The sequence below is a fragment of the Streptomyces sp. NPDC041124 genome, from assembly GCF_055592385.1.
In genome coordinates, this window is record NZ_JBVIYR010000003.1 from 214,642 (window position 1) to 271,444 (window position 56,803).

At 69.3% G+C, this 56,803-nt stretch carries 56 protein-coding genes, 3 tRNA genes and 1 pseudogene (2 of these 60 running past the window's edge); 29 read left to right on the forward strand and 31 right to left on the reverse strand.

Annotated elements, in window-relative coordinates; translation table 11 throughout:
* The 5 genes from ACZ6A9_RS09200 to trxA all read left to right on the forward strand — a co-directional run.
* Positions 1–1,184, forward strand: partial view of a protein kinase family protein gene (locus ACZ6A9_RS09200; protein ID WP_468981292.1) — the 3' portion only. 538 nt of this gene lie to the left of the window's left edge; 1,184 of the gene's 1,722 nt are visible here — the last part of the coding sequence; its start codon lies off the left edge, out of view; it ends in the stop codon at positions 1,182–1,184.
* Positions 1,185–1,210: 26 nt separating this feature from the next.
* A complete protein-coding gene (gene sigM / locus ACZ6A9_RS09205) occupies positions 1,211–1,936 on the forward strand; it encodes an RNA polymerase sigma factor SigM (RefSeq protein ID WP_468981295.1) in 726 nt (241 codons plus the stop codon).
* Entirely contained in the window at positions 1,933–2,850 is a 918-nt protein-coding gene (locus ACZ6A9_RS09210; RefSeq protein ID WP_468981301.1) for an anti-sigma factor family protein, read from the forward strand. The genes sigM and ACZ6A9_RS09210 overlap by 4 nt, the downstream gene beginning before the upstream one ends.
* 190 nt (positions 2,851–3,040) lie before the next feature.
* Positions 3,041–4,009 carry a thioredoxin-disulfide reductase gene (trxB, locus tag ACZ6A9_RS09215; protein ID WP_468981304.1) on the forward strand — a complete coding sequence of 323 codons (969 nt, stop codon included), beginning with the start codon at positions 3,041–3,043 and terminating at the stop codon, positions 4,007–4,009.
* 41 nt (positions 4,010–4,050) lie between these two features.
* Positions 4,051–4,383 (forward strand): thioredoxin, encoded by a 333-nt coding sequence (gene trxA, locus ACZ6A9_RS09220; protein ID WP_003991504.1) that lies wholly within the window; start codon positions 4,051–4,053, stop codon positions 4,381–4,383.
* 108 nt (positions 4,384–4,491) lie between these two features.
* Here trxA and ACZ6A9_RS09225 read toward each other — a convergent pair whose 3' ends face one another.
* From ACZ6A9_RS09225 to rpmH, 9 genes are all read right to left on the reverse strand, one after another.
* Positions 4,492–5,109: a GNAT family N-acetyltransferase gene (locus tag ACZ6A9_RS09225; RefSeq protein ID WP_468981308.1), complete on the reverse strand. Its 618-nt coding sequence runs from the start codon at positions 5,107–5,109 to the stop codon at positions 4,492–4,494.
* Between the two features lie 322 nt (positions 5,110–5,431).
* Positions 5,432–6,535 (reverse strand): ParB/RepB/Spo0J family partition protein, encoded by a 1,104-nt coding sequence (locus tag ACZ6A9_RS09230; protein ID WP_468981312.1) that lies wholly within the window; start codon positions 6,533–6,535, stop codon positions 5,432–5,434.
* On the reverse strand, positions 6,532–7,608 hold the full coding sequence (locus tag ACZ6A9_RS09235; protein ID WP_468982885.1) for a ParA family protein: 1,077 nt from the start codon (positions 7,606–7,608) through the stop codon (positions 6,532–6,534). The genes ACZ6A9_RS09230 and ACZ6A9_RS09235 overlap by 4 nt, the downstream gene beginning before the upstream one ends.
* Positions 7,609–7,946: 338 nt before the next feature.
* Entirely contained in the window at positions 7,947–8,666 is a 720-nt protein-coding gene (rsmG, locus tag ACZ6A9_RS09240) for a 16S rRNA (guanine(527)-N(7))-methyltransferase RsmG (protein ID WP_190096185.1), read from the reverse strand.
* A gap of 120 nt (positions 8,667–8,786) precedes the next feature.
* Positions 8,787–9,299, reverse strand: a complete 513-nt coding sequence (locus ACZ6A9_RS09245; RefSeq protein WP_468981316.1) for a Jag family protein — start codon at positions 9,297–9,299, stop codon at positions 8,787–8,789.
* A 15-nt stretch (positions 9,300–9,314) separates the two neighbouring features.
* Positions 9,315–10,580 (reverse strand): membrane protein insertase YidC, encoded by a 1,266-nt coding sequence (gene yidC, locus ACZ6A9_RS09250; RefSeq protein WP_468981322.1) that lies wholly within the window; start codon positions 10,578–10,580, stop codon positions 9,315–9,317.
* A gap of 3 nt (positions 10,581–10,583) precedes the next feature.
* A complete protein-coding gene (yidD, locus tag ACZ6A9_RS09255; protein WP_228966294.1) occupies positions 10,584–10,958 on the reverse strand; it encodes a membrane protein insertion efficiency factor YidD in 375 nt (124 codons plus the stop codon).
* Positions 10,955–11,326: a ribonuclease P protein component gene (gene rnpA / locus ACZ6A9_RS09260; protein ID WP_468981327.1), complete on the reverse strand. Its 372-nt coding sequence runs from the start codon at positions 11,324–11,326 to the stop codon at positions 10,955–10,957. The genes yidD and rnpA overlap by 4 nt, the downstream gene beginning before the upstream one ends.
* A gap of 21 nt (positions 11,327–11,347) precedes the next feature.
* Complete coding sequence (rpmH, locus tag ACZ6A9_RS09265; RefSeq protein ID WP_003975051.1) at positions 11,348–11,485, reverse strand: 50S ribosomal protein L34; 138 nt, start codon at positions 11,483–11,485, stop codon at positions 11,348–11,350.
* A gap of 375 nt (positions 11,486–11,860) precedes the next feature.
* Here rpmH and dnaA point away from each other — a divergent pair, with 375 nt between their 5' ends.
* The 9 genes from dnaA to ACZ6A9_RS09310 all read left to right on the forward strand — a co-directional run bounded on the left by dnaA (position 11,861) and on the right by ACZ6A9_RS09310 (position 24,706).
* A complete protein-coding gene (gene dnaA, locus ACZ6A9_RS09270) occupies positions 11,861–13,813 on the forward strand; it encodes a chromosomal replication initiator protein DnaA (protein WP_468981330.1) in 1,953 nt (650 codons plus the stop codon).
* 919 nt (positions 13,814–14,732) lie between these two features.
* On the forward strand, positions 14,733–15,863 hold the full coding sequence (gene dnaN, locus ACZ6A9_RS09275) for a DNA polymerase III subunit beta (RefSeq protein WP_468982889.1): 1,131 nt from the start codon (positions 14,733–14,735) through the stop codon (positions 15,861–15,863).
* 139 nt (positions 15,864–16,002) lie between these two features.
* Positions 16,003–16,878, forward strand: coding sequence for a phosphogluconate dehydrogenase (NAD(+)-dependent, decarboxylating) (gnd, locus tag ACZ6A9_RS09280; RefSeq protein WP_468981333.1), 876 nt, complete (start codon positions 16,003–16,005; stop codon positions 16,876–16,878).
* 73 nt (positions 16,879–16,951) lie between these two features.
* Complete coding sequence (gene recF / locus ACZ6A9_RS09285) at positions 16,952–18,073, forward strand: DNA replication/repair protein RecF (protein WP_468981337.1); 1,122 nt, start codon at positions 16,952–16,954, stop codon at positions 18,071–18,073.
* Positions 18,070–18,612 carry a DciA family protein gene (locus ACZ6A9_RS09290; RefSeq protein ID WP_468981340.1) on the forward strand — a complete coding sequence of 181 codons (543 nt, stop codon included), beginning with the start codon at positions 18,070–18,072 and terminating at the stop codon, positions 18,610–18,612. The genes recF and ACZ6A9_RS09290 overlap by 4 nt, the downstream gene beginning before the upstream one ends.
* A gap of 433 nt (positions 18,613–19,045) precedes the next feature.
* Complete coding sequence (gene gyrB, locus ACZ6A9_RS09295) at positions 19,046–21,106, forward strand: DNA topoisomerase (ATP-hydrolyzing) subunit B (protein WP_468981342.1); 2,061 nt, start codon at positions 19,046–19,048, stop codon at positions 21,104–21,106.
* Positions 21,107–21,148: 42 nt separating this feature from the next.
* Positions 21,149–23,746: a DNA gyrase subunit A gene (gyrA, locus tag ACZ6A9_RS09300; protein WP_468981352.1), complete on the forward strand. Its 2,598-nt coding sequence runs from the start codon at positions 21,149–21,151 to the stop codon at positions 23,744–23,746.
* Positions 23,747–23,764: 18 nt separating this feature from the next.
* A complete protein-coding gene (locus tag ACZ6A9_RS09305; protein ID WP_468981355.1) occupies positions 23,765–24,508 on the forward strand; it encodes a DUF3566 domain-containing protein in 744 nt (247 codons plus the stop codon).
* A gap of 121 nt (positions 24,509–24,629) precedes the next feature.
* Positions 24,630–24,706 (forward strand) — tRNA-Ile (locus ACZ6A9_RS09310).
* Positions 24,707–24,761: 55 nt separating this feature from the next.
* Here the strand turns inward: ACZ6A9_RS09310 and ACZ6A9_RS09315 are convergent.
* The 9 genes from ACZ6A9_RS09315 to ACZ6A9_RS09355 all read right to left on the reverse strand — a co-directional run bounded on the left by ACZ6A9_RS09315 (position 24,762) and on the right by ACZ6A9_RS09355 (position 30,626).
* Positions 24,762–25,919, reverse strand: a complete 1,158-nt coding sequence (locus tag ACZ6A9_RS09315; protein ID WP_468981360.1) for a tyrosine-type recombinase/integrase — start codon at positions 25,917–25,919, stop codon at positions 24,762–24,764.
* Positions 25,919–26,107 carry a helix-turn-helix domain-containing protein gene (locus ACZ6A9_RS09320; RefSeq protein WP_019527440.1) on the reverse strand — a complete coding sequence of 63 codons (189 nt, stop codon included), beginning with the start codon at positions 26,105–26,107 and terminating at the stop codon, positions 25,919–25,921. Before ACZ6A9_RS09320 ends, ACZ6A9_RS09315 begins: the two co-directional genes overlap by 1 nt.
* Complete coding sequence (gene repSA, locus ACZ6A9_RS09325) at positions 26,104–27,495, reverse strand: replication initiator protein RepSA (protein WP_468981364.1); 1,392 nt, start codon at positions 27,493–27,495, stop codon at positions 26,104–26,106. The genes ACZ6A9_RS09320 and repSA overlap by 4 nt, the downstream gene beginning before the upstream one ends.
* Positions 27,492–27,674: a hypothetical protein gene (locus ACZ6A9_RS09330; RefSeq protein WP_199214922.1), complete on the reverse strand. Its 183-nt coding sequence runs from the start codon at positions 27,672–27,674 to the stop codon at positions 27,492–27,494. Before ACZ6A9_RS09330 ends, repSA begins: the two co-directional genes overlap by 4 nt.
* 92 nt (positions 27,675–27,766) lie before the next feature.
* On the reverse strand, positions 27,767–28,060 hold the full coding sequence (locus ACZ6A9_RS09335; protein WP_468981374.1) for a hypothetical protein: 294 nt from the start codon (positions 28,058–28,060) through the stop codon (positions 27,767–27,769).
* 15 nt (positions 28,061–28,075) lie between these two features.
* A complete protein-coding gene (locus ACZ6A9_RS09340) occupies positions 28,076–28,261 on the reverse strand; it encodes a mobile element transfer protein (protein WP_053637063.1) in 186 nt (61 codons plus the stop codon).
* Positions 28,262–28,275: 14 nt separating this feature from the next.
* A complete protein-coding gene (locus ACZ6A9_RS09345; protein ID WP_468981383.1) occupies positions 28,276–28,944 on the reverse strand; it encodes a DUF2637 domain-containing protein in 669 nt (222 codons plus the stop codon).
* Between the two features lie 21 nt (positions 28,945–28,965).
* On the reverse strand, positions 28,966–30,294 hold the full coding sequence (locus tag ACZ6A9_RS09350; protein ID WP_468982894.1) for an FtsK/SpoIIIE domain-containing protein: 1,329 nt from the start codon (positions 30,292–30,294) through the stop codon (positions 28,966–28,968).
* Between the two features lie 2 nt (positions 30,295–30,296).
* On the reverse strand, positions 30,297–30,626 hold the full coding sequence (locus ACZ6A9_RS09355; RefSeq protein WP_411761700.1) for an SCO3933 family regulatory protein: 330 nt from the start codon (positions 30,624–30,626) through the stop codon (positions 30,297–30,299).
* 160 nt (positions 30,627–30,786) lie between these two features.
* Here ACZ6A9_RS09355 and ACZ6A9_RS09360 point away from each other — a divergent pair, with 160 nt between their 5' ends.
* The 3 genes from ACZ6A9_RS09360 (at position 30,787) to ACZ6A9_RS09370 (ending at position 33,005) form a co-directional block, all read left to right on the forward strand.
* Positions 30,787–31,581: a GntR family transcriptional regulator gene (locus ACZ6A9_RS09360; protein WP_468981392.1), complete on the forward strand. Its 795-nt coding sequence runs from the start codon at positions 30,787–30,789 to the stop codon at positions 31,579–31,581.
* Positions 31,578–32,243 carry a YdcF family protein gene (locus tag ACZ6A9_RS09365; protein ID WP_468981398.1) on the forward strand — a complete coding sequence of 222 codons (666 nt, stop codon included), beginning with the start codon at positions 31,578–31,580 and terminating at the stop codon, positions 32,241–32,243. The genes ACZ6A9_RS09360 and ACZ6A9_RS09365 overlap by 4 nt, the downstream gene beginning before the upstream one ends.
* A 558-nt stretch (positions 32,244–32,801) precedes the next feature.
* Positions 32,802–33,005 carry a hypothetical protein gene (locus ACZ6A9_RS09370; protein WP_467607977.1) on the forward strand — a complete coding sequence of 68 codons (204 nt, stop codon included), beginning with the start codon at positions 32,802–32,804 and terminating at the stop codon, positions 33,003–33,005.
* Positions 33,006–33,693: 688 nt separating this feature from the next.
* Here the strand turns inward: ACZ6A9_RS09370 and ACZ6A9_RS09375 are convergent.
* Positions 33,694–34,062 carry a DUF6344 domain-containing protein gene (locus ACZ6A9_RS09375; RefSeq protein ID WP_468981410.1) on the reverse strand — a complete coding sequence of 123 codons (369 nt, stop codon included), beginning with the start codon at positions 34,060–34,062 and terminating at the stop codon, positions 33,694–33,696.
* A 337-nt stretch (positions 34,063–34,399) separates the two neighbouring features.
* On the opposite strand from ACZ6A9_RS09375, the gene ACZ6A9_RS09380 reads away from it, so the two are divergent.
* Together ACZ6A9_RS09380 and ACZ6A9_RS09385 are read left to right on the forward strand one after the other, a co-directional pair.
* Positions 34,400–34,528, forward strand: a complete 129-nt coding sequence (locus tag ACZ6A9_RS09380; protein WP_003999697.1) for a DLW-39 family protein — start codon at positions 34,400–34,402, stop codon at positions 34,526–34,528.
* Positions 34,529–34,669: 141 nt separating this feature from the next.
* A complete protein-coding gene (locus ACZ6A9_RS09385) occupies positions 34,670–36,079 on the forward strand; it encodes a hypothetical protein (RefSeq protein WP_468981413.1) in 1,410 nt (469 codons plus the stop codon).
* A 10-nt stretch (positions 36,080–36,089) separates the two neighbouring features.
* Here the strand turns inward: ACZ6A9_RS09385 and ACZ6A9_RS09390 are convergent, their stop codons facing one another.
* Positions 36,090–37,742 (reverse strand): serine/threonine-protein kinase, encoded by a 1,653-nt coding sequence (locus tag ACZ6A9_RS09390; RefSeq protein WP_468981420.1) that lies wholly within the window; start codon positions 37,740–37,742, stop codon positions 36,090–36,092.
* A 172-nt stretch (positions 37,743–37,914) separates the two neighbouring features.
* Positions 37,915–38,463, reverse strand: a complete 549-nt coding sequence (locus ACZ6A9_RS09395) for a helix-turn-helix domain-containing protein (RefSeq protein WP_468981425.1) — start codon at positions 38,461–38,463, stop codon at positions 37,915–37,917.
* Positions 38,464–38,643: 180 nt separating this feature from the next.
* On the opposite strand from ACZ6A9_RS09395, the gene ACZ6A9_RS09400 reads away from it, so the two are divergent.
* Positions 38,644–38,716: transfer RNA gene (locus tag ACZ6A9_RS09400), tRNA-Ala, on the forward strand.
* A 127-nt stretch (positions 38,717–38,843) separates the two neighbouring features.
* Here the strand turns inward: ACZ6A9_RS09400 and ACZ6A9_RS09405 are convergent.
* Complete coding sequence (locus ACZ6A9_RS09405; RefSeq protein WP_468981429.1) at positions 38,844–39,542, reverse strand: DUF5324 family protein; 699 nt, start codon at positions 39,540–39,542, stop codon at positions 38,844–38,846.
* 339 nt (positions 39,543–39,881) lie between these two features.
* Here ACZ6A9_RS09405 and ACZ6A9_RS09410 point away from each other — a divergent pair, with 339 nt between their 5' ends.
* Positions 39,882–40,409: a peptidylprolyl isomerase gene (locus ACZ6A9_RS09410; RefSeq protein WP_228966260.1), complete on the forward strand. Its 528-nt coding sequence runs from the start codon at positions 39,882–39,884 to the stop codon at positions 40,407–40,409.
* 104 nt (positions 40,410–40,513) lie between these two features.
* Positions 40,514–41,401, forward strand: coding sequence for a rhomboid family intramembrane serine protease (locus ACZ6A9_RS09415; protein ID WP_468981441.1), 888 nt, complete (start codon positions 40,514–40,516; stop codon positions 41,399–41,401).
* A gap of 279 nt (positions 41,402–41,680) precedes the next feature.
* Here the strand turns inward: ACZ6A9_RS09415 and crgA are convergent, their stop codons facing one another.
* Positions 41,681–41,935 (reverse strand): cell division protein CrgA, encoded by a 255-nt coding sequence (gene crgA, locus ACZ6A9_RS09420; protein ID WP_030215376.1) that lies wholly within the window; start codon positions 41,933–41,935, stop codon positions 41,681–41,683.
* A 141-nt stretch (positions 41,936–42,076) separates the two neighbouring features.
* On the opposite strand from crgA, the gene ACZ6A9_RS09425 reads away from it, so the two are divergent.
* The 5 genes from ACZ6A9_RS09425 (at position 42,077) to ACZ6A9_RS09445 (ending at position 45,793) form a co-directional block, all read left to right on the forward strand.
* Positions 42,077–42,856, forward strand: a complete 780-nt coding sequence (locus ACZ6A9_RS09425; protein WP_468981446.1) for a DUF881 domain-containing protein — start codon at positions 42,077–42,079, stop codon at positions 42,854–42,856.
* Between the two features lie 199 nt (positions 42,857–43,055).
* A complete protein-coding gene (locus tag ACZ6A9_RS09430) occupies positions 43,056–43,244 on the forward strand; it encodes a hypothetical protein (protein WP_468982898.1) in 189 nt (62 codons plus the stop codon).
* Positions 43,241–43,879, forward strand: a complete 639-nt coding sequence (locus tag ACZ6A9_RS09435; protein ID WP_468981453.1) for an aminodeoxychorismate/anthranilate synthase component II — start codon at positions 43,241–43,243, stop codon at positions 43,877–43,879. The genes ACZ6A9_RS09430 and ACZ6A9_RS09435 overlap by 4 nt, the downstream gene beginning before the upstream one ends.
* The gene (locus ACZ6A9_RS09440) at positions 43,876–45,006 is read left to right on the forward strand and encodes a class E sortase (protein WP_468981456.1); all 1,131 of its coding nucleotides are present in this window, start codon (positions 43,876–43,878) and stop codon (positions 45,004–45,006) included. The genes ACZ6A9_RS09435 and ACZ6A9_RS09440 overlap by 4 nt, the downstream gene beginning before the upstream one ends.
* A gap of 13 nt (positions 45,007–45,019) precedes the next feature.
* Entirely contained in the window at positions 45,020–45,793 is a 774-nt protein-coding gene (locus ACZ6A9_RS09445; RefSeq protein ID WP_468981460.1) for a class E sortase, read from the forward strand.
* Between the two features lie 102 nt (positions 45,794–45,895).
* Here ACZ6A9_RS09445 and pknB read toward each other — a convergent pair whose 3' ends face one another.
* From pknB to ACZ6A9_RS09475, 6 genes are all read right to left on the reverse strand, one after another.
* Positions 45,896–47,881, reverse strand: coding sequence for a Stk1 family PASTA domain-containing Ser/Thr kinase (gene pknB / locus ACZ6A9_RS09450; RefSeq protein ID WP_468981465.1), 1,986 nt, complete (start codon positions 47,879–47,881; stop codon positions 45,896–45,898).
* 169 nt (positions 47,882–48,050) lie between these two features.
* Positions 48,051–49,526, reverse strand: a complete 1,476-nt coding sequence (locus tag ACZ6A9_RS09455) for a peptidoglycan D,D-transpeptidase FtsI family protein (RefSeq protein WP_468981470.1) — start codon at positions 49,524–49,526, stop codon at positions 48,051–48,053.
* Complete coding sequence (locus tag ACZ6A9_RS09460; protein ID WP_468981476.1) at positions 49,523–50,971, reverse strand: FtsW/RodA/SpoVE family cell cycle protein; 1,449 nt, start codon at positions 50,969–50,971, stop codon at positions 49,523–49,525. The genes ACZ6A9_RS09455 and ACZ6A9_RS09460 overlap by 4 nt, the downstream gene beginning before the upstream one ends.
* Positions 50,972–50,998: 27 nt before the next feature.
* Positions 50,999–52,585 (reverse strand): Stp1/IreP family PP2C-type Ser/Thr phosphatase, encoded by a 1,587-nt coding sequence (locus tag ACZ6A9_RS09465; protein WP_468981479.1) that lies wholly within the window; start codon positions 52,583–52,585, stop codon positions 50,999–51,001.
* A 93-nt stretch (positions 52,586–52,678) separates the two neighbouring features.
* The gene (locus tag ACZ6A9_RS09470) at positions 52,679–53,188 is read right to left on the reverse strand and encodes an FHA domain-containing protein FhaB/FipA (protein WP_189557308.1); all 510 of its coding nucleotides are present in this window, start codon (positions 53,186–53,188) and stop codon (positions 52,679–52,681) included.
* Positions 53,189–53,198: 10 nt separating this feature from the next.
* The gene (locus ACZ6A9_RS09475; protein WP_468981486.1) at positions 53,199–54,068 is read right to left on the reverse strand and encodes an FhaA domain-containing protein; all 870 of its coding nucleotides are present in this window, start codon (positions 54,066–54,068) and stop codon (positions 53,199–53,201) included.
* Between the two features lie 511 nt (positions 54,069–54,579).
* Between ACZ6A9_RS09475 and ACZ6A9_RS09480 the strand changes: the two genes are divergently transcribed.
* A tRNA-Leu gene (locus ACZ6A9_RS09480) sits at positions 54,580–54,663 on the forward strand.
* 366 nt (positions 54,664–55,029) lie between these two features.
* A pseudogene (locus tag ACZ6A9_RS09485) lies at positions 55,030–55,342 on the forward strand (LuxR C-terminal-related transcriptional regulator); the annotation flags it as partial.
* A gap of 13 nt (positions 55,343–55,355) precedes the next feature.
* Here ACZ6A9_RS09485 and ACZ6A9_RS09490 read toward each other — a convergent pair.
* Both ACZ6A9_RS09490 and ACZ6A9_RS09495 read right to left on the reverse strand, forming a co-directional pair.
* Entirely contained in the window at positions 55,356–56,333 is a 978-nt protein-coding gene (locus tag ACZ6A9_RS09490; protein WP_468981492.1) for an NAD-dependent epimerase/dehydratase family protein, read from the reverse strand.
* A protein-coding gene (locus ACZ6A9_RS09495) for a ScbA/BarX family gamma-butyrolactone biosynthesis protein (RefSeq protein WP_468981499.1) crosses the window boundary here: on the reverse strand, positions 56,330–56,803 show its 3' portion. The gene runs 519 nt beyond the window's last position; 474 of the gene's 993 nt are visible here — the last part of the coding sequence; the start codon falls outside the window, past its right edge; it ends in the stop codon at positions 56,330–56,332. The genes ACZ6A9_RS09490 and ACZ6A9_RS09495 overlap by 4 nt, the downstream gene beginning before the upstream one ends.

A 56,803-nucleotide genomic window follows, 5' to 3' on the forward strand; every position in this document is an offset into this window, starting at 1 on the left:
CCGCGGCACACCGCGAGGGCCTCGCCCATCTCCGTCTGAACCCCACCGCCGTCCTGCGCACCTCGACCGGCCAGTGGCGCATCCGCGGTCTCGCCGTCAACGCGGCGCTGCGCGGCGTCAGCTCCGACACTCCGCAGCGCACCGACACCGAGTCCATCGGTGCCCTGCTCTACGCGGCGCTCACCCAGCGCTGGCCGTACGAGAGTGACGCCTACGGCATGTCCGGCCTGCCGAAGGACATCGGGCTGATCCCGCCCGACCAGGTGCGAGCCGGTGTCCACCGAGGCCTGTCCGAGCTGGCCATGCGCGCGCTCGCCAACGACGGCGCCACCGCCTCGCGCCACGAAGCTCCGTGCACCACGCCGGAGGAACTGGTCAAGGCGATCGGCGAGATGCCCCGCATCCGTCCGCCGGAGCCGGCCTTCACCGCCCCGCCGGACTACCAGCGCACCACGTACCAGCAGGGCACCTACGGCCGGCCCGCGCCGCGTCCCGGTGCCACCCAGCCGGTACCGGTTCCGCCTCCCCCGCTGCAGAGCCGCACCGGCAAGGCGCTCAAGTGGGCCGTCTCGGCACTGCTGATCGCCGCGCTCGGCCTGGGCAGTTGGCAGCTCGCCGACGCCCTGATGGAGCAGGGCGGGAAGGCGGAGGACACGAACAAGACCCAGACGACGGATGAGGACGACAAGAGCGACAACAAGCCGGCGCCTCCCAAGCCGCTCACCGTCCAGGGCGCCCAGGAGTACGTCGCCAAGGGGCAGGCGCAGGCGCCCGGCGATGTGGCGAAGACCTACGACGGCGACAGCTCGACCTATTGGCGCACCAACAGCTACATCGACGGGCCGGACATGAATCCGGCCTTCAAGCCCGGCGTGGGCATCGTCTACGACCTCGGATCCGAGCAGACGGTCACGTCGTCGTCGATAGGCCTGCGCTACGCCGGCGCCCACACGACCGTCACGCTGTACGCGACGGACTCGATGAGTTCGTCGACTCCCATCGATGCCATGCGGAAGCTGGGAACGGTGAAGACGAACGGGAACGAGGCCACGGTGAAGGCCGACAAGCCGGCGAAGACCCGGTACGTGCTGGTCTGGATCACCGCCATGCCGTACGCGTCCGGTGACACCTACAGCAACGCCGGCTACAAGCAGGGCATCACCGACCTGAAGTTCAGCGGCTGACGTCTCGACGAAGGGGGGAGGGTCGGATGGCCGACGGCACCGCGTACGGCGACGCTAACGACCAGGAACTCCTCTCCCGCCATGTGGACGGGGACCCGGACGCCTTCGGTGAGCTCGTCCGCCGGCACCGGGACCGGCTCTGGGCCGTGGCCCTGCGCACGCTGGGCGACCGCGAGGAAGCCGCTGACGCCGTCCAGGACGCCCTCGTCTCCGCCTACCGGGCTGCCGATACCTTCCGCGGACAGTCCGCCGTCACGACCTGGCTGCACCGGATCACCGTGAACGCCTGTCTGGACCGTGCCCGCAAGGCGGCCTCCCGGAAGACCGCCCCGGTCGACGACGCGGAGCGTCTGGAGCAACTGCTGGAGCCGCACGAGTCCGCCTCGGCACCGGTGGAGCGCAACGATCTGCACCGCCAGCTCATCGAAGCGATGGGCACGCTGCCTCCCGATCAGCGGGCCGCGCTCGTCCTCGTGGACATGCAGGGCTACCCGGTCGCCGAGGCCGCCCGCGTCCTCGATGTGCCCACCGGGACAGTGAAGAGCCGGTGCGCCCGTGGCAGAGCCAGACTCCTTCCCTTGCTCAGTCACCTGCGCCCCGACGGTGGCGGTAAGAAAGAGAAGGAGGGCCAGGCGCGGAACCGTACTCGCGGGACGTCCGTCCCACCCGCAGCGGGGCCGCGGCAACCGGACCCCACGGACGCGGGAGTGAACGACCCGGCTGCAACGAAGGGCGGAGGTGGGCGAGCGTGACATCGACGAAGGACATGGCGGAGCACCCGGACGTCACGGAGATCTCCGACCTCACCGAGGGACTCCTCCCATCGGCCCGGAGCGCCGACGTACGCCGGCATCTGGAGACGTGCGCCCTGTGCATGGATGTCCACTCCTCTCTCGAAGAGATCCGGAGTCTGCTGGGCACGGTGGACGGGCCGCCCCGCATGCCCGCCGAGGTGGCGGGACGCATCGATGCGGCGCTTGCCGCAGAAGCGCGGTTGCAGGCCACAGCGCCGGATCCGGGAGCATGCGCGGAGCCGCTTGTCCCAGCTCCCACCGAGACGGACGACGATCCATCGCGTGTTTCACGTGAAACATCAACGTCCGCTGACCGGCCCACCGGGCGCGCGCGTTCCTCCACGACCGGCCCGGGGCGCAAGGGTCGACTGCGCCGCGGACGCCGACGGGTTGCGGTGCTGGGGACCGTCTTCACCGTTGCAGCTCTCGGTCTCGGCTCAGTGGTCCTGTCGTCCCTGGACAACGGCACAGGGTCACATGAGAGGAACCGGACGATCGCAGCGGACACCTTCTCCGAGGGGAATCTGGAGCAGCAGGTCTCCGATCTGCTCGCGGGCAGCGGGGGCCGGGCCAAGGGCTCCAGCTCCCCACAGACCTTCGGATTGGAGTCGGAGTCCGGCGGCGCGGCGAGCCCGAAGGTGCTCAAGGAACCCCTGGTGCCGCAGTGCGTTCGCGAGGGCATCGGGCGTGATGACGCCGCACTCGCCTCCGAGCAGGGCACGTACGAGGGGAAGGCAGCCCTTCTCGTGGTGCTTCCCGACGCCTCGGACGAGACCCGCGTCATCGCCTACGTCGTCGACAGGACATGCGTGGACACCCCGTCCTCGGCCGCCACGGCGGAGGTTCTGCTGAAGCACTCCTACGCGCGCTGACGATCCGGGGCGCTGTCTCCGCCCTTCGGTAGCCCGTACGGTGCCTGCCCCTTCTCGTCATCGGAGGGCGTTCCCGCGTGCGTGGGCACGACGGGAATGCGCGCCCCTTAGGATCCGTTGGGTGGGGTGAGAGTCCCGACAGAAGCTCCCCCCGGTCGAACGACGCAGACCAGAGACGAGGAAACAAGCCGTGAGTGACGTCCGTAACGTGATCATCATCGGCTCGGGGCCCGCCGGCTACACGGCGGCGCTCTACACCGCCCGTGCGTCGCTGAAGCCCTTGGTGTTCGAGGGCGCCGTCACCGCCGGCGGTGCGCTGATGAACACCACCGAGGTGGAGAACTTCCCCGGCTTCCAGGACGGCATCATGGGCCCCGAGCTCATGGACAACATGCGGGGCCAGGCAGAGCGCTTCGGCGCTGAGCTCGTCCCGGACGACGTGGTCTCCGTCGATCTCACCGGAGAGATCAAGACCGTCACGGACACCGCCGGCACGGTACACAAGGCGAAGGCCGTGATCGTCACCACCGGCTCGCAGCACCGGAAGCTCGGTCTGCCCAACGAGGATGCCCTCTCCGGCCGAGGCGTCTCCTGGTGTGCCACGTGTGACGGCTTCTTCTTCAGGGACCAGGACATCGCCGTGATCGGCGGCGGCGACACCGCGATGGAGGAGGCCACCTTCCTCTCGCGCTTCGCCAAGTCCGTGACGATCGTCCACCGTCGTGACACCCTCCGCGCCTCCAAGGCGATGCAGGAGCGCGCCTTCGCCGACCCGAAGATCAACTTTGTCTGGGACAGTGAGGTCGCCGAGGTCCAGGGTGATCAGAAGCTGTCGGGTCTGAAGCTGCGCAACGTCAAGACGGGCGAGCTCTCCGACCTGGCGGTGACGGGCCTGTTCATCGCGATCGGCCACGACCCCCGCACCGAGCTCTTCAAGGGCCAGCTGGAGCTCGACGAGGAGGGCTACCTGAAGGTCGACGCACCCTCGACACGCACGAACGTCACGGGTGTCTTCGCTGCGGGCGACGTGGTCGACCACACCTACCGCCAGGCGATCACCGCAGCCGGTACCGGCTGTTCCGCCGCTCTCGACGCCGAGCGCTTCCTGGCCGCTCTCTCCGACGAGGAGAACGCCGAGCCCGAGAAGACCGCTGTCTGACCCCCACCCGCCCCACGCATCAACCAGTTAAGGAGCCCGCTGTGGCCGGCACCCTGAAGAACGTGACCGACGACTCCTTCGAGCAGGACGTCCTGAAGAGCGACAAGCCTGTCCTGGTGGACTTCTGGGCCGCTTGGTGCGGTCCGTGCCGTCAGATCGCTCCGTCCCTCGAGGCGATCGCCGCCGAGTACGGGGACAAGATCGAGGTCGTCAAGCTGAACATCGACGAGAACCCGGGTACGGCCGCCAAGTACGGCGTCATGTCCATCCCGACCCTGAACGTCTACCAGGGTGGCGAGGTCGCCAAGACCATCGTCGGTGCGAAGCCCAAGGCCGCGATCGTCCGCGACCTCGAGGACTTCATCGCCGAGTAAAGACGAATGGCGTCACCAGCGGTACATGTTTCACGTGAAACACGAATGGGCCGGCCCGCCAGGGTCGGTCCATTCGCGTGACGTGCCGAGAGACGAACAGGATCCAGATCAGAGGGGGCGGAGCACCGGCTCCTTCTGCACGGCTCCGAGCAACCGGTCCAGCGCCATCTCCACGTCTTCCTTCCAGGAGAGCGCCGTCCTCAGTTCGAGCCGCAGCCGGGGGTATGCGGGGTGCGGGCGGACGGTTTTGAATCCCACGGCCAGCAAATGGTCGGCCGGCACGACACAGGCAGGTTCTTTCCAACGGGCGTCGCCGAATGCCTCGATCGCTTTGAAGCCCCGGCGGAGCAGATCCTTCACCACCGTCTGCACCATCACCCGTCCCAGACCCTGCCCCTGGTAGCCGGGCAGGATGAACGCGGTCATCAACTGCACCGCGTCGGAGGCCACGGGGCTCGTGGGAAATGCCATGGAACGAGGCACATAGGCGGGTGGAGCGTAGAGGACGAAGCCCACCGGGACGTCGTCGACGTAGACGACGCGGCCACAGGATCCCCAGTCCAGGAGAACCGAGGAGATCCACGACTCCTTCTCGTGCGCGGACGTGCCCGCCTTCACCGCTGCTTCGCCGCTGACGGGGTCTCTCTCCCAGAAGACACATGAGCGACAGCGCTGGGGAAGATCCTGAAGGTTGTCCAGCGTGAGCGGTACGAGCCGACGGCCCATAAAGGCTGTTCCTCGCTTCCTTCGCCCGCTGCCTCACGGGCGGCTGTCAGAGCACCCCGTTCCCGGATCAGGCTGCTGATGAAGCCGCTGACGACGCCCACCCCCAGCCCCGCGATCACCAGTCCGGTACGGCTCGTCATGCGCATGGCCCCTGCCTGCTGTCAGAGGCACTACCGGGTCGATGGGTCCTGTCCGAACGCATCGTATCCAGGAAGCGATTCCATCGATACCGCCAAAAAGCAAAGGACGGACCGCGTTCCGGTACACACCGGACATGGCCCGTCCCGTTTCGTCCGCTCCGCATCGCCGAGCGGCCGTCGGCTCAGGAATCGGTCTCCGTGGAGTCGTCGTCCACCAGACTCTCCTGCAGGACGGGCCCCTCACCCGGGGCGAGACTGCCGAGAATGCGCTCCAGGTCCTCCATCGAGGCGAACTCGACGGTGATCTTGCCCTTCTTCTGCCCCAGGTCGACCTTCACCCGAGTCTCGAAGCGATCCGACAGACGCGTCGCCAGATCCGTCAGCGCGGGTGACACCAGGGCACCGGCACGCGGCCCCTTCGAACGCTGAGCCTTCTGCGGCCGGGACCCCATCAGGGTCACGATCTCTTCGACGGCCCGGACCGACAGGCCTTCGGCCACGATCCGGTGAGCCAGCCGGTCCTGTTCCTCGGAGTCCTCCACGGACAGCAGCGCCCGAGCGTGTCCGGCGGACAGCACACCGGCGGCCACCCTGCGTTGGACGGTGGGCGAGAGCTTCAACAGACGCAGCGTGTTGGACACCTGCGGGCGGGATCGGCCGATGCGGTCTGCCAGCTGGTCGTGCGTGCATTTGAAGTCCTTGAGCAACTGGTCGTAGGCGGCGGCCTCTTCCAGGGGATTCAGCTGGGCACGGTGCAGGTTCTCCAACAAGGCGTCCAGAAGGAGCTTCTCGTCGTCCGTGGCCCGCACGATCGCCGGGATAGCCTCAAGGCCCGCCTCATGGCAGGCACGCCAGCGGCGCTCGCCCATGATGAGCTCGTAGCGCCCCGACCCGACCTGCCGTACGACGACCGGCTGGAGAAGACCGACTTCCTTGATGGAGGTGATCAGCTCGGACAGTGCGTCCTCGTCGAAAACCTCACGCGGCTGCCGGGGGTTCGGCGAGATGGCGTCAAGGGGGATCTCCGCGAAGTGAGCCCCCATGGGCGGCTCGGGGATCCCCCCGCCGCCCCTTCCCGGAGCCTCCTCCGTTTCACGTGAAACAGCCGACAGGGTCGCTACCTTCGCAGCGGCGACTCCACGCTCGTGCGGCAGCACCGGAACCGCGGCAGGGGAGGTGGAGGCGGCGCCTCCTCCCAGCGCGGCCGGAGGCACCGTCTTCTCTGTCGGAGCAGCAGGGATCAGCGCACCGAGACCACGGCCCAACCCCCTCCGTCGATCACTCACTGGACGCCCTCCACCATGGTCGGATCATTCTGCTGTGCGCCGATGTGTGCCTGGGATGCGTCATATCTGATGCCGACCCCTCTCAGCGCGATCTCTCGTGCCGCCTCGAAATAGGAGAGGGCACCACTCGATCCAGGATCGTAAGTCAAGACCGTCTGCCCGTAGCTCGGCGCCTCCGAGATACGGACGGAGCGGGGAATGCTCGTCCGCAGGACCTCATCACCGAAGTGGGTGCGCACCTCGTCCGCCACCTGTGACGCGAGCCGCGTACGACCGTCGTACATGGTGAGCAGGATCGTCGAGACATGCAGGGTGGGGTTGAGATGCCCCCTCACCAGATCGACGTTGCGGAGCAGCTGTCCCAGGCCCTCCAGTGCGTAGTACTCGCACTGGATCGGGATCAGGACTTCCTGACCGGCCACCAAGGCGTTGACCGTCAGCAGGCCGAGCGAGGGCGGGCAGTCGATGAGGATGTAGTCCAACGGCTGCTCATAAGCCTGGATGGCCCGCTGCAGCCGGCTCTCCCGCGCCACCAGCGACACCAGTTCGATCTCCGCACCGGCGAGATCGATGGTGGCGGGGGCACAGAACAGACCCTCGACATCGGGGACCGGCTGAACGACTTCCGCGAGCGGCTTACTGTCCACCAGTACGTCGTAGATGGAGGGGACCTCTGCGTGGTGGTCGATACCCAGGGCCGTGGACGCATTGCCCTGCGGGTCGAGATCGACCACCAGGACACGGGCGCCATGCAGGGCGAGCGACGCGGCAAGGTTGACAGTGGTCGTCGTCTTGCCGACGCCGCCCTTCTGGTTGGCGACCACGATGATGCGGGTCTGCTCAGGCCGTGGCAGGCCTTCACCGGCACGGCCCAGAGCCTCCACTGCCAGTTGGGCAGCACGACCGATGGGAGTGTCGTCCATCGGAGGCGGTGTTTCACGTGAAACATCCGCCCCCATCGATTCGGTACGGGGACCGGGGACCGGGTCGGTCATCGGTCCCGCGATGTTGGCGTCGGACCGCAAGGATTCACTCTCCTCGACTTCAGGCTCGCAATGAACAGAGCCTCCCATGCCTTCGGGGTCGCGAACCAGTGAGGCCTGGCGTTCTGTGGAGAAATCCACCTCTGTGGACAACTCCATCCCCCCTGAGGGACCCGATCCATCGGGGACAGCACCCTTATCGAGAGACCCGAGGGGCTTCCGGTCACGAGGTTCGGCCGCAGCGCGGCCCCGACTGATGATGCCGTGCAGAAGTGAGCGACGTTTCACGTGAAACACGATGCACAGCGACCGAGGCCGGACCCCTGCGACACTCCGGCATGGGCGGGTTTGGCAGCTGGTGTGGAGTACGCCCGACTCTCAGGGCGAGTCAGGACTCCGCGTCCAGCATGAGAGAGCGGAGTCGCGCGCTAACCGCGCCGACGCCGGGTCCGCCCCGTGCGGGCCGCCTTCGCACGCTTCGCCGCGAATCGCACGCCTCCGGGGCTCTCGCCGACCTCGACTCGCACCACAGTGGACATCGGATCCACGACCCCCTCGCCCACATGCACGATCGAGGTCGTCACCGCACCGAGCTTGCTCAGTGCCGCGCTCGCACTCTTCAGCTCCTCCTCGGCGGCATCGCCCTTGAGCGCGAGCATCTCGCCGTACGGCCGCAGGAGAGGAATGCCCCAGGTGGCGAGGCGGTCGAGCGGTGCCACAGCGCGGGCGGTCACCACATGCACCGGCGGGATCTTTCCCATCACCTCTTCGGCCCGGCCACGCACGACCGTGACATGGTCCAGTCCGAGCAGTTCCACGACTTCGGTGAGGAAATTGGTGCGCCGGAGCAACGGTTCCAACAAAGTGATCTTGAGGTCTTCCCGGACCAGCGCCAGGGGGATGCCCGGCAGACCGGCTCCCGAACCGACATCGCACACCGTCACACCCTCGGGCACGACCTCCGACAGCACCGCACAGTTCAGCAGATGCCTCTCCCACAGGCGGGGCACCTCACGCGGACCGATGAGGCCTCGCTGCACGCCCGCTTCGGCAAGCAGCTCGGCGTACCGGACCGCGTCCGCGAAACGATCACCGAACACCTCGCGAGCCTGCTCGGGCGCAGGGGGAAGCTCCGCTGCCTCCGTCACTGGGGGACCGCCTTCCGTACCGTGCCGGCACGATCCGCCGGCACCACAACCAGAACTATCAGGCTGACAAAACTCGGCCCCGCCTGCGCAACAGACGGGGCCGGTGAAACGTGGGGCCGATCAGGCGGGCAGCACGACGACGAAGCGCTGCGGCTCCTCGCCCTCGGACTCGCTGCGCAGGCCGGCTGCCTTGACCGCGTCGTGCACGACCTTGCGCTCGAACGGCGTCATCGGGTCGAGGTTCACGGGCTTGCCGCTGTTCCTGACCTCGGCGGCCGCATTCGCACCGATCTCGGCCAGCTCGGTCCGCTTCCTGGCGCGGAAGCCGGCGATGTCGAGCATGAGCCGGCTGCGGTCTCCGGTCTCCCGGTGCACAGCCAGACGCGTGAGCTCCTGGAGCGCCTCCAGCACCTCTCCGTCACGGCCCACCAGCTTCTGCAGATCACGGCTGCTCGTGTCGCTGATGATCGAGACAGAGGCGCGATCGGCCTCCACGTCCATGTCGATGTCGCCGTCGAGGTCGGCGATGTCGAGCAGACCCTCCAGGTAGTCCGCCGCGATCTCACCCTCCTGCTCGAGGCGGGTCAGGGTGTCTGCCCCCTCGGCAGCGGCGGCGGTGGTGCCTTCCGTCACGGGATGGACTCCTTCTTACTTCTTGGACGGGGACTTGGGCCGCTGCGGACCCTTGCGCTGTCCGGACTGGGCCTTGCTGCGGGTACTGCCGGCGGGCTTGGCGTCGCCCTTCTTCGCCGCGGAGGCGGGCTTGGTCTGCTGAGGCTCGTCCGACTTGGTCAGCGAGGTCGGCTCGTCCGCCGCCTTGGCCGGGCCGGCCTGACGCTGGGACTTGCTCTGCCGCTTGGGCTGCTGCCGCTTGGGCGTGGCTCCGGCGGTCGCACCGTCCTCCGCCTGGGCTGCGGTCGTGCTGTCGCCCTTGATGACCGCACCGTCGGTCTGGGCCGCGAAACCCGCCTTGCTGAGACCGTTGATGAACTTGCGCTCGTACTCGTTGCGGTCCCGGCCCTTGGCGACGATGGCCTTGACGATGACGCGCTGACGCCGGTTGCGGGTCCCACCGTGCCGGGTGACGGCCTTGTGGAGGCGCTCCAGGTACGCGGCCTGGGCCTTGGACCCCGGCGTGGGGTTGTTGTGGATGACGTACATCTGCTGGCCCATGGTCCACACGTTGGTGGTCAGCCAGTAGACGAGGACGCCGACCGGGAAGTTGATACCGAAGACGGCGAAGATGATGGGGAAGACGTACATCAGCATCTTCTGCTGCTGCATGAACGGCGTCTTCACCGTGGTGTCGACGTTCTTCGTCATCAGCTGGCGCTGCGTGTAGAACTGCGACAGCGACATCAGGATGATCATGATCGCCGTGACGACGCGGACATCGGTCAGCGAGGAGTTGAGCGCCTCGACCTTCTCCGAGCTGTCCGTGAACTTCGCCGCGAGCGGGGCGCCGAAGATGTGGGCCTTCTGCGCGCTCTCCAGGAGACGTTCGTTGATCACGCCGACGGTGTCGTTCGACGCGATGCTGTTGAGCACGTGGTAGAGCGCGAAGAAGAACGGCGACTGGGCCAGGATGGGAAGACACGAGGAGAGCGGGTTGGTGCCCGTCTCCTTGTAGAGCTTCATCATCTCTTCGGACTGGCGCTGTCGGTCGTTCTTGTAGCGCTCCTGGATCTTCTTCATCTCCGGCTGGAGCGTCTGCATCGCGCGCGTCGCCTTGATCTGCTTCACGAAGAGCGGGATCAGGCAGATACGGATGAGGATCACCAGGGACACGATGGACAGGCCCCAGGCCCACCCGGTGTCAGGGCCGAAGATGGCGCCGTACACGCTGTGGAACTGGACGATGACCCAGGAGACAGGCGTTGTGATGAAGCTGAAGAGGCTGGCAATCGTGTCCACTAATCATGCTCCTTGGGCATGGGACGGGGTCTCTGCGGCCGGGCTCGAAGGACTCGTCCGGCTCGTCGGCGAAGTCCGTCCTTCGGTGGCCGGTTCGGCGGCGGAGGTCCCGCCCTTGCGTGCACGCCAGGCGTTACGCAGCATTTCGTGCCACCGCGGACGCTTGCGCGGCGGGACATGGTCCACACCGCCCAGCGACCACGGATTGCACCGCAGGATGCGCCAGGCCGTGAGTGCTGTGCCCTTGACGGCACCGTGCCGGTCGATGGCCGTGTAGCCGTAGTGGGAACACGACGGGTAGTACTTGCACACCGGCCCCAGCAGTGGACTGATGGTCCACTGGTAGATCTTGATCAGAGCCAGCAGCGGGTACTTCATCGCGCGCCCCCTCCCAGCAGCCGCCGCAGGGCGGCGTCCAGGTCTCGGGCCAGTTGTGCATGGTCGGCGTCACCCGCACCGGGCAGCGCTCGTACGACTACCAGGCTACCGGGGGGCAACTGGCCGACCCGCTCGCGCATCAGATGGCGAAGCCTGCGCTTCACCTTGTTGCGCACCACCGCACCTCCCACGGCCTTGCTCACGACGAAACCCGCACGCGACGGGGGAGCGCTCTCCCCAGGCGCATGCGGGTCCGTGGCACCGCTACGAAGATGGACGACGAGATGCTGGCGCCCGGCCCGGCGCCCTCGTCGTACCGCGGTCGCGAAGTCCTCGCGCCGCCTCAGCCGGTTGTCGGTGGGCAGCACGACGTCATGACCTGACCGGGATCAGGCGGACAGACGGGCGCGACCCTTGCTGCGGCGGGTCGCGAGGATCGCGCGGCCGGCGCGGGTACGCATACGCAGCCGGAAGCCGTGGGTCTTGGCGCGACGACGGTTGTTCGGCTGGAAGGTGCGCTTGCTCACTCGGGGGCTCCAGAAGAAATCGGTGGTTGCGGGGTGCCGTCCTGGCTGTCACCGTGCGCCCACGAGTAGCTCGCGTTACGCCCGAGTGCACCGCTGACCGATCATCTTGCGCGATCTGTGCCCATCGGAGGCAGGCGGCAGCAGCCATCGACAACTCGACCTGGTTACGGTACGCGCGGCTGCGTCCATCGGTCAAACCAGCGGCCGCCGGGGGACACTTGTCCACAGCCTGGGGACAACAACTTGAACCATACCCGCCGCGCTGACTACCGTGGCTTGACTCCGATTCGTTCCCTTGACCCTCCACCACCCGATTTACATCCCGACCCGTCCTCCGCATCACACGATCGAGGGACCTGTGAGAGAGCGTGCCCTGTGGCTGACGTACCTGCCGATCTTGCCGCAGTGTGGCCACGCGTACTGGAACAGCTGCTCGGAGAGGGCCGTGGACAAGGTGTCGAGGGCAAGGACGAGCACTGGATCCGGCGCTGCCAGCCCCTGGCGCTGGTCGCCGACACCGCGCTGCTCGCCGTGCCGAACGAGTTCGCCAAGGGTGTGCTCGAGGGCCGCCTCGCGCCCGTCGTCAGCGAGAGTCTGAGCCGCGAGTGCGGCCGTCCGATCCGGATCGCGATCACGGTCGACGACACCGTCGGCGAGCCCTCCGCCCCGCCGGCGCCCCGCCCGCACCAGCCGCGCTACGAGGAGCCCGAGCTCCCCGTCGTCCGCCAGGACCGGCCCGACCACCACGAGCGGCCGGAACGTGACGCGTACGAGAGCTACGACGGGTACGGCCGGCGCCGCACCGAGCAGCAGGGCCCGTCCGGGGACCAGCTCCCCACCGCCCGCCCCGCCTACCCGTCGGAGTACCAGCGGCCCGAGCCCGGCGCCTGGCCGCGGCCGCCGCAGGAGGAGTACGGCTGGCAGCAGCAGCGTCTCGGCTTCCCCGAACGGGACCCGTACGCCTCGCCGCCGCAGGACGCCTACGAAGCGCAGAACACCTACGGACCGCAGGACGCCTACGGCGGGCCGCCCGCCCAGGACTACCGCCCGCAGCCGATGGAGCGGCCGTCGTCCTACGAGCAGCAGCGCTCCGACTACGAGCAGCAGCGCTCCGAGTACGACGCACCGCGCGGCGATTACGACCAGCGCGACGCCCGGCGCCGGGAGCTTCCCGAGCCGCCGTCCGGCTCGGGGCACGTCCACCGCGGCGGCCCCGTGGGCCCGAACCTGCCCACCACGGGGGCGCCCGGCCCGCTGGCGGCCCAGCCGGCACCGGCGACCGGCCCCGGTGAGCCCACCGCGCGGCTGAACCCGAAGTACCTGTTCGACACGTTCGTCATCGGCGCGTCCAACCGCTTCGCGCACGCGGCCGCGGTCGCCGTCGCAGAGGCACCCGCCAAGGCGTACAACCCCCTGTTCATCTACGGGGAGTCGGGTCTGGGCAAGACGCACCTGCTGCACGCGATCGGGCACTACGCGCGCAGCCTGTACCCGGGCACGCGGGTGCGGTACGTGAGCTCGGAGGAGTTCACCAACGAGTTCATCAACTCCATCCGTGACGGCAAGGGCGACAGCTTCCGCAAGCGCTACCGCGAGATGGACATCCTGCTCGTCGACGACATCCAGTTCCTCGCGGACAAGGAGTCGACGCAGGAGGAGTTCTTCCACACCTTCAACACGCTCCACAACGCGAACAAGCAGATCGTCCTCTCCAGCGACCGGCCGCCCAAGCAGCTGGTCACGCTGGAGGACCGGTTGCGGAACCGTTTCGAATGGGGACTGATCACCGACGTCCAGCCTCCGGAGCTGGAGACGCGCATCGCGATCCTGCGCAAGAAGGCCGTGCAGGAACAGCTGAACGCCCCGCCGGAGGTGCTGGAGTTCATCGCCTCGCGGATCTCGCGCAACATCCGTGAGCTGGAGGGCGCGCTGATCCGGGTGACGGCGTTCGCCTCGCTCAACCGGCAGCCGGTGGACCTGGGGCTGACGGAGATCGTCCTGAAGGATCTGATGCCCGGGGGCGACGACTCGGCCCCGGAGATCACTTCGACGGCCATCATGGGCGCGACCGCGGACTACTTCGGGCTGACGGTGGAGGACCTCTGTGGCACCTCGCGGGGACGCGCGCTGGTGACCGCGCGGCAGATCGCCATGTACCTGTGCCGGGAGCTGACGGACCTGTCGCTGCCGAAGATCGGCGCGCTGTTCGGCGGCCGCGACCACACCACGGTCATGCACGCCGACCGGAAGATCCGCAATCTGATGGCGGAGCGGCGCTCGATCTACAACCAGGTCACCGAGCTCACCAACCGCATCAAGGCCGGCTGACGGCACCCACGGCACGACGAAGGGCGCCCCCGGATCCCTCCGGCGGCGCCCTTCGTCGTGCGTCCCTCGTCGCCGGGGCTGTTCGCCGTACGTCCCTCGTCGCCGGGGCTGTTCGCCGTACGTCCCTCGTCGCCGGGGCTGTTCGATTTCGAGGCCGGGTTACGGCCGTCCTCCACAGATTCGGTGACTTTTTCCCGTCCACATGCTGGGGACCGGGAAGTTGTCCCGATCTTGTCCACAGCAGGACGGGCCTGCACGCCATCCACCCAGGTCAACACCCTGTGGATTCGTGGACGAACGATCTCCACAGGCTGTGGACCGAGCGACGGTCCACAGCCTGTGCATCAAGTTGTCCACGGGCAACCCACAGGCTGGAGCCGGTTGTCCCCAGTGATCGCCCGCTTCTCCACATGGCTGTCCACTGTTCGGCAACGCGACGCGCCTCCTCACCGGGGCGAGTGAAAGGCGTCACACCATGCTGCCGCAGGGGGTTGTGGGAAAGGGCCGCGAACCTGGGGACGAAGCTGGGGAGAAGTCGGCCCTCCCTGTGCACGCTGTGTGCAGAACTTTCTGTTCTCCACAGATACCCCTGGTTGTCCACGGGCTCCGCCCACAGGCACGGTGGACAAAAACACCGCCCTGAGCTGGGAAAACGAGGTTATCCACGGTATCCACAGCCCCTACTACTACTCCCAACTAGAGAGAGCGAGGAATTCGTTTCGAAGGGGGTCCTGTGCACAACTCGCTGTCTCGGCCCCGGCTGCCCCTCGTCACGACTTGACCCCGACGGGCACCTACTGTCAGTGCGGTGCGTCAGACTGGTCCCGGTGTCCTTCCCCGCTCGGGGGACGACGACACCGAGTCAGACGACGAAGCCAGGCAGGGCGGGAAGCGCCGGCAACAGCAGGAGGCGGCAACAGTGAAGATCCGGGTGGAACGCGACGTACTCGCGGAGGCAGTGGCCTGGGCGGCGCGCAGCCTCCCGGCCCGTCCGCCGGCCCCTGTCCTCGCCGGCTTGCTGCTGAAGGCCGAGGAGGGCCAGCTCAGCCTGTCCAGCTTCGACTACGAGGTCTCCGCGCGGGTCTCGGTGGAGGCCGAGGTCGAGGAAGGGGGCACCGTCCTCGTCTCCGGCCGGCTGCTGGCCGACATCTCCCGCGCCCTGCCCAACCGGCCGGTGGAGATCTCCACCGACGGTGTACGGGCGACGGTGGTCTGTGGCTCCTCGCGGTTCACGCTCCACACACTGCCTGTGGAGGAGTACCCGGCACTGCCGCAGATGCCGAACGCGACGGGCACGGTCCCCGGCGAGGTCTTCGCCTCCGCCGTGCAGCAGGTGGCCATCGCGGCCGGCCGTGACGACACGCTGCCCGTCCTCACCGGTGTGCGCATCGAGATCGAGGGCGACACCGTCACCCTCGCCTCCACCGACCGCTACCGCTTCGCGGTCCGCGAGTTCCTGTGGAAGCCGGAGAACCCGGACGTCTCCGCGGTCGCCCTGGTGCCCGCCAAGACGCTCCAGGACACAGCCAAGGCCCTGACCAGCGGTGACCAGGTCATCCTGGCGCTGTCCGGTTCGGGTGCGGGTGAGGGCCTGATCGGTTTCGAGGGCGCCGGCCGCCGCACCACCACGCGGCTGCTGGAGGGCGACCTCCCGAAGTACCGGACGCTGTTCCCGACGGAGTTCAACAGCGTCGCCGTGATCGAGACCGCGCCCTTCGTGGAGGCCGTCAAGCGCGTGGCCCTGGTCGCCGAGCGCAACACCCCGGTGCGGCTGAGCTTCGAGCAGGGCGTGCTCATCCTGGAGGCCGGTTCCAGCGACGACGCACAGGCTGTGGAAAGGGTCGACGCCCAGCTGGAGGGCGACGACATCTCGATCGCCTTCAACCCGACGTTCCTGCTGGACGGCCTGAGCGCCATCGACTCGCCGGTGGCCCAGCTGTCGTTCACCACGTCCACCAAGCCGGCGCTGCTCAGCGGCCGCCCGGCCGTGGACGCGGAGGCGGACGAGGCCTACAAGTACCTGATCATGCCGGTGCGGCTCAGCGGCTGAGCAGCCGGCCCGAAGCCGCGGGTGCGGGCGTGCGTGTGAGCGCGTATGCCCACAGATGTGCGCGAGCGTCCGGGTTTAGGCTCGGACGCCGGTACGTAAGTGCCGTCACGCCACGTCGCATACCTAAGGAACTCAACTGATGGAGCTCGGTCTCGTCGGCCTCGGCAAGATGGGCGGCAACATGCGCGAGCGGATCCGCCGCGCAGGTCACACCGTCTTCGGATACGACCGCAACCCGGACCTCGCCGATGTCCACAGCCTGCCTGAGCTTGTGGGCAAGCTCAGCGGTCCGCGCGTGGTGTGGGTGATGGTCCCGGCCGGCGGGCCGACCCAGTCCACCATCGACGAGCTCGCCGGGCTGCTCGAGCCGGGTGACGTCGTCGTGGACGGCGGCAACTCCCGCTGGACGGACGACGAGAAGCACGCCAAGGAGCTGGCGGCCAGGGGCATCGGCTTCGTCGACTGCGGTGTCTCCGGCGGGGTCTGGGGTCTGGAGAACGGCTACGCGCTGATGTACGGCGGCGACAAGGAGGACGTCGCCAAGGTGCAGCCGATATTCGACGCCCTCAAGCCGGCGGGCGACTTCGGTTCGGTGCACGCGGGCAAGGTGGGCGCGGGCCACTTCGCGAAGATGGTCCACAACGGCATCGAGTACGCCATGATGCAGGCCTACGCCGAGGGCTGGGAGCTGCTCGAGAAGGTCGACTCGGTGACCGACGTGCGGGAGGTGTTCCGCTCCTGGCAGGAGGGGACCGTCATCCGTTCCTGGCTGCTGGACCTCGCGGTGGACGCGCTCGACGAGGACGAGCACCTGGACGGGCTCCGGGGTTACGCACAGGACTCCGGCGAGGGACGCTGGACCGTGGAGGCGGCGATCGACCACGCGGTGCCGCTGCCGGCGATCACCGCCTCGCTGTTCGCGCGGTTCGCCTCCCGGCAGGACGACTCGCCGCAGATGAAGATGATCGCGGCGCTGCGGAACCAGTTCGGCGGCCACGCGGTCGAGAAGAAGTAATCCACAGGACACGCTCGTATCCACAGGACCGCTCGGCGGTCCGCACCGCCGCGGGGAGGTCGGCGAAACGACCATGCACGTCACGCATCTGTCGCTGGCCGACTTCCGCTCCTACTCCCGGGTCGAGGTCCCGCTCGACCCGGGAGTGACGGCCTTCGTCGGGCCCAACGGACAGGGCAAGACGAACCTCGTCGAGGCGGTCGGCTACCTCGCCACCCTGGGCAGCCACCGGGTCTCCTCCGACGCCCCGCTGGTCCGCATGGGTGCCGACCGCGCGATCATCCGGGCCCAGATCCGGCAGGGCGAGCGGCAGCAACTGGTCGAACTGGAGCTGAACCCGGGCCGCGCCAACCGCGCCCGCATCAACAGGTCCTCCCAGGTGAGGCCCCGGGACGTGCTGGGGATCGTCCGGACGGTGCTGTTCGCGCCCGAGGACCTCGCGCTGATCAAGGGTGATCCCGGTGAGCGGCGCCGTTTCCTCGACGAGTTGATCACCGCCCGTTCGCCGCGCATGGCCGGGGTCCGCTCCGACTACGACCGGGTGCTCAAGCAGCGCAACACCCTGCTGAAGTCGGCCGCGCTGGCCCGCCGGCACGGCGGGCGCACCCTGGACCTGTCCACGCTCGACGTGTGGGACCAGCACCTCGCGCGTGCGGGCGCCGAGCTCCTGGCGCAGCGGCTGGATCTGATCGGCGCGCTCCAGCCGCTGGCCGACAAGGCGTACGAGCAGCTCGCGCCCGGCGGCGGACCCCTCGCCCTGGAGTACAGGCCGTCCGCGCCCGGCGAGGCGCACACGCGGGAGGACCTCTTCGAGCAGCTGACGGCGGCGCTCGCGGAGGCACGCAAGCAGGAGATCGAGCGGGGTGTCACCCTGGTCGGCCCGCACCGCGACGACCTCCTCCTCAAGCTGGGCCGGCTGCCCGCCAAGGGCTACGCCTCGCACGGCGAGTCCTGGTCCTACGCGCTGGCGCTGCGGCTGGCCTCGTACGAACTGCTGCGCGCCGAGGGCAACGAGCCGGTGCTGGTGCTCGACGACGTGTTCGCCGAGCTGGACTCGCGGCGCCGTGAGCGGCTGGCCGAGCTGGTCGCCGCGGGTGAGCAGGTGCTGGTGACCGCGGCCGTCGACGACGACGTGCCTCAGGTGCTGGCGGGTACGCGGTTCGCCGTGGCGGAGGGGATGGTGGAGCGCGTATGAGCGGGCAGGAGGCGCCGGGAGGCGGTGCCGGGAAGACCCCCGAGTCCTCCGGCGTGGATCTGGCGCGCGTGGCGTTGCGGGCCGCCAAGGACGCGGCACGCGCGCGCGGGGACGCGGCGCGGTGGAAGAAGCAGCCGCAGCGCGGCGGTCCGCGTTCCGGAGCGCGCGCCGACCGGCGCGACCCGATGGCGCTGGGCGCCGCGATCAACCGGCTGCTCACCGAGCGCGGCTGGGAGGCCCCGGCCGCGGTGGGCGGGGTGATGGGGCGCTGGCCGGAGATCGTCGGTGAGGACGTGGCCAAGCACTGCGAGCCGGAGCGGTACGACGAGGACGAGCGGGTGCTGGTGGTGCGCTGCGACTCGACGGCCTGGGCGACGAATCTGCGGCTGCTCGCGCCGACACTGGTCGCGCGGCTGAACGAGGACCTCGGCCACGGCAGGGTGCGGTTGATCAAGGTGGTCGGTCCCGCCGGCCCCGCCCGCCGGTTCGGGCCGTTGCGCGCCCCCGGAAGCACGGGTCCCGGTGACACGTACGGGTGACCGGATGGTCATTTCCGCCCCTTCCGGAACACGTGACTGACATCACATCACGGCTTCTCGACGGCGTGTCGGGACCGTCTGCGACGCCCTTCCCGCGGGGTCGCCGAAGGGTGCGCGGCACTACCTGACTCCTAAGTAGCAAAGGGTTGACGGCCGGAAGCGCTGAGTGCCGCCGTGGGGCTCCTGGAGCCCCCATCCGTATATCGGGAGTCGGGCGAGACCGGTTGAGGGCGGCACATGCGGACTCAGGTGCCCGCAAACCCCCATCGATGTCAGCGCTACCGGTAGAATGGAAGACAATCCCGCCCCGATCGTGGGGACCGCCCGGGAAAAGCTGAGCAACGCTGATCAAGGCTGACCAACGCAACATGCCGCAGCCGCTCCGGCAACCTGCCGCCGAGCCCGGCTCGTGCTGTGCCAGAAAGGGCGCTTCGTGGCCGATTCCGGCAACCCCAACGAGAACATCCCGTCCACCGACACCGGCGCGAAGAGCGAGGCGACGACCTCGGGCAGCGAGGTCACCGCCTCGTACAACGCCAGTGCCATCACCGTCCTCGAGGGTCTGGACGCGGTCCGCAAGCGACCCGGTATGTACATCGGTTCGACCGGTGAGCGAGGGCTGCACCACCTGGTGCAGGAGGTCGTCGACAACTCCGTCGACGAGGCGCTGGCCGGTCACGCGGACACGATCGACGTGACGATCCTCGCCGACGGCGGCGTCCGGGTCGTCGACAACGGCCGTGGCATCCCGGTGGGCATCGTCCCCTCCGAGGGCAAGCCCGCCGTCGAGGTCGTACTGACCGTGCTGCACGCGGGCGGCAAGTTCGGCGGCGGCGGTTACGCGGTCTCCGGCGGTCTGCACGGCGTGGGCGTCTCCGTGGTCAACGCGCTGTCGACGCGGGTCGCCGTCGAGGTCAAGACCGACGGCCACCGCTGGACGCAGGACTACAAGCTGGGTGTTCCCACGGCACCGCTCGCCCGGCACGAGGCCACCGATGAGACCGGTACGTCGGTCACCTTCTGGGCCGACGGTGACATCTTCGAGACCACCGAATACTCGTTCGAGACGCTTTCCCGGCGCTTCCAGGAGATGGCCTTCCTCAACAAGGGCCTGAGGATCAACCTCACCGACGAGCGCGAGTCGGCCAAGGCCACCGCCGGCGCGGACGAGGCGGGCGAGGACGAGAAGCACGAGGTCAAGAGCGTCTCGTACCACTACGAGGGCGGCATCGTCGACTTCGTGAAGTACCTCAACTCCCGCAAGGGAGACCTGGTGCACCCCACCGTGATCGACCTCGAGGCCGAGGACAGGGACAAGAGCCTGTCCCTCGAGGTCGCGATGCAGTGGAACGGCGGCTACACCGAGGGCGTTTACTCCTTCGCCAACATCATCCACACGCATGAGGGCGGTACGCACGAGGAGGGCTTCCGCGCGGCGCTCACCTCGCTGATCAACAAGTACGCGCGGGACAAGAAGCTGCTCCGCGAGAAGGACGACAACCTCACGGGTGACGACATCCGCGAGGGTCTGACGGCGATCATCTCGGTGAAGCTGAGCGAGCCCCAGTTCGAGGGCCAGACCAAGACGAAGCTGGGCAACACCGAGGTCAAGACCTTCGTCCAGAAGGTCGTCTACGAGCACCTGACCGACTGGCTCGACCGCAACCCCAACGAGGCCGCGGACATCATCCGCAAGGGCATCGCGGCGGCCACCGCGCGCGTGGCGGCCCGCAAGGCGCGCGACCTGACCCGGCGCAAGGGCCTGCTGGAGTCGGCGTCCCTGCCGGGCAAGCTGTCCGACTGCCAGTCGAACGACCCCGTCAAGTGCGAGATCTTCATCGTCGAGGGTGACTCCGCCGGCGGCTCGGCCAAGTCCGGCCGCAACCCGCAGTACCAGGCGATCCTCCCGATCCGCGGCAAGATCCTCAACGTCGAGAAGGCGCGCATCGACCGGATCCTGCAGAACCAGGAGATCCAGGCGATGATCTCCGCGTTCGGCACCGGAGTGCACGAGGACTTCGACATCGAGAAGCTCCGCTATCACAAGATCATCCTGATGGCGGACGCCGACGTCGACGGCCAGCACATCAACACCCTGCTGCTGACGTTCCTGTTCCGCTTCATGCGGCCGCTGGTCGAGGCCGGGCACGTGTTCCTCTCCCGTCCCCCGCTCTACAAGATCAAGTGGGGCCGGGACGACTTCGAGTACGCGTACTCCGACCGTGAGCGCGACGCGCTGATCGAGATGGGACGCAACGCCGGCAAGCGCATCCGTGAGGACTCCGTGCAGCGCTTCAAGGGCCTCGGCGAGATGAACGCCGAGGAGCTGCGCATCACCACGATGGACCAGGAGCACCGCGTCCTCGGCCAGGTCACCCTGGACGACGCCGCCCAGGCCGACGACCTGTTCTCGGTCCTGATGGGCGAGGACGTCGAGGCCCGCCGCGCGTTCATCCAGCGCAACGCCAAGGACGTCCGCTTCCTCGACATCTGAGTCGGTCTCAGCTGACCGCACCAGGAAGGATCTTCACCAGCAATGACCGACGAGAACCCTCCCGTCACGCCTCTCGAGGACGTCGAAGCCTCCGCCATGCGCGTCGAGCCCGTCGGGCTCGAGACGGAGATGCAGCGCTCGTACCTCGACTACGCGATGTCCGTCATCGTCTCGCGTGCGCTGCCCGACGTCCGTGACGGCCTCAAGCCCGTCCACCGGCGTGTGCTGTACGCGATGTACGACGGCGGCTACCGCCCCGAGCGCGGCTTCTACAAGTGCGCCCGTGTGGTCGGCGACGTCATGGGCAACTACCACCCGCACGGCGACTCCTCGATCTACGACGCTCTGGTCCGTCTGGCGCAGCCGTGGTCGATGCGGATGCCGCTGGTGGACTCCAACGGCAACTTCGGCTCCCCGGGCAACGACCCGGCGGCGGCGATGCGCTACACCGAGTGCAAGATGGCGCCGCTGTCGATGGAGATGGTCCGTGACATCGACGAGGAGACCGTCGACTTCACGGACAACTACGACGGCCGCTCCCAGGAGCCGACCGTCCTGCCGGCCCGCTTCCCGAACCTGCTGATCAACGGCTCGGCCGGGATCGCGGTCGGTATGGCGACCAACATCCCGCCGCACAACCTGCGCGAGGTCGCGGCCGGCGCCCAGTGGTACCTGGAGAACCCGGAGGCCTCCCACGAGGAGCTCCTGGACGCGCTGATCGAGCGGATCAAGGGCCCCGACTTCCCGACCGGCGCCCTCGTGGTGGGCCGCAAGGGCATCGAGGAGGCGTACCGCACGGGCCGCGGCTCGATCACCATGCGCGCGGTGGTCGAGGTCGAGGAGATCCAGAACCGCCAGTGCCTGGTGGTCACGGAGCTGCCGTACCAGACCAACCCCGACAACCTGGCGCAGAAGATCGCCGACCTGGTGAAGGACGGCAAGATCGGCGGCATCGCCGACGTGCGGGACGAGACGTCCTCGCGCACCGGCCAGCGCCTGGTCATCGTGCTGAAGCGGGACGCGGTCGCCAAGGTCGTCCTGAACAACCTCTACAAGCACACCGACCTGCAGACCAACTTCGGCGCCAACATGCTGGCCCTGGTCGACGGCGTGCCGCGCACGCTGTCCCTGGACGCGTTCATCCGGCACTGGGTGACGCACCAGATCGAGGTCATCGTCCGCCGTACGCGCTTCCGGCTGCGCAAGGCCGAGGAGCGGGCGCACATCCTGCGCGGGCTGCTGAAGGCCCTGGACGCCATCGACGAGGTCATCGCGCTGATCCGGCGCAGTGACACCGTCGAGATCGCGCGCGGGGGCCTGATGGGCCTCCTGGAGATCGACGAGATCCAGGCCAACGCCATCCTCGAGATGCAACTGCGCCGGCTGGCCGCGCTGGAGCGCCAGAAGATCGTCCAGGAGCACGACGAACTCCAGGCGAAGATCAGCGAGTACAACGAGATCCTCGCCTCCCCGGTCCGCCAGCGCGGCATCGTCAGCCAGGAACTCGCCGCGATCGTGGAGAAGTACGGCGACGACCGCAAGACGAAGCTGATCCCCTACGAGGGCGACATGTCCATCGAGGACCTGATCGCCGAGGAGGACATCGTCGTCACGGTCACGCGCGGGGGCTACATCAAGCGCACCAAGACCGACGACTACCGGGCGCAGAAGCGCGGCGGCAAGGGCGTACGCGGAGCGAAGCTCAAGGAAGACGACATCGTCAACCACTTCTTCGTGTCCACCACCCACCACTGGCTGCTGTTCTTCACCAACAAGGGCCGTGTCTACCGGGTGAAGGCCTACGAGCTCCCCGACGCCGGGCGCGACGCGCGCGGGCAGCACGTGGCGAACCTGCTGGCCTTCCAGCCGGACGAGACGATCGCCCAGATCCGCGCGATCCGGGACTACGAGGCGGTGCCCTACCTGGTCCTGGCCACCAAGGCGGGCCTGGTGAAGAAGACGCCGCTGAAGGACTACGACTCGCCGCGCTCCGGCGGTGTGATCGCGATCAATCTGCGGGAGCAGGAGGACGGAACCGACGACGAACTGATCGGTGCCGAACTCGTCTCGGCCGAAGATGATCTGCTGCTGATCAGCAAGAAGGCGCAGTCGATCAGGTTCACGGCCACGGATGACACACTGCGTCCCATGGGTCGTGCGACCTCGGGCGTCAAGGGCATGAGTTTCCGCGAGGGGGACGAACTGCTCTCGATGAATGTTGTTCGACCCGGTACGTTCGTGTTCACTGCTACGGACGGCGGGTACGCGAAGCGGACCGCTGTCGACGAGTACCGCGTCCAGGGACGCGGCGGCCTCGGCATCAAGGCCGCCAAGATCGTCGAGGACCGCGGAACCCTCGTCGGCGCGCTGGTGGTCGAGGAAACCGACGAAATCCTCGCCATCACGCTGTCGGGCGGTGTGATTCGTACGCGAGTCAACGAGATCAGGGAAACCGGCCGTGACACCATGGGCGTCCAACTGATCAATCTGGGCAAGCGCGATGCCGTCGTCGGCATCGCCCGTAACGCCGAGGCGGGACGCGAGGCGGAGGAAGTCGACGGCGACGTGGCCGTGGACGACACCACCGACGGGGACGCGACCACCGGTACGGACGAGGGTGAGGCGCCCTCGGCCGAGTAGCACGAGGAGTGAGTCAGCGTGAGCGGAGCCACGGGCGCCGGACCGACCGGGACCAGTACGGGAACGGACGGCGGTGGCCGTGGCTCCGCCGCGCGGGCGACAGATCCGCACACGACCAATCTCAAAGCGATCAAGTCGCCCGTGAAGGACGGCTCTTCGTCCGACAGGCAGGGATCCCAGGGGGGAACCGTGACGGACACCCGAGGCCCGCAGGCCGCGCCGGACCAGGGCGCAGGCGCTCAGACGGCCTCACCGCTGCCGGGGGAACGGCAGCCGCAGCAGCAGGCGGGTCCGTACCACCCCCCGCAGGCCTACCCGGCCCAGGGCGGCACGGCCGCCGGCCAGACCGGCGCGGTACGACGCCCGCGCACGGGGGCGCGCACCACCCCGCGGGTGCGCAAGGCGCGCCTGCGCGTGGCCAAGGCCGACCCCTGGTCGGTGATGAAGGTCAGCTTCCTGCTCTCCATCGCGCTCGGCATCTGCACGATCGTCGCGTCCGCGGTGCTGTGGATGGTCATGGACGCGATGGGCGTGTTCTCGACGGTCGGCGGCACGATCTCCGAGGCGACCGGCTCCAACGAGTCGAACGGCTTCGACCTCCAGTCGTTCCTGTCGCTGCCCAACGTGCTGATGTTCACGACGATCATCGCGGTCATCGACGTCGTCCTGGCGACGGCCCTCGCGACGCTCGGCGCGTTCATCTACAACCTCTCCGCCGGTTTCGTGGGCGGTGTCGAGCTGACGCTCGCCGAGGACGAGTGAGCTGCTCACAGCGGATGCTCCGGCTCCTCCGACAGCCCTCCGACAACCGATTTTGGGACTGCCCCGGTCGTGCGCTAATCTTCAGGAGTCAGCGCGCGGGACACACACCGCAAAGCGCGGCGGGGCTATAGCTCAGTTGGTTAGAGCGCATCCCTGATAAGGATGAGGCCACAGGTTCAAATCCTGTTAGCCCCACCAGCGAGAAGACCCCCAGTCGATACCGGCTGGGGGTCTTTGACATCCATGGCTGACATCAGCCGATGAGCGGATCTTCCAGAAGCTCGGCGAGCATGCCCACCGCTTCCCGCTCACTGTCGCCGACGACGTGCGTGTAGACATCCATGGTCATGCTGATCTGGCTGTGCCGGAGGATCGCCTGAGCGACCTTGGGATGCACCTTCAGGAAGGCCAGCAGGGTCCCGCAGGTGTGCCGAGCGAGGCGGACTGTGATTCGGCGCACACCGGCCCGCTTGACGAGCCGATCGAAGGTGCGGGAGAAACCCACCGGGTCGCTCATGCCGCCGTGCTCGGAGGAGAAGATCAGGTCCTGGTCCGGCGCCTGAGCCCAGTGTTCACCGGCGATCTTCCGCTCCAGCTCCTGTAGCTCCCGGCGCTCCTCGAGGACACGGGCGCAGAACTCCGGGAGCGGGAGCACCGCCTGTGAGGACTCCGTCTTGAGGTCCTTGAGGACCAGGCCCACGCCCTTGACCCGCTGCACCTGCTTGACCGGCGTGAAGTGGCCGGCCTCGAAGTCGATGTCCTGCCAGCGCAGCCCGAGCACCTCACTGCGACGGAGGCCGAGGACCAGGACAAGGACACAGGCCGCGTAGAGGCGGTGAGCGCGGACCGAGCGAAGGAAGGCGATCGCTTCCCGCGCGTTCCACGCCGTGCCCCTGTCCTTGGCCACCTTGGGCATGTCGACCAGGAGCGCGACGTTGCGCGTCACCAACTCCTCGCGCATGGCCCTGTTGAGCGCGTTACGGAGGACGCGCAGAACCTCGAAGCGGGCGGAGGCCCCGACCTTCTCCCGCGCCAGCGTGGCCATGAAGGCGCGAATCTGTGCCGGGGTGAGCTTGACCAGCGGCTTCTTGCCAAGGTGGGGAACCAGGTAGAGCCGCACCTTGGACTCGTACTTCACGTACGTGTTGTGCTCCCGCTCCGGGGCGACGATGTGCTCCAGCCAGTAGGCCAGCCACTCGCCGAGCGTCCAGGACCGGGAAGGCACCGGGATGCCGTTGCGCTCCTGGTCCTGGAGCTTGCCGAGCTTCTCGTTCGCCTCGTCCCACGTCCGGCCGTACACGTACTTGCGCACCCGGTTGCCGTCCGTGTCGGTCACGTAGGCGGCCCCCTGGTACCGGCCATCGGACCGCTTCGTTATCGTGCCACCGCCATTGGGCCGACGCTTCGCCATCAGGCGGCCTCCCCGATCTGCCCGGCGATGAAGTCGCGGACGGCGTGGTCCGGGATGCGGCGGCATCCGTCGACCTTGATGGACACGAGGCGATGGGTGCGGATCAGGTCGTAGACCTTGGTCCGGCCCACCTTCAGCCGCGCCATGACTTCGGGCACGGTCAACAGCTCCGGGGCAGCGGTGGTCATGCAGCAGCTCCTTCCAGGTCGAGCAAGGCGGGTAGTTCCTCGCGGGCGGTGTCGCGGTTGTGCTGGATGTCCCGGCGGATGTTGGCGGCGAGCCAGGATTCGCCGGGGGTGTGGCCGTGGCCTGCGTAGGTCCAGTGGGCGAGGGTGAGCGTGGTGGCTTCCTCGTCGTCGGGGTCGGGCAGGCCGAGGGCGGCGCGTTGTTGGGCGGCGCGGTAGTCGGCGCGTGCCTGGCGGAGTTCGCCGAGGGTGGTGGAGTAGCGGCGGGACTTGGTGGAGAAGTGGCCGCGGAAGCCGAGCATGTGGGCCCAGTCGCGGAGCTTGCGGTCCGGGTAGAGGTTGTGGAGGTCGAGGCAGGCGGCGATGAGCCGGGCCGGGTGCTCGGGGACGTCGAGGAGGACGAGGGCTTCCTTGTTGCCGATGCGGCGGTCCACGGTGCCGGTGGTCTCGGCTGCTTTGGTGGCGTACTTGGCCACGTAGGAGGCGACCGCCTGCTCGGTGATGTCCTCGCCGTCGCCGAAGGCGCGGATCGGGCGTACGTCGAGCTGGGTGCCCCATCGCAGGGTCCGGGCCGGTTGGTCCCCGGACGGGGGTACGTCGACTTCCACGCGGGCGGCAGCGGCATGGATGGCGTCGGTGAGCAGGTCGAGGGTGGCCCACGCCGGGGGCGGGTCGTCGGGTCCGGCCGGTCCGTCGAAGCGGATCACGGCATGGAAGTGCACCGCCCCGCGCTTCTGGTATTCGGCGACCTTCCCGAACGACACTCGCGATTGCTCGCGTGCGGCCTTCTGCGTGAGTCCGGCCCGCTTGGCGATCTCCCGGCGCAGGTAGATCGTGAAGTAGCGCCACAGCTCGGAGGCGTGGTTGTTCCACAGCACCGCGCCCGCGTAGTCGTAAGCGTCCGGGTCGAGCGGTGTGCCCAGCTCGGGGGAGTCTTCGGCGTGGTGGGTGCCGCAGCGGCAGGGCCGGTTGCCGGGCCGGTTGTGGACCGGGCCGAACGACGGCGCGGTGAGCGTGGCGAACACGCGCGGGTGGTCGCGGATCGTCTCGGGGGTGCCCTTGGCGGGGTCGCCGACGAGGCCGGCGCGGATCAGGTGGTAGGTGTCGCCCGCGTAGGTCCAGGCGCAGGCCGGGCAGCGGGAGGCGCGGCGGTTGCCGCAGGCGACGCGCAGGACCCCGCCGGGCTCGGTGTCGGTGGAGTAGGAGTGCAGCACCTGTCCCGTGGCCGCGTCGCGGGTGACGGTCGAGCCGGTCAGGCGGATGGGGTCGGTGCAGCCGCCGGTACGGCGGATCTGGTCCTGGATGCGGTCGAAGCCGGGAGACCCGGCCAGCCTCAGCACGTCGGCGAGGGTGGCCGGGTCCAGGCCCGCCATCGTGGCGGTGTCGGTCACTTGATCACCGCCCCCAGCGGGCGCACACGGCGGGCGGTGCCAGTGCCCTTGCAGGTCGGGCAGGTGACGCGGAGAGTGGCGCGGGTACCGTCGCCGTGTCGGGTGCCGGTGGTGATCGCGGCGGTGGCGAAGCCGTCGCAGTCGCGGCAGACGCGCGTGTTCTGGGCGTGCTGGGGCATGATGAGGCTTCCCTTTCGGGTCCGTTGGATCTGGATGGGTGGAGCCGTCCGGGGCGGCGGAAGTTTGGCGACCGAGGCCGCCCCGGAGGGCGTTACTTGCTGGAGGCGCGGCGTTTGGCCGCGCGGTTGATCGTGTAGGTGAGTCCGCTGGTGGCCGACAGGACCGCGACGGCGGCGCCGGCCACGACCTGGGCGACGAAGGCGATGACCAGCAGCACCGCGATGGACCCGGTGACGACGACGAGCGTCAGCACGATCGGCCCGGTGTAGGAGCGGGGTGCTTCTTGCACGATCACGACGCGTCGCACGTCGGTGCCGGGCGGGAGCCGCCGGTAGAGGTCGGCGGGGATGTGACCGGCGCGGAGCTGGTCCTCGGGGAGCTGCACGGTTCGGCCCTCCTCTCAGGGGTTGCAGCGGTGGGTTCGGGCGGCGAGTTCGGCGGCCGAGCGGTCGCGGTGTTCGGTGGAGAAGCCGCACTCAGGGGCGGTGCAGGCGGCGGTGTGACGGGTCTGGCCACGGCCGTTGTTGAACGTGCCGACCCTCACGGGTCCGATGCGGATGACGTCGTAGAAGCGGTTCGGGCGCATCTGGTCACCTCCTTTCAGGCGAGTTGGGCGACGATCGCGCCAGCGAGGTCTTCCGGGATGCCGAGGCGAGCGCGCAGGGTGGCGGTGTCGATGTCGGTCCCGGTGCGGGTGCGGTGCTCGGTGGCGACCTTGCGTGCGTGGTCGACCAGAGCCGGGGGCACCATCGGCACCGGGGCCGGGGCCGGGGCCGGGGCCGGGGCTTCCGGCAGGGCTGGGACGGGTTCGGCCGGGGCGATCTCCGGTCCTTCGTCCGCGACGTCGGGGCGGTCGATGACCGGCGCGGGATCGGCAGCAGCCGCGGGCGCGGATGCCGGTGCGGGTTCGGTGGGTTGGTGGACGAGGAGGGTTCCGCCGAGGAAGGCCAGCGCGGGCCAGCCCGCGACGAGGATGTGCAGCCAAGCGGGAACGTTGGCCAGGTCGAGGAGTCCGGCGGTCGCGACGTTCGCGCCGAGGGAGGCGACCAGGGCGATGACGAACCATGTCCAGGCCGAGCGGTCCCGGCGAGCGCCGCGCAGTCGACGCCAGGCCGCCACCAGCAGCAGGTCGACGGAGACCGGGTAGGCCCACGCCTTCCAGCCGGACTGTCCGGCCGCTTCGGCGAGGTCGTGCAGGTGGGCGAAGGACAGGGCACCGGCGATCACGGCCTGGATGAGCACGGCATCGATGCGGATCGAGCGGAACACGTCCTCACCTCCCCTCAGTGGTCAGGACTGCGGGACGGACGGGGGTGTGGTGGGCATCGGCGGGATCGCCACGGGCGGGCGGAACGAGGCCAGGAAGGGCAGGTCCGGGGTCAGGTGGGCGTACTCCCGGCAGACGGCCGCCGCTTGCGCTGGCGTGGTCTCCGGGGTGCGGATGCGTGACCAGCCACCGGAGGTGTCACCGGCCACCGCGACGCCGGGCCGGTCCACTCGGATCGAAGTCGCGGACACGACCGCCTCAGGGGCGATGTCGCCCAGGCCCATCTCGGCGGTCTGCTTGTCGTTGACGCGGTGCACCACACGGCCGGTGAGCTGAGCCCGCAGCGCGGTCGCACCGCGGCCGAGGTCGGAGCCGAAGCGCTGCCCGCACACCTCCAGGTAGATCCCGACCGCGCGGGCCATCTGCCCCAGCCGCACGAGCTGCATGACCGTCCTGTCCCGCGCCGCTTCCTCCTTCTTGGAGGTGACGAAGAACAGCTCCGCCACCTCATCCACGAGGACGACCAGCGGCACCGGCCGCAGCTTCTCGGGCAAGTCCCACAGGTCCGGCACCCCGTGCAGGGCGAGGAGATCGAACCGTTCGCTCATCTCCAGCACCAGCGCGTCTATCAGGCGGCCGGCCATGTCCGGATCGGTGGCCAGCGCCGACAGGCGGGGCAGGTACCGGCTGTGCTCGACACCGCGCTTGCAGTCGATCCCCACCAGCCCGACCGGGAGCTTCGCCAGGCCCATCACCAAGTTGCGCTGGTACATGGACTTCCCCGACGAGTTCGCCCCCAGGGTCAGGGCGTGCGGCATCTTGCGGTAGTCCCGCTCGAAGACCGTGCCGTCCTCCCGCAGCGCCACCGGCACCACCAGGTCACGCGGCCGGGCCTTGCGCGGCAGACGCACCCGGCGCAGCACGTCATAGCCCGTCATCCGCAGTTCCACGTATCCGGGCTTGGTCTCCGCCACGGTCACCGACTGCACCCCGAAGGCGTGCCGCAGCCGCTCCGAGGACACCGCCACGTCGACCGGCTCCAGACCGGCCGGAAGCCGCAGCGTCACCCGCAGGCCCGTCGAGGTCGGGCGGATACGGCGGACCTTCGGCGCGACGGGCCGGACCTCACGACGGGCCAGGTTGCGGGTCATGAACGCCCGCAGCCCCGTCGGCTGCACCGTCAGCCCGCACACGTCCATCGTGGACCGGTAGGACCAGGCGAACCGGCCCCACGTCAGCGGCAGACCCACCGTCGACCAGTACACGCGCGGAGCCCGAGCCTTGGCGTAGCCGACACCGCCGGCCCCCGCTAACGCCCCCGTGGCCTCCAGCCACAACGACCAGTCACTCATGGTCACGCCGCCGGGGTGATCGCGACCGCACGGAACGAGATCCCGTGCCGCTTCTGGCCGTTGAACTCGTTCTCCCAGTCCCGCGCCTTGAGCCCGACCACCCGCACCGGCATACCCGGCTGGAGCCCTTCCGGCAGGCCCGTCTCCGGGATGGTCACCTGGTAGAGGTTCCCCTCCCCCTCGTCCGAGACCAGCAGGCCCACCGTGGACAGCGCGGCCCCGGTCTCCCGGTCCAGCGCCCGCTCACCGGTCTTGGCGTTCGCCAGCTTCGGCACCGGCGCGGTCGCCACGAACACCACAGCAGTCGACGTGTCGATCTTGAAGGACGGCATCAGTTCTCCCAGCGTTGAAGACGAGGCAGCCCAAATCGGACTGCATGGCGCTCGCTGTCCTAGGACTGCGAGTCGCTGAGAGAGATAGTGCACCGCAGTCCTAGGACTGTCAACAGTCCTAGGACTATGTTTCACTTGACCTCGTTGAGAGGGGTTCGAGATGGCGTCCAAGTGGCGGGAGCTGGCGGACAAGCTGGCCGAGCAGATCAGAAGGGGTGACTACGCCCCTGGCCAGCGTTTGCCTCACATCCGAGAACTCGTCGACGCCGGTGAAGGCTCCAAGGCAACCGTGCACGCCGCCTACAAAGCACTGGAAGCCGAGGGCCTGGTCACCTCTTCACGCGGCCACGGCACTGTCGTGCGCCAGCAGGTCCCCCTCAAGCGCTTGGGCATTGCCCGCTACGACAAGGCCAAGTGGCGAGACGGCGACGAGGTCGCGTTCATCGCGGACCGCGTGGCATCGGGTCGCACCTATCGCCGGAACGAGCAGACCCAGACGGTGAGCCGCGTCGTGGCACCGCCGGAGGTCGCAGCCGCACACGGGCTATCGGAAGGCGCGGAGGTCTACGCGCGCGCCCGCCTGGTCAAAGAAGGCGATCAACCGACGCACACGCTGACCAGCTACTACCGGCCCGAGCACGTGGAAGGGACGCGACTGGTCGACCCCACACCGGGCCCCGCCGGCCGAGGCGGCGGATTCCGCGTGCTGTACGACGCGGGTTACGAGATCGACCACATGAAGGAGCAGTTGTTCGCTCGCGCCGCCACACCGGACGAGGTGAAGCAGCTCCAGTTGCCGCCGGGCGAACCGGTGGTCGAGCTGCACCGGACGACCTACACGGCGGACGGCACCGTCGTGGAGTTCGCCATCGGGGTACACGCGGCATCACGCTTCGCGTGGGAGTACGACTTCAAGGTGCCCGACTCGGCGAGGGACGGAAAAGGACAGCAGTGATCTCGACGCAGGATTGGGCCGACGCCCGGCGCGTATGGGACTACCACCAGATGGGCCATGCACCCCGGCCGTGCTCGGTGGCCATCGGACTGGGCAGTCACGACCTGGGGGTGGCTGACACCGCCGTAGACCTGTACAAGCGCGGCATGGCCCCTCTGCTCGTGTTCACCGGAGCCACCAGCCCGACGACGCGGGAGCGCATGCCCCGCGGCGAAGCCGTCCACTACCGCGAGCGGGCATTGGAGCTGGGGGTTCCCAGCGAGGCCATCCTCGTGGAGCCGTACGCCCGGAACACCGGTGAGAACATCCGCTTCTCCCGGAAGCTGTTGGAGGAGAGCGGGGTGGAGGTCTCCTCGGTGTTGCTGATCAGCAAGCCGTACGAGGAGCGGCGCGCATACGCCACGGCACGCAAGCTCTGGCCCGGGGTCGACGTCGTCAGCGCTTCCACGCCCATGACCTTCACCGAGTACGTCGACTCCATCGGCGACGCCCGCTTGGTGATCGACATGTTGGTCGGTGCCCTGCAACGGCTGATGATCTACCCGGATCAGGGATTCATGATCCGCCAGCCAGTACCCGGCGACGTGGCCGATGCGTACGAGCGCCTGTGCCAAGCCGGGTACACGAGCCGACTCACGACCGCCGCGACATCTTCGACCTGACCAGCGAAACGAGAGCTGTTACAGGTTTCTCTACCTCATCAAGCCCCGGCTGCGCTCCGCTCCGCCGGGCGCGCTTCCCGGCTCCGCTCCGGGCGACGCTCCTGCCTTCGGCCCGCTCCGCCCGCGCTGCGCCGACGCGCGCCCACTGATGGGTAGGGCCGGAAGCCATGAGGCGAGCACCGCACAGAACGACACACGGTCACAGACGATGCCTCCGGCGGGGGATCGGCCGGCACCGGGATGGAGGGGGCACCGTCGCCGGCCGCGGGCCGGTAGTGGCATGAGCGGGGTGCTCCCATCCCGTCCACCATCGACCCAGGCAGAGCCGAGCAGACGCGGCCCAGGGCGTCCAGGTCGTTCGTACAGTGGCGCGCTCCACCTGGACGCCCTGAACCACGCCCGCTCCACGGTGTGTGGGTCGACGGCGGACGGGATGGGAGCTGGGTGAGTGGTGGGTTGAGGTGCGGAGGAACTGCGTCAACTTCGCGTTACCCCGATGGCTTCGCCAACTTCCACAATTACCAGTGAGACTCAGAGATCAAGTTGTAGCTTGCCTTCATGGGAGCATGGGTTGATCAGATATTCCGGGCGGCGCAGGCGAGTCAAGGTGGCGTCGTGCGCCGGTCGATCTACGACGTGGAGCGGTTTGGAGCGTTGGAAGAGATCATCGAGATCGCGCGTGAGCGCCACTTCCACGTTCTTGAGACGGGGGACCAGGTCGTCATCCTCTGCAACGAAGGCGAACTGCGGATTCATTGTTGAAAGCGCGTCGCGCCCCAGAATGGCGGGCGCGCAGCGGGGGCCGACCGGTCAGTGTGTCAAGACCGAGCCTGAGCGTGACATCAGTGCCTGACACCAACAAGCCCGGCTAGTGGCGATCAGAAGCGAACCTCGGCGGACCATCAGACAAGGGACACAGCAGGTTCCCCAGGGCCGCCGACCGCCTCTGATCGACCTGATAAGGATGAGGCCACAGGTTCAAATCCTGTTAGCCCCACCAGCGAGAAGACCCCCAGTCGATACCGGCTGGGGGTCTTCGGCATGCACGGCCGACATCGGTCGATGAGGGCGAGGGCACCGCTCCCGACGGCGGGCCAGGCGTGACGGGCCCGGGAGGTCGGAGCGAGGCTCGTCGCTCTCGCGGATCCCGGGGCCCGCCGTGGCTGCCGCGAGCATCTGTGCGGCCGGGCCCGATTCGAGGACGGCTCGATCAGCCTGATCCTGGACGACGATCAGCCTGATCCTGGACGGGGACGGGGACGGGGGCGTGGGCGTGGGCGTGGACAGCGAAGGAGACCCCCGCCGGAGGTCGGCGGGGGTCTTCCGGTGCTCGTGGAGCGGGCCGTGGGCGGCCGGGGAGTCGTCGTCGTGCCGGGGCGCTGTACGCAAGTTCGCCAGGACTCGGAGAAGCAGCGACGGCACGAGGAGGGCTCGGGAGGGGCGTTCGGGATCAGCGCTGGAGCGGGATGCGGCCGCTGACGGGTTCGGGCCGGGAGGACGTCGTGTCGTCGGAGCAGTCCGCGGAGTCGGGGTCCGCAGCGTCGTCGTCGACGGGGCTGTGCCGACAGCCGGGGGACTTGCCGTGGGCCTCGGCGTGGATGCGCTGCTTCATCGTGGGGGGCAGGGCCCTGATCAGTGACCAGGACCACAGGGGTGCCGTCGCTTCGGCCGCCGTGGACGCGCTGTCGCTGTTGCGGGCCTTCTCGGTCTGCGGTACGGCCGCCGAGGCGGTCGTGGTGATGAGTCCGAGCGCCGTGCACAGCGCCAGGAAGGCGGTGACGACGGCGTTCCACAGCTTCATGACCTTGTTCCGGGCCATGGCCCCTCACTTTCGGGTTGGGCGATTTGCGTACTTTCCTCATGATGTGTATGAGGCTCGCGAAGTGGTGGACCGACGCCCGTGGCGCGTGGATGTTCAGATGAACACCACTCGGATGGACGCATGAAGGGAGAAAAGCTGATGAGACGGGGGGAAGAGCTCGAACCACAGCCCGTGGAGAGGTCATCACCCTCCGGTCCGACGGCCGCGTTCCGCTCCTACTGCGGCGCGATCCGGGGCAGTTCGCGTGGCCGACGCAGGTCACCGATCGGTATCGGCCGGTGTGTATAGTCGGGCGCCAGAGGTCCCCTACGTCAACGAAAGACGAGGTCGCGCGGTGAAGAAGCTTCTCCTGGTCGCACTGGCCGCCATCGGCGGGCTCCTCGTGTACCGCCAGATCCAGGCGGATCGCGCCGAGCAGGATCTGTGGACGGAGGCGACTGACTCCGTGCCCACGGGTTCGTGAGTACCGGTATTCGACGCTGAACAGACCCCGGCCGCACTCGCGGCCGGGGTTTCGTGTGTGCCGGCACCTTGTCCGGGGCCCGCGTCCAGGGGGCAGGATGGGCGACACGGTGCGACGTCCGGCAGCGACGAGGGGTGGCGCGTGAGGGGACGGCAGTGTACGGCGCGGGGGCGGGCGGGAACCCGGCGTGGCCGGCGCCTGGCCGCCGGGTGCGCGGGCCTGGCGGTGCTGCTGGGGCTGGGGGGCGCTCTGCCGGGACAGGAGGCCTCGGCCCTCGGGAGGGCCGGCCCCGCCGGCGACGCCACCGGGCTCGCCGGGGCTCCCCGGTCGGGTCCGCCCGCGACCGTGGGGTGGTCCGCGGACCCCGGAACCTACGCCTTCTCCGAGGACGCGCGGACGATCGACGGTGCCGTGAGCACCGCGGACGCCGTGGAACTGGTGCCCGGCCGCGCCTACCGGAGCACCCTCCCGCCGTCCGGCAAGGTCCATTACCGGCTGCGCCTCGACGGCACCACGAACCTCTACGCCTCCGTCACCGCGGTCCCCCCGGCCGGCCGCGACGCCCCCGTCACCGACGGGGTCAAGGTGTCCTTGCGGAACAGCGACGGCCGCTCCTGCGACGTGGACACGGCGAGCTTCGGTGCCGGAGGCAGCCCCCACCCGGTCACCGCGTGGGCCATGAGGGAGATCTCGCCCAGGAGGTCCCCGTGCGACAACCCCGGTACGTACTACGTGACCGTCGAGCGGGCCGACCCGGACGGCCGGAACTCCTCCCCCGACGCCTGGGAGACGGAGCTCACCACGGTGACGGAGCCCGTGCTGGGGACGAACGGCGCCACGAGCGCGCCCGGGAACGGGAGCTCCGCCCCGCCCTCCCCCGTCACGGGGGAGCCGCGGAGGCGAGCGGGCGGTGCGGGCTTCGCCCTGGCCACCGCGCTCGGCGAGGGAGTGTGGCGGGACGACATACGTCCCGGCCAGACGCTCTTCTACAAGGTTCCCGTCGACTGGGGCCGGCAACTCCACGTCACGGCCGAGCTGGGCGGTTCGGACCCGGACCCCGGCGGATACGTCGCCGCCGCGCTGGACCTGGACCTCTACAACCCCGCCCGCGGCCGCGTCGACGACCTGGGCCTCGGCTACGGCGGCGGCCAGAAGTCCAGGAGCCTCGCGCCGCTGCCACCGGTCGCGCACGCCAACCGGTACTCCTCCGGCCGGCAGATCACGGCGACACGGTTCGCCGGCTCCTACTACCTCGTCGCGCACCTCACGCCGGAGGTCGCCGACGACTTCGGTGCCGGGCCGGTGCCCCTGACCCTGCGGGTGGGGCTGGACGGCGTGCCCCAGGACGGACCCGGCTACGCGGGGCAGCCCGTACCCGCGGACGTCTTCACGGTCACGGGGGACGACCGCAAGGCGGCGGCCGGAGGCGGGAGCGCGGGCGACGGCGCCGCGTACCGGGTGCTCGCGGCGGGCGGCATCGGCACCGGAAGCGCACTGTTGGTGGGACTCGGCGTGTGGACCCTGGTGGCCCGTCGGCGGGCCGCCCCGTAGGCGGCGGGGTTCAGATCCGCGTGAGGGCCCAGAAGCCCACGGCGTAACAGGCGAGCGCCAGGAGCAGGACAGGGACGGCCACCTTCGCCGATGGCCCGGGCCGGCGGCGGCGCCGGCGGTGCGACCGGGGCTGGGCGGTGCCGTGCCGGGACATTGCCGCGCCCGGAGGCGGAACCTGCGGGGTCCGGGCGGTGTATTCAGCAGTGGAGGGGTCGTGATGCGCGGTCGGCAGTGAGGGGGACGAGCGGGGGGAGCGCGAGGGATGAGTCGGGTCGTGGGGGGAGACGGAGTGAGCGGCGTCGGACGCCCCGTGCGGTGTGGCGTGCTGTTCCTGTTGCGGGTTCCGAGGGGCGTGTGCGGGGGGAGGCGGAGCCGGCACGGGAGGGGAGGTGTCCGTGCTCCGTGGCGGTGCCAGGGGGAAACTGCCCGTCTCGGACATGCCGGGGGGCCGCGGGGAGGATCCGGACGGTGTCGCGGGGGAGACGGCGCTGCGGCGTGGACCGGCGGGTGCGGGACCACCGCCACCGCCCGTGTCGTGGTCCGGTCCGGGCGCCTCCGGGGCGTCCGCGTCCGGCCGGGCGGGCACGGGGCCGGCCGATCCGTCGGGGGTGCCCGTGCCGTGTGTGCCCCGGCCGTACGCGCCCTCGGCGGCGCCCTCGCCGCTTCCGGCGCGAGACCCGCGTCCGGCCCCCTCCTCATCGGTGCGGAGGGCCGGCTCCTCACCGGTGGCGTGCGCCGGCGGGGACGCACCGCTCCCTCCCGACCGCACACCCGAGGCCCGCTTCAGCGGGCCGTCCGCGGCGAAGCCCGTGGGTAGGGGACCGAGTTGGTCGAAGATCTCGATCAGTTCGTCGTCGGGGCCGGGTTCCGGCAGCAGCTCGGCGGCCGCGGCGAGCGCCTTGCGCGCCCCCGTCGCCGTGCGGAACCGCGCCGCGGGGTCCGGCTGGAGCAGCGTGGCCACGACCTGCCACAGCGGCTCAGGCATGCCCTGGGGGGCGCCCGGCGTGCCGTGATCGGCGAAGTATTGGATGAGGGCCTTGGCGTCCGGTCTGGCGCCCTCCAGCAGATAGAGCGCCACCAGACCCACGGCGAACAGGTCGGAGGGGAAGTCCGGCTCCGCACCCATCATCTGCTCCGGCGCGAGATAGCCCGGTGTGCCCACCACCAGATTGGTCTCGGTCAGCCGGGGTTCGCCCAGGCGCATCGCGATGCCGAAGTCGGACAGTCGCAGCCGTGGCCTGCCCGTTCCAGTGGCCTCCAGGAGCACGTTGGCGGGTTTGACGTCACGGTGTACGACATCCTCCGCGTGCACCGCGGCAAGGCCCGCCAGCAGCTGGTCGAGCAGCGTGCAGACGAACGCGGGCGGCAGGGGACCGTAGTCGCCGACCAGGTGGACCAGAGAACCACCGGTGACCAGATCCATGGTGAACAGGACCTTGTCGTCGTCGGCGGCCCAGCTGGTGGGAGCGAGAACATGGGGGTGATCGATCCGCAGTGCCTGCTCGCGGACGAAGCGGAGCAGTGAGTGGGCGTCGCTCTGCAGCAGGACCTTGGCGGCCACATAACGGCGACGGCGGTGGTCCCAGGCGCGCCAGACGGCGCCGACGCCCCCGCGCCCGATCGGGTCGACCAGTTCGTACCGGCCGGCGAAGACCTCACCCATGGCAGTGCGTCGCTCCTCCCCCTGAGGTGTCCCCCTGTCCCTCCCCTTTTACGAGCGAGACGACTCCCCCTGTATCCCCCGTGTCCCCCGTGTCTTCCTCGCGTGAGTCTCCCCCGCCCGGCATCCCGGGGTCTCCGGCAGCCGAGCCCCCTGCGGCCGCCGGACAGCGAGGTCAGTTCTGGTGGGACTGGTAGTGCGTGACCGCGTCGGAGGTGCGGCCGGCGCCGTAGACCCGGAGGAACTCGGCCAGTTCGGGGTGGGTGGGAGCGAGGGTGTCGGCAGCGTCGATGATGTCGCCGGCGGCCGCGACCGAGCGCAGCAGGGACTGGATCTCGCGGACCACCCGCTTGACCGTGGGCGCCCCTGAACTGCTCGTCGTCTGAGTGGTGTTGCTGAGCATCGAACCCCCCTGGGACTTCTTGATCTCCTCCATGCGCTCGGTCGCCTCGGCCGCGCTGACGCTGCCGTCGGCGACCTGCCCCGCCAGGTCCTGCAGCAGCTGCACCCGCTGGACCACCGCGGGATTGCCGATCTTCGCCCGCTGGCCGCTCATCAGCTGCGACAGCATCGGCGCGGACAGTCCCAGCACCCCCGCCAGACGAGCCTGATTGAGACCCAGGTCGTCTATGAGCCTACGGAAGAGCGTCCCCAGCGGCTCCCCGTACCAATTCCGCTGCAGTTCCCGCGCTCTGGCGGTGGCTTCCTGCTGTGCGGCGTCCATTGCGTCTCCCCATCGCTTCCCCATGAACCGTGGTTCGCTGTAGCGAACCACGCCGAGCATCTTACGGAGAGTGGTCGGTCACGGGGACCCCCAATCTTTTTGCGGAATCCCCGGGGGGACCCGGTACTCTGGTCCCGAGCGCCCGCCGAGAAGTGTTCTTCCTGGTGGACGCTTTCCTTCGGGGCCTTAGCTCAGTTGGTAGAGCGCTGTCTTTGCATGGCAGATGTCAGGGGTTCGACTCCCCTAGGCTCCACAAGCAAACCCCTCCCACCTGCGAGAACGCGGGGGGAGGGGTTTTTCGTTTCACGTGAAACGGCGCGGTGGGGCAGGCGACACGCAAGTCGACTGCCCCACCGCGCCGTTGACGGTGGCGTGGCCCGTCAGGTCTCGTCGCGCTTGGCAGCCTCCTCCGCGGCCTCCTTGGCTTCGACCTCGGGGTCGAGAGCGCTCAGATCGCTGCCGTCCACCGACGTCAGCTTCGACGAGCCCGAGACGTCCGTCGCGGCGGGCGGCTCCACCAGCCAGTCGGGGTTGGCCTGCTTGTCCCACCACTTCCAGACGGCGAAGGCACCGCCGGCCACGGCGCCCAGGATCAGGACCGTCCTCGCGGCACGGCCGGCCTTCGCCCGCCGCTGCTGCTTGCGGACGAGCTTCTGGATCTGCTGGGCCGACACCTGACCCCGCAGGGCGGCCAGCGCCGCCGCACTGCGGGCCGCTGCCTCTTCCTTCGCGGGGCCGGCTGCGGCCATCGCCTGCTCGATCACAGGGCGGGAGTAGTCAGCCGCCTGCCGAGCGGCCGTGCGAGTGCGGACGGCCGCCTGGTGGGCGGCCTTGTCGACCGCCGGTGGTACATGCGTCCGTGCCTGTTCCAGGTACGGCTGTACATGGGTGCCGTACTGGACGCGGGCCTGTCCGGCGGCCTGCGTCACCTTGGGCGCCAGCCGTACGCGAGCTTCCTGTGCGTAGTGTGCGGCCCTGACCTTGGCCGTGTCGGCGTAGGGCGCCACCACTTCCGCGGCGTGCAGCACGCTCTCCTTCGCCGAACCGGTCGCGGCGCGCACGCTGTCGATGCGGGTCACGGGTTCCTCCTCCTCGGTGGCGTACGGTATTTCGACTTTCCACCCTTTTACGGATCATGCCTGCCGGGTCGCTGTGAGTCATGCGCGGACGGGCATACGGGTGCCGGTGAAGTGGATCGATGGCGCTATCGAGTGCAATAGCGGATGAATCAGGAGCATCGGGAGCTTGACGTCGACCATGCCACGGATCGCCGCCACACGCCCCCGTCACGGGGGTACCCGGCCTGATTTCGGCTAGCCGGACGGCCCGGTTGCCCTCCTGTGTCCGCAGGCCGGGCGACTGGGCGCCCCGTCCGTGCGAGGATCAGGGAGTCACGGAAAGACAACGGAAGGCACATCGTGGCTGAGCAGCTCCACGCCACCCTGAAGACCAATCACGGCAACATCGAGGTCCGGCTCTTCCCGAACCACGCGCCGATCACGGTCAAGAACTTCGTCGAGCTCGCCAAGGGCGAGCGGGAGTGGACCCACCCCCAGACCGGTAAGAAGTCCACGGACAAGCTCTACGACGGTACGGTCTTCCACCGGGTGATCAGCGGCTTCATGATCCAGGGCGGTGACCCGCTGGGCAACGGCACCGGTGGTCCCGGCTACCAGTTCGAGGACGAGTTCCACCCGGACCTGCGCTTCGACAAGCCGTACCTGCTGGCGATGGCCAACGCCGGGCCCGGCACCAACGGCTCGCAGTTCTTCATCACCGTCTCCCCGACGGCGTGGCTGAACCGCAAGCACACCATTTTCGGTGAGGTCACCGACGCCGCGAGCCAGAAGGTCATCGACACCATCGCGGCGACGCAGACCAACCCGCGCACCGACCGTCCGGTGAACGACGTGGTGATCGAGTCGGTCGAGATCCGCGAGGGCTGACCACCTCGTCCCCGGAGTGCGAAAGCCCTCGAAGGGAACCAATCGCCCCGCTCATCCGTAAGGATGGGCGGGGCGGGGCTTTTCCACACGACCTAGGGGACGCCATGGACGACCAGGCTGCCGGCAGCGCGCAGGACGCCCAGCGTCTCCCTGTCTGCTATCGCCACCCGGACCGGGAGACCGGTATCCGCTGCACCCGGTGCGAGCGGCCGATCTGCCCGGAGTGCATGGTCAACGCCTCCGTGGGATTCCAGTGTCCGGAGTGCGTCCGCACCGGCTCGGGCACGGGCCACGCGCCCTCCGCCTCCCTGCCCCGCACGATCGCGGGCGGAACGGTCGCGGCGGACCCCCGGCTGCTCACCAAGATCCTCCTGGCGGTCAACCTCGCGGTGTTCATCGCCGTGCAGATCCGGCCGTCGCTGCTGAATCCGCTCGTGCTGGTCGGTGTCTGGCCGCCGGATCCGTTCCTGCCCCGGGACGGTGTGGCCCTGGGTGAGTGGTACCGCCTGTTCACCTCGATGTTCACGCATGAGGAGATCTGGCACATCGCCTTCAACATGCTCGGCCTGTGGTGGCTCGGCGGACCGCTGGAGGAGGCTCTCGGCCGGGCCCGCTTCCTCGCGCTCTATCTGGTCTCGGGCCTCGCGGGCAGTGCCCTGACCTATGTACTGGCCTCGGGCAGCACGGCCTCTCTCGGCGCGTCCGGTGCGATCTTCGGTCTGTTCGGCGCGATCGCCGTACTGATGCGCCGGCTCGACCAGGACATGCGCCCGATCATCGCGCTGCTGGCCATCAACGTGATCATCACCATCGGCTGGAGCAACATCGCCTGGCAGGCCCACCTGGGAGGGTTCGTCGCCGGCGTGGTGATCGGATACGCCATGGTCCACGCCCCCCGGGAACGGCGGGCGCTGGTGCAGTTCGGCACCTGTGGGCTGGTGCTGGCCGCTGTCGTGGTGCTGACTCTGCTGAGGACCGCGCAGCTCACCTGAGGAACAAGGTTGTCCACAGAAGGTGGCGGATCTTGTGCACAGGGTGCGCGGAGCCCCGTCCCTCACCTGTCCGGCTTGTCTTTACGCAGGTCAGAGGGTTTACGAACAGGTTTTCGGTTGCTGGTGTTTCTGTCACACCGGCGTCAACCCTCGAAGGGTTATCCACAGATCGAGTTTTCTGTCCACATGTGGACAAGGCCTGTGGATAACTCAGGGGATAGTCCTGCCCAGAGCTGACGAACGGCTCCGGACAGGACCCCGCTCACCGTGCGGTGAGCGCTACTTCCACTGCGTCGAGACGCCGAATCCGGCGGCGATGAACCCGAAGCCCACCACGATGTTCCAGTTGCCCAGGGCGTCGATGGGCAGCGAGCCGTCGGTGACGTAGAAAACGACGATCCAGGCCAGACCGATGAGGAACAGGGCCAGCATCACCGGCGCGACCCAGGCGCGGTTGGTCAGCTTGAGCGCGGTCGTCTGCTTGGCCGGCGGCGGTGTGTAGTCGGCCTTCTTGCGGATACGTGACTTCGGCACGAGAGTCTCTCCTGTCGATGCGCTGCGTGGCCGCGCAGGGAACTGGGTCGGGCTCGGAGCAGCGTACAAGGGGACTCTGAGCGCTCCCCCGGGCGTCCGTTAGCGTAGTGCTTCCGCGGCGCCGAAGGAGATAAGGGTACGTTGAGCAATTCTGCCGACTTCCCCGGACCGGGATCCAGTCCTGCCCGGCGACGCCGTCTGAGGCCCGTGCGGATCCTCACCGCGGGTGTCTTCGCTCTGGCGGGACTCATCTTCTTCACCAGCTTCGACACCGCCAAGGGCACCAACATCCGCACGGACGCCTCGCTGCTGAAGCTCTCCGACCTGATCCACGAGCGCAGCCGCAAGAACGGTGAGCTCGAGGAGTCCAACGGCGCGCTGCGCGGGGACATCGAGGCCCTCGCCGAGCGCGACGACGGCAGCACCGAGGCGGAGGACGACAAGCTCGCCGCCCTGGAGGAACGCGCCGGCACGCAGAAGCTCAAGGGCGAGGCGGTCACGGTCACCCTGAACGACGCCCCGCCGGACGCCACCGCCAAGCTCCCCGGCTACCCCGAGCCCCAGCCCGACTACCTGGTCATCCACCAGCAGGACCTCCAGGCCGTGGTGAACGCGATGTGGCAGGGCGGCGCCGAGGGTATCAAGGTCATGGACCAGCGGCTGATCTCCACCAGCGCCGTGCGCTGTGTGGGCAACACCCTGATCCTCCAGGGCCGCGTCTACTCGCCGCCGTACAAGATCACGGCGGTCGGGGACCCGGGGAAGCTGAAGAAGGCGCTCGCGGCGTCGCCGGCGATCCAGAACTACATGGTGTACGTCAATGTGTACGGCCTCGGCTGGAAGGTCGAGGACGAGGGCACGGTGACGCTGCCCGGTTACTCCGGCACGGTGGACCTGCACTACGCCGAGCCCGTGGAGTAGAGCGGCCCTCGAGCGCGGCCGGCCCCGGCCGGGCCCCGCCGATGTTTCACGTGGAACATGCCGGGACATCGAGGTGATCGGCCCCGCGCCGCGTACAGATGGGTACGGCGGCCGGGCTCGTACGGACTTCGCACAGCTCGCGGACGCCTGAAACCGGAGGGGCCGCGCCGTTACCCTGTTGGCGTACGGCGTGGGTCTGATGCCGTGGTACGACGGAAGGGACGGCATGTACAGCTGGATCTGGCGGCATCTGCCGGGCAACGGATGGGTGCGGGCACTCATCTCACTGGTACTGATCACCGCCGCGGTCTACGTCCTCTTCCAGTACGTCTTTCCGTGGGCCGAGCCGCTGCTGCCCTTCAACGACGTCACGGTGGACAACCAGTGAGCGCGCGCATCCTCGTCGTCGACAACTACGACAGCTTCGTCTTCAACCTGGTCCAGTACCTGTACCAGTTGGGCGCCGAGTGCGAGGTTTTGCGCAACGACGAGGTGTCGACGGAGCACGCTCAGGACGGCTTCGACGGGGTGTTGCTGTCTCCCGGTCCCGGCACTCCCGAGGAGGCCGGGGTTTGTGTGGACATGGTGCGGCACTGCGCGTCGACCGGCGTGCCGGTCTTCGGCGTCTGTCTCGGCATGCAGTCGATGCAGGTGGCGTACGGCGGCGTGGTGAACCGCGCCCCCGAACTCCTGCACGGCAAGACCTCGCCGGTGACGCACGAGGGCAAGGGCGTCTTCGCCGGTCTGCCGTCACCGTTCACGGCGACCCGCTACCACTCGCTGGCCGCCGAGCCGGCCACGGTCCCGGCGGAGCTGGAGGTCACGGCCCGCACGCCGGACGGCATCGTGATGGGGCTGCGGCACCGGGAACTCGCGGTCGAGGGAGTGCAGTTCCACCCCGAGTCGGTGCTGACCGAGCACGGCCACCGGATGCTGGCCAACTGGCTGACGGAGTGCGGGGACGAGGGCGCGGTGGCGAGGTCGGCGGGGCTCGCCCCGGTGGTGGGCAGGTCCACGGCGTGACCGCGCTGCGCCCCGAGCGCGAGTCCGGGGCCTATGGCGTCGGCGACCAGGGCACCTCGTACGGCGGGCAGCCGTACGGGGCGCCGGGTGCGTACGGGGACGGCTGGTACGACCACACGGCGGCGCACGGCGCCTCCCACGGCACGGCGGCTCCCGGCGCGCACGGCGGTGCCGGCGACAGCACGGCGTACCTGCCACCGGTCGACGAGGAGACGGTGGCGCTGCGGATCCCCGAACCGCCGCAGCGCGAGGATCCCGCGGCGGTGGCGACCGGCGGCCGCGCGGCCCGCAGGAAGGCCGCCAGGAAGCGCCACGGGCGCCGTGGAGGCCCGCACAGGGCAGCGGTGGGGTCAGGGGCGGCAGAGGACCGAGAAGGGCTCTCAGAGGCCTCCGGCGGGGCTTCCGGGGCGCCGCTGTCCCGGATGGAGGCGCGCCGGCAGGCGCGAGCCCGCAAGGCGAGCCCGGCGGTCGTGGCGAGCCGGGCCATCGGCGAGGTGTTCATCACCTGCGGGGTGCTGATGCTGCTGTTCGTCACCTACCAGCTGTGGTGGACCAACGTACGGGCGCAGGCGCAGGCCGGCCAGGAGGCCAGCGACCTCCAGAAGGACTGGGAGAACGGCGAGCGCACCCCGGGAGCGTTCGAGCCGGGTCAGGGCTTCGCGCTGCTGCACATTCCCAAACTGGACGTGGTGGTGCCGATCGCGGAGGGCATCAACAGCAAGAAGGTGCTCGACCGGGGCATGGTGGGCCATTACGCGGAGGGTGCGCTCAGGACGGCGATGCCGGACGCCAAGACGGGCAACTTCGGGCTGGCCGGCCACCGCAACACGCACGGGGAGCCGTTCCGGTACATCAACCGGCTGGAGCCGGGCGACCCGATCGTCGTGGAGACGCAGGGCGAGTACTTCGTCTACAAGATGGCGTCCATGTTGCCGGTGACGCCGCCCAGCAACGTGAGCGTCCTGGACCCCGTCCCGAAGGGATCGGGCTTCACCGGACCGGGCCGCTACATCACGCTGACCACGTGCACCCCGGAGTTCACCAGCAAGTACCGCTTGATCGTCTGGGGCAAGATGGTCGAGGAACGGCCGCGCAGCAAGGGCAAGCCTGATGCGCTCGTCAGTTAAGGGCAGAGGAAACGTGGCAGCGACCGCCGACGACACCGAACAGCACACCGACCCGTCCGCGTCCCCGACGCCGCGGGCACGTCCCCGGCGTCGCATGGGGCCGGTGGCGATGGTCGTCAGCTTCTTCGGTGAACTCCTCATCACCGCGGGCCTGGTGCTCGGCCTCTTCGTCGCCTACTCGCTGTGGTGGACGAACGTCGTCGCGGACCGTGAGGCGGGCAAGCAGGCGGACAAGGTCCGTGACGCCTGGGCCGACGGGCCGGGGAACGGCGGGGGCAGCGGCGGGCCCGCCTCCTACGACAGCGGGAACGGCATCGGCTTCCTCCACGTGCCCGCCATGACCGGCGACGAGATCCTGGTCGAGAAGGGCACCTCGATGAAGGTCCTCAACGACGGCGTCGCCGGCTACTACACCGACCCCGTGAAGGCGACCCTGCCGACCTCGGGCGAGAAGGGCAACTTCTCCCTCGCGGCCCACCGGGACGGCCACGGCGCGAAGTTCCATGGCATCCACAAGATCCAGGAGGGCGATCCGATCGTCTTCGAGACGAAGGACACGTGGTACGTCTACAAGACCTACGCGATCCTCCCCGAGACCTCGAAGTACAACGTCGACGTCCTCGGCAAGATCCCGGAGGAGTCCGGCAAGAAGAAGGCCGGCCACTACATCACGCTGACGACCTGCACGCCGGTCTACACGAGCAAGTACCGCTACATCGTCTGGGGCGAACTCGTCCGCACGGAGAAGGTGGACGAGAACCGCACACCGCCGGCGGAACTGGGCTGACGTTCCGCGGGGCGACCCGCGACGGCAGGAGCCCCGGTCCTCATCCGATGAGGACCGGGGCTCCTGCCGTGTGCCGTGCGGGATCCCGGACGGCCGGCCGTCCTAGCCGCCGGGGCCGCCGAAGAGGCCGCCGCCGCCGTTGTTGCCGCCCTGGTCGACGGTGACCAGGTCGACCTTCGAGCCCTTGTCGACCGGGTTGCCCTGACCCGGGTTGGAGGCGATCACGCGGGAGTTGGGGTCCTGCGCGGGGCCGACGTTGCCGACCGCGAGCCCGGCCTCCTGGAGCATCCGCTGGGCGTCCCGGAGCGTCTGGCCGTTGACGTTCGGCACGGCGACCTTCTCGTTCTGCTTCGCCTTGCCGACGATGATCGTCACCTGGGAGTTCTTGTCCACCTGGGTGTTCGCCGACGGGGTGGTGCGCAGGACCTTGCCGGCCTGGTTGGGGTCGTCGACCTCTTCCTCGGTGCAGTTGCCGACGAGGTCGTTCGCCGTCATCTGCGCCTTGGCGGCGTCACAGCTCTGGTTGGTGACGTCCGGGACGGTCGACTTGGCCTGCTCCTTGGCCACGGTGAGGGTGATGGTGGTGCCCTTCTCCACCTCGGCGCCGAGCCCCGGATCCTGCTTGAGGACGGTGCCGGGTTCCTGGGCGTCCACCTTCTCCTTGACCTCGACGACGAACTCGTACTTCTCGCCCTCGAGTTCGGCCCTGGCGTCGTCGACCTTGTCACCCACGACGCTCGGGACGGCCACCTTCGGTGCCCCGGTGGAGACCACCAGGTTCACGGTGGACTCCTTGTCGATCTCGGTGCCGGCCGTGGGGTTCTGCGAACAGATCTTGCCCTTGGCCTGCTTCTCGCAGGGCTTCTCCTCGAAGCTGAGCTTCAGGTCGGCGTTGTCGGCGAGCAGCTGGGCGCTCTCCTTCGTCTCACCGACGAAGCTGGGGGCCGCGACGCGGTCGTTGCCCACGCCGCCGCCACCGCTGATGGCCCAGCGGCCGAGCAGGATCGCGCCGATGAGGACCAGGACGCCCGCCACGACCAGCAATATCGTCGAGGTGTTGTTCTTCTTCGGCTGGCGGCGTCGGCCCTGGCGGTCGTCGTAGCCGTAGCCGCCGTCGTCCGGGTTCATCGGGGGCAGCATCGAGGTCGCCGCCCCGGGGCCGGCGTCCTGGCGCAGTGCCGTCGTCGGCTGGTCGTCCGGGTAGCCGCCGTAGCCGACCGCACCGAGCGCCGCGGTCGCCGCGACGGGCTGCCCGTCGAGGCAGGCTTCGATGTCGGCACGCATCTCGTCGGCCGACTGGTACCGGTAGTCGGGGTCCTTGACCAGTGCCTTCAGGACGATCGCGTCCATCTCGGGCGTGATCTCGGGGTCGAAGACGCTCGGCGGCTGCGGCTCCTCCCGTACGTGCTGGTAGGCGACCGCGACCGGGGAGTCGCCCACGAAGGGCGGGCGGACGGTCAGCAGTTCGTAGAGCAGACAGCCGGTGGAGTACAGGTCGGAGCGGGCGTCGACCTGCTCGCCCTTGGCCTGCTCCGGCGAGAGGTACTGCGCGGTGCCGATGACGGCCGCGGTCTGCGTCATCGTCATGCCGGAGTCGCCCATCGCGCGGGCGATGCCGAAGTCCATGACCTTGACCTGGCCGTTGCGCGTCAGCATGACGTTGGCGGGTTTGATGTCGCGGTGGACGATCCCGGCCCGGTGGGAGTACTCCAGCGCCTGGAGGATGCCGATGGTCATCTCCAGCGTCCGCTCCGGCAGCAGCTTGCGGCCGCTGTGCAGGAGCTCGCGGAGCGTGGAGCCGTCGACGTACTCCATGACGATGTACGGGATGGACACCCCGTCGATGTAGTCCTCGCCCGTGTCGTAGACCGCGACGATCGCGGGATGGTTGAGCGAGGCGGCCGACTGGGCCTCCCGGCGGAACCGGGCCTGGAAGGACGGGTCGCGTGCGAGGTCCGCGCGCAGCGTCTTCACCGCCACCTGGCGCCCGAGCCTGGTGTCATGCGCGTGGTAAACCTCCGCCATGCCACCACGGCCGAGCACCGGGCCCAGCTCGTACCGGCCGCCTAGGCGACGCGGCTCTTCCATAGCTACCTACCAGCCCTCTCCGTCGGTCCCGACCGGCACGTCCGTGCGGCCGGAGGCTGCGTTCCGGGCCTACCGTACCCGGCTCTTTTTGTGTGACCTGGCCAAGTGCGTCAGCCGATACAGGACCGGTACCGCAACGTGCGCCGATGTGAAGCGGACGTGACCGGGGTCACTGCTTGCCCTTGATGACCGCCTCCATCACGCTCTTGGCGATCGGGGCCGCGAGACCACCGCCGGAGATGTCACCGCGCACCGCGTCCTCGTCCTCGATGACGACCGCGACGGCCACGGGAGAGCTGCCGTCGCTGTTCTTGGCGTAGGAGATGAACCAGGCGTAGGGGTTCTTGCTGTTGTTCTCGCCGTGCTGGGCCGTACCCGTCTTGCCGCCGACGGTGACGCCGTCGATCTGCGCGTTGCGGCCGGTGCCGTCGTTGACGACGGTCTCCATCATCGACTGGAGGATCTGGGCGTTCTTCGCCGACATCGGCTCGCTCAGCTTCTCCGGGTCCGTCTTCTCGACGGTGTCCAGGCTGGGGGCCTGCAGTTCGTCGACCATGTACGGCTTCATCAGGGTGCCGTTGTTGGCGACGGCGGCGGAGACCATGGCCATCTGCAGCGGGGTCGCCGCGGTGTTGAACTGGCCGATGGAGGAGAGCGCGACCTGCGAGGGCTCCATGTTCTCGGAGAACACGGAGGCGCTGGTGCGGACCGGGGTGAACTGCTCCTCGGTGAAACCGAACTTCTTGGCCGTCTCCAGCATCTTGTCGTTGCCGATGTCGGTGCCGGCCTTGCCGAAGACGGTGTTGCAGGACACCCGCAGCGCCTCGCGCAGGGTGGCGTCCTTGCAGGGCAGGTCGCCGTCGTTCTTCAGCTCGGTCGTGGTGCCCTTCATGATGTACGGCAGCGGGGTGTCGGTCTTCTGGTCCGCGTCCTCGACCAGTCCGTGCTCCAGTGCGGCGGCCGCGGTGACGACCTTGAAGGTCGAGCCGGGCGGGTAGACCTCGCGCAGCGCCCGGTTGAGCATCGGGTCGTCCGGGTTGTTCTTCTTCTGCAGCTTCTCCCACGCCTTGGAGTCCGTCTTGAGGCTGTTGCCGGCGATCGTGGACGGGTCGTAGGACGGGAAGGAGGCCAGGGCGAGGATCTTGCCGGTGGACGGCTCCAGAGCGACGACGGAGCCCTTGCCGCCCTGCTTCCTCAGGCCCTCGTAGGCGGCCTTCTGGGCGGCGCCGTTGAGGGTGGTGACCACGTTGCCGCCCTCCTTCTTCTTGCCCGTCAGCATGTCGAGCGTGTTGCGGAAGAAGAGACGGTCGTCGTTGCCGGTGAGGATGCCGTCCTCGATGGCCTCCAGCTGGTTGGCGCCGAAGGCCTGCGAGACGTAACCGGTGACCGGCGCCCACATGGCGCCGTTCTTGTAGGTGCGCTTGTAGGCGAAGTCGCCGTCGGTGGCCTTGTGCCCGGTGATGGGCTCCCCGTCGACGATGATGTCGCCGCGCGGCGAGGCGTACCGCTCGATCGCCACACGGCGGTTCTTCTCGTCGGTCCTCAGCTTGTCGGCCTGGGCGTACTGGATCCAGTTGTTGCGGACGAGCAGGGCGAGCATGAGCAGGCCGCAGAAGATCGCGACCCGGCGCAGGGGCTTGTTCACGGGCGGACCACCTGGGTCATCTCGGCGTCGGGGTTGGCGGCGGGGGCGGGCGCCGGCCGGCGGGCGGTGTCGCTGATCCTGAGCAGGATGCCGATCAGCGCCCAGTTGGCGATGACGGACGAACCGCCGTACGCCAGGAAGGGCATCGTCATGCCGGTCAGCGGGATGAGGCCCATGACGCCGCCGGCGACGACGAAGACCTGGAGCGCGAAGGCGCCGGACAGGCCGATGGCGAGCAGCTTGCCGAACGGGTCACGGGCGGCGAGGGCGGTCCGCACGCCACGCTCCACGATCAGCGCGTAGAGCAGGATCAGCGCCATGACGCCGGCCAGGCCGATCTCCTCGCCGAAGGTGGCGAGGATGAAGTCGGAGTTGGCGGCGAAGCCGATGAGATCGGAGTTGCCCTGGCCCCAGCCGGTGCCGAGGGTGCCGCCCGAACCGAAGGCCCACAGGGCCTGCATGGCCTGCTCGGAGTGGACGATGCCGTCCTGGACCCCGGCGCGGCTGAGCTCGAACTCGCGCATCGGGTCGAGCCAGGCCTGCACACGCGTCTGGATGTGCGGCTCGAAGCTCGCCACGCCGACGGCGCCGACCGCGGACATCAGCAGGCCGAACACGATCCAGCTGGTCCGCTCGGTGGCCACGTACAGCATGATCACGAACATGCCGAAGAACAGCAGCGAGGTGCCCAGGTCGGTCTCGAAGACGAGGATCAGGATGGAGATGATCCAGACGACGATGATCGGGCCGAGGTCACGGCCGCGGGGCAGGTAGAGCCCCATGAAGCGGCGGCTGGCGAGGGCCAGGGCGTCGCGTTTGACCATGAGGTAGCCCGCGAAGAAGACCGCGAGGACGATCTTGGCGAACTCGCCCGGCTGGAGGGTGCCGAGACCGGGAATCTTGATCCAGATCCTGGCGCCGAAGACGTTGTGGCCGAGTCCCGGAACCAGCGGCAGGAGCAGCAGCACCAGTGCGCCGGCCATCGAGATGTAGGTGTAGCGCTGCAGGACGCGGTGGTCCTTGAGGAAGAACAGCACGGCCACGAACAGGGCGACGCCGAGCGCGGAGTACATCAGCTGGCGCGGTGCCGCCTCGACGAACGTCCGGCTCGCCTGGAGGCGCTCCGAGTGGTCCAGGCGCCAGATGGCGACCAGGCCGATGCCGTTCAGCAGGGTCGCGATCGGCAGCAGCAGCGGGTCCGCGTACGGGGCGAACTTCCTGACGGCGAGGTGGCCGACGCCCGCCATGAGGCCGAGGCCGAGGCCGTAGCTCAGCAGCCCGGCCGGCACCTCGTCGCTGAGGGCGAGCCCCACGTTGGCGTAGGCGAAGACCGGGATGACGACGGCGAAGATCAGCAGGGCCAGCTCGGTGTTGCGGCGGCTGGGTGCGCCGATCGCGCCGATCGTGGACGTGTGCTGCGTCGACGGGTTCGTAGTACTGCTCATCGTGTGACAGGGCCTCTCACGGCTTGCCTACTGCTTACCGCACAGCGAGACGACCTTCTGCTCTTCCTCCGAGAGGCTGGGGCCGGGGCTGGAAGTGGGTGCGGTCGTGGACGGGGGCGTGGACTGCTCCGGGGCCTTCGCCGATCCCGAGGAGGTCGGCGACGGCGAAGCCTTGGACGTGAAGGAGACGGGCGTGGTTCCCGTGGTGCCTCCGGCCTCGCCCTCGCCGGTCTTCGCGCTCTTCTCGCTCTCGGCGGCGCGCCGCTCGGCCTGCTTCTGGCACGCGGAGGCCTGGACCGACAGTTCCTCGATCTTCTTCCGCGCGCCGTACAGGTCGCCTTCGGCGATGGTCGCCTCGACCAGCTTGCGCTGGTAGGGCGGCAGGTACTTGAGTTCGATCTCGGGGTGGTCCTTCTCGACCTTCGAGAGCGAGACCCAGGCCAGGTCCTGGCTGATGCCCCGGTAGAGCGCGACGTGCTCGCCCTTGGTGCCCACGTAGTACTGCGTCTGGGTCCAGCGCCAGCCGCCGTACAGGGCGCCGCCGAGGACGGCGAGCGTGAGCAGGCCGTACACGGACCTCTTGAGCCACCGGCGGTTCTTGGCGGGCTTGACGAAGTCGCCGTCGTCGTAGCCGAAGCCGTCGGTGGGGATGAAGCCGGTGACGTCGCCGCTGCCGGGCGGGCCGAACTCGCCGCCGCCCTGGGAACGCCGGCGGCCGAGTCCGGAGGCGCGCCCGGCGGGCGTCTGCATGATGCCGTTGTCGTGGAGCTGGTTCTGGTTCTCCGCGACGGCGCCGACGACGACCGGGGTGTCGGACAGCTGTCCGGCGAGGGTGTCGCCGGTGTCGAGGTCCAGGACGTCGGCGACGATCACGGTGATGTTGTCGGGGCCGCCGCCGCGCAGCGCCAGCTCGATCAGGTTCTGGACGGTGTCCTCGGGGCCCTGGTAGCCGGCCAGGGTGTCCTCGAGGGTCTGGTGGGAGACCACGCCGGACAGGCCGTCGGAGCAGATCAGGTACCGGTCGCCGGCCCGCACCTCGCGGATGGACAGGTCGGGTTCGACGTGTTCGCCGCTGCCGAGGGCCCGCATCAGCAGGGACCGCTGCGGGTGGGTGGTGGCCTCCTCCTCAGTGATGCGGCCCTCGTCGACCAGACGCTGCACCCAGGTGTGGTCCTGGGTGATCTGGGTGAGGACGCCGTCGCGCAGGAGGTAGGCGCGGGAGTCGCCGACGTGCACCATGCCGAGGCGCTGGCCGGTCCACAGCAGGGCGGTCAGGGTGGTGCCCATGCCCTCGAGCTGGGGGTCCTCCTCGACCATCATGCGCAGCTGGTCGTTGGCCCGCTGGACGGCCGTGCCGAGGGAGGTGAGCAGGTCGGAGCCGGGGACGTCGTCGTCGAGCGCGACGATGGTGGAGATCGCCTCGGAGGAGGCGACCTCGCCGGCCGCTGCGCCGCCCATGCCGTCGGCGATGGCGAGCAGGCGGGGACCGGCGTAACCGGAGTCCTCGTTGCCCTCCCGGATCATGCCTTTGTGCGATCCGGCGGCGAAGCGCAGGGACAGACTCATGCGCACCTCGCCCGTCGGCTCCGGGTACAGCCGGTCGTGTCGAGCCACACTGCCCACCCTCCGGTCGGGAGCGCGCCGGGCCCCTGGGTGGGGGCCCCCACTGCGTGCTCGCTCCGCTCGCGCTCATTCATTGGTGTAGCACTACTTCCGCAGCTCGATGACGGTCTTGCCGATGCGGATCGGTGCGCCCAGCGAGATCGGCGTCGGGGTCGTCAGCCGGGTCCGGTCCAGGTAGGTGCCGTTGGTGGAGCCCAGGTCCTCGACGATCCACTGGCCGTCGCGGTCCGGGTAGATCCTGGCATGGCGGCTGGAGGCGTAGTCGTCGTCCAGCACGATCGTGCTGTCGTGCGCCCGGCCCAGGCTGATGGTCTGGCCCTGGAGGGCGACGGTGGTACCGGTGAGGGTGCCCTCGGTCACGACCAGTTTGGTGGGGGTGTTGCGGCCGCGGCGTCCGCCGCCGGACTGCTGGCGCTGCTGCGGCGGTGCCTGGCGGGAGGCCTGCGGGGCCCGGCCGGCGTCCCGCCGTGATCCGCGCTGGGTGACGCGGGTCCCGAACAGGTCGCTCCGGATGACCTGCACGGCCACGATCACGAACAGCCACAGTACGGCCAGGAACCCCAGCCGCATGACCGTGAGGGTCAGCTCTGACATTGCCCCCGCTTCACCCTTCGGCTTGCCTATAGATAACGGTGGTGCTGCCCACGACGATCCGCGAGCCGTCGCGGAGCGTAGCGCGGGTGGTGTGCTGTCCGTCCACCACGATGCCGTTGGTGGATCCCAGATCCTGGATCGTCGAGGGCGTTCCGGTCCGGATCTCGCAGTGCCGGCGGGAGACGCCGGGGTCGTCGATCCGCACGTCGGCCTCGGTGGAGCGGCCCATCACGAGGGTGGCGCGGGAGATCTGGTGGCGGGTGCCGTTGATCTCGATCCAGTAGCGGGTGCGTCCGCCGGACGCGGGTGCGGCGGGGGGCCGCTGGCCGCCCGCGGGCTGCGGGTAGCCGTAACCGCCGGGCCTGCCGCCCGGGGGCGGCGCGGCCGGCATGGGCGGGGCGCCCCCGGGCGTGGCCGGCGGGTAGCCGTAGCCACCGGGACGGCCGGCCGGCGGGGCGCCGGGGCCCGCGGCCGCGGGGCCGCCCGCTCCGGGGGCCTGGCTGGCGGAGGAGGCGAGCGTACGGCTGCGCACCCGGTACAGACCGGTGTCGAGGTCGTCAGCCTTCTCCAGGTGGACCTTGATGGGGCCCATGAAGGTGTAGCGCTGCTGCTTGGCGTAGTCGCGCACCATGCCGGCGAGCTCGTCGCCGAGCTGGCCGGAGTAGGGGCTGAGGCGCTCGAAGTCCGGGGTGCTCAGCTCGACGATGAAGTCGTTGGGCACGACGGTGCGGTCGCGGTTCCAGATGGTGGCGTTGTTGTCGCACTCCCGCTGGAGCGCTCCCGCGATCTCCACGGGCTGCACCTCGGACTTGAACACCTTGGCGAAGGTGCCGTTGACCAGACCTTCGAGACGCTGCTCGAACTTCTTCAGGACTCCCATGGGGCACCTCCTCCGTCGCTGCCGTCCTGTGTACTGCCCCGTGCACTCTTTCGTGCACCGCTTACCTGGTACTGCTTACTGATCGTATCCACGCGTCGCCCGATCGGCTGGTTCCCCCCGTCCGCACGGCCGACGGGTGTCGACGCCTGACGAAGTTCCCTCCGGGGCTCCCTTTCGAACTCCTCCGGCCGTGCGCGTGCGCGTAGTTCTGCCATGGATCGTAGAGGGGGCCGTTGACCAGTGTCCCGCACCTGACTGTGGACTCCGTCCGGCTGTTGGGGAGACGAGGGCTACCGGTACGAGGTTGATACGTGAAGCAGGCGTCGTCGTTGCACGGCGCGCGCCCGTGCGGGGCGCGCGGGACGGCCCGTGCGGAGCGGTCGCGGGAGGTCCTGGCCGGTCGGGCCGGGGGCAGGGAAAGGGATGTGAATCCACCCCGATCAGCGTGCTAATGTTCTGGGTGTCGGAAGGCGCACGGCCCGCAAGGGCAAGGCTCGAAGACACACCCAATGCGCGGGTGGCGGAATAGGCAGACGCGCTGGATTCAGGTTCCAGTGCCCGCAAGGGCGTGGGGGTTCAACTCCCCCCTCGCGCACAACGAGGTTCCTGTGAAACGGGTCCCTCCCGGTGACGGAAGTCGCCGGGTAGGGGCCCGTTTCTCGTGGTCGTGATCGTTGTGAGGCATCCCACACCGCCTGGCCAGGCGCTACGTGGGCTCCGTGCGTGAGGTATCTCACGGCCCTTCCGCCGGGTGACAGTGCCCGGAGGCGTCGGGCGCGGCCCTGGCGCGGAGTCCGCCCCGCGGCCCCGCCGCGTCCCTGCCCGGGCGCCGCGGCACGGGCAGGGACGCGGGTCGCACCGCCGTCCGGGCCGACGCGGAGTGCGGGACCGGGCGGGGCCTACTCGCGAGGGGCGACCGACCACAGGGCGGGCCGGCGCAGGGTGACGCGGCCGTGCGCCGCGCACCGAGCGGCCGGCGCTGCCGGTCCTCGTCCTCAGCCAGTACGTGCGGCGCCGGTACGCCTCCGACCCGCTGGACTCGGGCGACGGCACGGGCGTCGGCTACCTGCGGAAGGACCGGTCGCACCGCGGGTGCGGAGGTGCTCGCGCTCATGGCCGAGGGCAGGCCGAACGGCTCGATCGCACGGGAGCCGGTGGTGTCGGAGGCGGCCGTCGGCAAGCACATCGGCAGCATCTTCACCGAGCTGAACCTGCCGCCGGCGGGCGGGACGCACCGGCGGGTGCCGACGGTGCCGGCGTTCCTGCGGACCTAGCTCGCCCGAGGCTTCACGGATGGGGGAAAACCGACGGGACGGTCTGCCGGCCGCCCGGTCCCTGTTGTCGGCCGTCCGCCAGGTATGACCGGTACCAGGGTGCCGCGCGGGCGAAGGTGGTCGCGAAGTCCTCGCCGGGCGGGTGGTCCACGCCCTTCCAGAAGCCGTCGTCCGCGAACCAGTGGTCCACGGTGAGCATGTCGAGGTGGTGCAGTGCGCGGGGCGATCCGGCCGCACGCGCGCGGGCGGTGGCCACGTCCACCGAGGCACCGTCGCCGACCCGCTCCACCTGGTCGCGGACGGCCGCGAGCAGCTCGGAGACGGGCACGGGGTCCGGGTGGCCGACGTAACGGACCCCGGGCCCGAGGTGCGGGGACAGCGCCGCGGCGACGACCGCCCGGCCCAGGGTGCCGACGTCGATCATCGACTGGACGGCCGTGCAGCCGGTGATCGACGCGGACAGCGTCCGCAGCAGGGCCACCAGTCCGGGGATCACCCAGTGGTCGCCCTCGCCGTGCACCAGGTGCGGGCGCAGTACCAGGCCGCCCGCGTCGAGGACGTGCCGTTCCGCCGCCGCGCGGGTGCGGCTGGTGGCGGAGACGGGCGCGATCGGGGCCTCGCCGGGCCGTGCGCCGTGGAAGGGGCCCCGGCCGTGGACGGCCGTGGTGCTCACGTACACGATCCTGCGCACGCCGGCTCGTACGGCCTCTTCCACCAACGCCTTCGTGCCGAGGTCGTTGACGGCCGCGGCGGACTCCGGGTCGCCTCCCACCCGGGAGGCGCAGTGGACGAGGACGTCGACGCCGGCGCATCCGCCGTGCAGGGTGCGGGGATCGGCGAGGTCGCCGAACACGGTCCCGGCGGCCCTGCCTCCATCCCGCGTACGGCGGGACAGCAGCGTCACGCGGACACCGGGGCGCTCGCGGGCCGCCGCGGCGACCCGGCTGCCGATGAAGCCCGTCGCACCGGTGATCAGGACGTCCGTGGTCACGTCGGTGACCGTACCGGGGCGGTGGGCGCACAGGTGAGGGTGGCGTCGAAGACGGGCTGGTCGTCCTGGCGTCCCGAGACCCGTACCGTCACCTCGCCCTCGCCCTTGTCGAGCACCTCGGTGTCGATCAGGCACGGGCTGTCCAGTTCGGCGTAGCGGCGGAAGGAGACGGAGAGTCCGGAGGGCAGGAAGGGCAGCCGGCCGGAGGCCGCGGCGGCCGCCTGGCGGGCGGCCTCGAACAGGACCATGCCGGGGACGTGGTCGTTGGGGCGGGCGAAGAGCACCGGGTGCCGCGTGTCGACGCGCAGCAGCCAGGTGCCGGGCCGGTCGGACGGGGCGAGGACGACGTCGTCCTCGCGGTGGCGGCCCACTCGCCGGGGTGCGACCGGCGCGGGCAGCGGTATTCGGGTGCCCTCCGGGGCAGCGGGCCGGGACGCGCGCAAACGGCGGTAGGCGGCCGGGGAGACGCA

Excerpts from the sequence above, each read along its gene's own strand:
- recF (WP_468981337.1), top strand. The coding sequence starts at position 16,952 with ATGCACGTCACGCATCTGTCGCTGGCCGACTTCCGCTCCTACTCCCGG.
- ACZ6A9_RS09330 (WP_199214922.1), bottom strand. The coding sequence starts at position 27,674 with ATGCCCCAGCACGCCCAGAACACGCGCGTCTGCCGCGACTGCGACGGC.
- ACZ6A9_RS09370 (WP_467607977.1), top strand. The coding sequence starts at position 32,802 with ATGGGAGCATGGGTTGATCAGATATTCCGGGCGGCGCAGGCGAGTCAA.
- ACZ6A9_RS09460 (WP_468981476.1), bottom strand. The coding sequence starts at position 50,971 with ATGAGCAGTACTACGAACCCGTCGACGCAGCACACGTCCACGATCGGC.
- pknB (WP_468981465.1), bottom strand. The coding sequence starts at position 47,881 with ATGGAAGAGCCGCGTCGCCTAGGCGGCCGGTACGAGCTGGGCCCGGTG.
- ACZ6A9_RS09290 (WP_468981340.1), top strand. The coding sequence starts at position 18,070 with ATGAGCGGGCAGGAGGCGCCGGGAGGCGGTGCCGGGAAGACCCCCGAG.
- ACZ6A9_RS09315 (WP_468981360.1), bottom strand. The coding sequence starts at position 25,919 with ATGGCGAAGCGTCGGCCCAATGGCGGTGGCACGATAACGAAGCGGTCC.
- ACZ6A9_RS09430 (WP_468982898.1), top strand. The coding sequence starts at position 43,056 with ATGCCGTGGTACGACGGAAGGGACGGCATGTACAGCTGGATCTGGCGG.
- gnd (WP_468981333.1), top strand. The coding sequence starts at position 16,003 with ATGGAGCTCGGTCTCGTCGGCCTCGGCAAGATGGGCGGCAACATGCGC.
- ACZ6A9_RS09320 (WP_019527440.1), bottom strand. The coding sequence starts at position 26,107 with ATGACCACCGCTGCCCCGGAGCTGTTGACCGTGCCCGAAGTCATGGCG.
- ACZ6A9_RS09340 (WP_053637063.1), bottom strand. The coding sequence starts at position 28,261 with ATGCGCCCGAACCGCTTCTACGACGTCATCCGCATCGGACCCGTGAGG.
- ACZ6A9_RS09355 (WP_411761700.1), bottom strand. The coding sequence starts at position 30,626 with ATGCCGTCCTTCAAGATCGACACGTCGACTGCTGTGGTGTTCGTGGCG.
- ACZ6A9_RS09375 (WP_468981410.1), bottom strand. The coding sequence starts at position 34,062 with ATGGCCCGGAACAAGGTCATGAAGCTGTGGAACGCCGTCGTCACCGCC.
- sigM (WP_468981295.1), top strand. The coding sequence starts at position 1,211 with ATGGCCGACGGCACCGCGTACGGCGACGCTAACGACCAGGAACTCCTC.
- ACZ6A9_RS09360 (WP_468981392.1), top strand. The coding sequence starts at position 30,787 with ATGGCGTCCAAGTGGCGGGAGCTGGCGGACAAGCTGGCCGAGCAGATC.
- ACZ6A9_RS09235 (WP_468982885.1), bottom strand. The coding sequence starts at position 7,608 with ATGGGAGGCTCTGTTCATTGCGAGCCTGAAGTCGAGGAGAGTGAATCC.
- yidD (WP_228966294.1), bottom strand. The coding sequence starts at position 10,958 with ATGAAGTACCCGCTGCTGGCTCTGATCAAGATCTACCAGTGGACCATC.
- ACZ6A9_RS09395 (WP_468981425.1), bottom strand. The coding sequence starts at position 38,463 with ATGGACGCCGCACAGCAGGAAGCCACCGCCAGAGCGCGGGAACTGCAG.
- ACZ6A9_RS09415 (WP_468981441.1), top strand. The coding sequence starts at position 40,514 with ATGGACGACCAGGCTGCCGGCAGCGCGCAGGACGCCCAGCGTCTCCCT.
- ACZ6A9_RS09475 (WP_468981486.1), bottom strand. The coding sequence starts at position 54,068 with ATGGGAGTCCTGAAGAAGTTCGAGCAGCGTCTCGAAGGTCTGGTCAAC.
- ACZ6A9_RS09390 (WP_468981420.1), bottom strand. The coding sequence starts at position 37,742 with ATGGGTGAGGTCTTCGCCGGCCGGTACGAACTGGTCGACCCGATCGGG.
- gyrA (WP_468981352.1), top strand. The coding sequence starts at position 21,149 with ATGACCGACGAGAACCCTCCCGTCACGCCTCTCGAGGACGTCGAAGCC.
- ACZ6A9_RS09470 (WP_189557308.1), bottom strand. The coding sequence starts at position 53,188 with ATGTCAGAGCTGACCCTCACGGTCATGCGGCTGGGGTTCCTGGCCGTA.
- ACZ6A9_RS09225 (WP_468981308.1), bottom strand. The coding sequence starts at position 5,109 with ATGGGCCGTCGGCTCGTACCGCTCACGCTGGACAACCTTCAGGATCTT.
- ACZ6A9_RS09350 (WP_468982894.1), bottom strand. The coding sequence starts at position 30,294 with ATGAGTGACTGGTCGTTGTGGCTGGAGGCCACGGGGGCGTTAGCGGGG.